The 57,671-nt window shown below is 41.2% G+C and carries 47 protein-coding genes and 2 pseudogenes; 22 read left to right on the top strand and 27 right to left on the bottom strand.

The genetic code is table 11. The features are described from left to right. Nucleotides 1-118: 118 nt before the first annotated feature. The 5 genes from H5158_RS03955 to H5158_RS03935 all read right to left on the bottom strand — a co-directional run bounded on the left by H5158_RS03955 (nt 119) and on the right by H5158_RS03935 (nt 4,532). Nucleotides 119-910 (bottom strand): Cthe_2314 family HEPN domain-containing protein, encoded by a 792-nt coding sequence (locus tag H5158_RS03955; RefSeq protein WP_182717614.1) that lies wholly within the window; start codon nt 908-910, stop codon nt 119-121. Nucleotides 911-1,034: 124 nt separating this feature from the next. Further along, nucleotides 1,035-1,703, bottom strand: a complete 669-nt coding sequence (locus tag H5158_RS03950; protein ID WP_145234461.1) for a GntR family transcriptional regulator — start codon at nt 1,701-1,703, stop codon at nt 1,035-1,037. A gap of 135 nt (nt 1,704-1,838) precedes the next feature. After that, a complete protein-coding gene (locus H5158_RS03945) occupies nt 1,839-3,335 on the bottom strand; it encodes an aldehyde dehydrogenase (NADP(+)) (protein WP_182717615.1) in 1,497 nt (498 codons plus the stop codon). Nucleotides 3,336-3,348: 13 nt separating this feature from the next. Then, complete coding sequence (locus H5158_RS03940; protein WP_182739491.1) at nt 3,349-4,350, bottom strand: 4-hydroxyproline epimerase; 1,002 nt, start codon at nt 4,348-4,350, stop codon at nt 3,349-3,351. Beyond that, a complete protein-coding gene (locus H5158_RS03935; protein ID WP_145234469.1) occupies nt 4,350-4,532 on the bottom strand; it encodes a hypothetical protein in 183 nt (60 codons plus the stop codon). Before H5158_RS03935 ends, H5158_RS03940 begins: the two co-directional genes overlap by 1 nt. Before the next feature lie 269 nt (nt 4,533-4,801). Between H5158_RS03935 and H5158_RS03930 the strand changes: the two genes are divergently transcribed. The 4 genes from H5158_RS03930 to H5158_RS03915 all read left to right on the top strand — a co-directional run bounded on the left by H5158_RS03930 (nt 4,802) and on the right by H5158_RS03915 (nt 9,733). After that, nucleotides 4,802-6,091 (top strand): FAD-binding oxidoreductase, encoded by a 1,290-nt coding sequence (locus H5158_RS03930; RefSeq protein ID WP_145234472.1) that lies wholly within the window; start codon nt 4,802-4,804, stop codon nt 6,089-6,091. 25 nt (nt 6,092-6,116) lie between these two features. Further along, complete coding sequence (locus H5158_RS03925; protein ID WP_182739490.1) at nt 6,117-7,337, top strand: Xaa-Pro peptidase family protein; 1,221 nt, start codon at nt 6,117-6,119, stop codon at nt 7,335-7,337. A 144-nt stretch (nt 7,338-7,481) separates the two neighbouring features. Continuing rightward, nucleotides 7,482-8,129, top strand: a complete 648-nt coding sequence (locus H5158_RS03920; RefSeq protein WP_138554903.1) for a DsbA family oxidoreductase — start codon at nt 7,482-7,484, stop codon at nt 8,127-8,129. 191 nt (nt 8,130-8,320) lie between these two features. Then, a complete protein-coding gene (locus tag H5158_RS03915) occupies nt 8,321-9,733 on the top strand; it encodes a YfcC family protein (RefSeq protein WP_145234478.1) in 1,413 nt (470 codons plus the stop codon). A gap of 89 nt (nt 9,734-9,822) precedes the next feature. On the opposite strand, the gene ppiC is transcribed toward H5158_RS03915, so the two are convergent. The 5 genes from ppiC to H5158_RS03890 form a co-directional block, all read right to left on the bottom strand. Further along, nucleotides 9,823-10,101, bottom strand: a complete 279-nt coding sequence (ppiC, locus tag H5158_RS03910) for a peptidylprolyl isomerase PpiC (RefSeq protein ID WP_145234480.1) — start codon at nt 10,099-10,101, stop codon at nt 9,823-9,825. A 62-nt stretch (nt 10,102-10,163) separates the two neighbouring features. Further along, nucleotides 10,164-11,075: a hypothetical protein gene (locus H5158_RS03905; protein WP_182717618.1), complete on the bottom strand. Its 912-nt coding sequence runs from the start codon at nt 11,073-11,075 to the stop codon at nt 10,164-10,166. A 20-nt stretch (nt 11,076-11,095) separates the two neighbouring features. Next, nucleotides 11,096-11,521: a thiol-disulfide oxidoreductase DCC family protein gene (locus H5158_RS03900; protein ID WP_145234484.1), complete on the bottom strand. Its 426-nt coding sequence runs from the start codon at nt 11,519-11,521 to the stop codon at nt 11,096-11,098. A 43-nt stretch (nt 11,522-11,564) separates the two neighbouring features. Then, nucleotides 11,565-13,937, bottom strand: a complete 2,373-nt coding sequence (gene ygjK / locus H5158_RS03895) for an alpha-glucosidase (protein WP_182739489.1) — start codon at nt 13,935-13,937, stop codon at nt 11,565-11,567. After that, on the bottom strand, nt 13,927-15,696 hold the full coding sequence (locus H5158_RS03890) for an MFS transporter (RefSeq protein WP_182739488.1): 1,770 nt from the start codon (nt 15,694-15,696) through the stop codon (nt 13,927-13,929). Before H5158_RS03890 ends, ygjK begins: the two co-directional genes overlap by 11 nt. A gap of 68 nt (nt 15,697-15,764) precedes the next feature. On the opposite strand from H5158_RS03890, the gene H5158_RS03885 reads away from it, so the two are divergent. The 5 genes from H5158_RS03885 (at nt 15,765) to H5158_RS03865 (ending at nt 22,857) form a co-directional block, all read left to right on the top strand. Further along, on the top strand, nt 15,765-18,266 hold the full coding sequence (locus H5158_RS03885) for a hypothetical protein (protein ID WP_182739487.1): 2,502 nt from the start codon (nt 15,765-15,767) through the stop codon (nt 18,264-18,266). 207 nt (nt 18,267-18,473) lie between these two features. Further along, nucleotides 18,474-19,286 (top strand): hypothetical protein, encoded by an 813-nt coding sequence (locus H5158_RS03880; RefSeq protein ID WP_182717622.1) that lies wholly within the window; start codon nt 18,474-18,476, stop codon nt 19,284-19,286. Beyond that, nucleotides 19,287-20,327 carry an extracellular solute-binding protein gene (locus H5158_RS03875; RefSeq protein WP_145234493.1) on the top strand — a complete coding sequence of 347 codons (1,041 nt, stop codon included), beginning with the start codon at nt 19,287-19,289 and terminating at the stop codon, nt 20,325-20,327. Next, nucleotides 20,327-21,826 (top strand): iron ABC transporter permease, encoded by a 1,500-nt coding sequence (locus tag H5158_RS03870; protein ID WP_149981801.1) that lies wholly within the window; start codon nt 20,327-20,329, stop codon nt 21,824-21,826. The genes H5158_RS03875 and H5158_RS03870 overlap by 1 nt, the downstream gene beginning before the upstream one ends. Before the next feature lie 14 nt (nt 21,827-21,840). Then, nucleotides 21,841-22,857 carry an ABC transporter ATP-binding protein gene (locus tag H5158_RS03865; protein WP_182739486.1) on the top strand — a complete coding sequence of 339 codons (1,017 nt, stop codon included), beginning with the start codon at nt 21,841-21,843 and terminating at the stop codon, nt 22,855-22,857. An 88-nt stretch (nt 22,858-22,945) separates the two neighbouring features. Here the strand turns inward: H5158_RS03865 and H5158_RS03860 are convergent, their stop codons facing one another. Next, nucleotides 22,946-25,720, bottom strand: coding sequence for a collagenase (locus H5158_RS03860; protein WP_182717625.1), 2,775 nt, complete (start codon nt 25,718-25,720; stop codon nt 22,946-22,948). A gap of 422 nt (nt 25,721-26,142) precedes the next feature. On the opposite strand from H5158_RS03860, the gene H5158_RS03855 reads away from it, so the two are divergent. Further along, entirely contained in the window at nt 26,143-27,174 is a 1,032-nt protein-coding gene (locus H5158_RS03855; RefSeq protein ID WP_149981804.1) for a LacI family DNA-binding transcriptional regulator, read from the top strand. A 24-nt stretch (nt 27,175-27,198) separates the two neighbouring features. On the opposite strand, the gene gtfA is transcribed toward H5158_RS03855, so the two are convergent. Beyond that, complete coding sequence (gtfA, locus tag H5158_RS03850) at nt 27,199-28,671, bottom strand: sucrose phosphorylase (RefSeq protein ID WP_182739485.1); 1,473 nt, start codon at nt 28,669-28,671, stop codon at nt 27,199-27,201. Between the two features lie 177 nt (nt 28,672-28,848). Between gtfA and H5158_RS03845 the strand changes: the two genes are divergently transcribed. From H5158_RS03845 to H5158_RS03835, 3 genes are all read left to right on the top strand, one after another. Further along, entirely contained in the window at nt 28,849-30,078 is a 1,230-nt protein-coding gene (locus H5158_RS03845) for a sugar MFS transporter (RefSeq protein ID WP_149981806.1), read from the top strand. A gap of 167 nt (nt 30,079-30,245) precedes the next feature. Further along, complete coding sequence (locus tag H5158_RS03840) at nt 30,246-32,639, top strand: TonB-dependent receptor domain-containing protein (RefSeq protein WP_182739484.1); 2,394 nt, start codon at nt 30,246-30,248, stop codon at nt 32,637-32,639. Between the two features lie 129 nt (nt 32,640-32,768). After that, nucleotides 32,769-33,716: a carbohydrate kinase gene (locus H5158_RS03835; protein ID WP_182717628.1), complete on the top strand. Its 948-nt coding sequence runs from the start codon at nt 32,769-32,771 to the stop codon at nt 33,714-33,716. 91 nt (nt 33,717-33,807) lie between these two features. On the opposite strand, the gene H5158_RS03830 is transcribed toward H5158_RS03835, so the two are convergent. From H5158_RS03830 to H5158_RS03820, 3 genes and pseudogenes are all read right to left on the bottom strand, one after another. After that, nucleotides 33,808-34,188 carry an STAS/SEC14 domain-containing protein gene (locus tag H5158_RS03830; protein WP_182739483.1) on the bottom strand — a complete coding sequence of 127 codons (381 nt, stop codon included), beginning with the start codon at nt 34,186-34,188 and terminating at the stop codon, nt 33,808-33,810. Between the two features lie 124 nt (nt 34,189-34,312). Next, nucleotides 34,313-35,005 (bottom strand): cupin domain-containing protein, encoded by a 693-nt coding sequence (locus H5158_RS03825; protein WP_182717630.1) that lies wholly within the window; start codon nt 35,003-35,005, stop codon nt 34,313-34,315. A 21-nt stretch (nt 35,006-35,026) separates the two neighbouring features. Next, nucleotides 35,027-35,646 (bottom strand): annotated as a pseudogene (locus H5158_RS03820) (glutathione S-transferase family protein). Between the two features lie 180 nt (nt 35,647-35,826). Between H5158_RS03820 and H5158_RS03815 the strand changes: the two are divergent. After that, entirely contained in the window at nt 35,827-36,345 is a 519-nt protein-coding gene (locus H5158_RS03815; protein ID WP_182717632.1) for a TetR/AcrR family transcriptional regulator, read from the top strand. 81 nt (nt 36,346-36,426) lie between these two features. Here the strand turns inward: H5158_RS03815 and H5158_RS03810 are convergent, their stop codons facing one another. Further along, on the bottom strand, nt 36,427-37,890 hold the full coding sequence (locus H5158_RS03810; RefSeq protein ID WP_149981813.1) for a carbon starvation protein A: 1,464 nt from the start codon (nt 37,888-37,890) through the stop codon (nt 36,427-36,429). A 250-nt stretch (nt 37,891-38,140) separates the two neighbouring features. After that, complete coding sequence (locus H5158_RS03805) at nt 38,141-40,642, bottom strand: S8 family serine peptidase (RefSeq protein ID WP_182739482.1); 2,502 nt, start codon at nt 40,640-40,642, stop codon at nt 38,141-38,143. Between the two features lie 591 nt (nt 40,643-41,233). On the opposite strand from H5158_RS03805, the gene H5158_RS03800 reads away from it, so the two are divergent. The 5 genes from H5158_RS03800 (at nt 41,234) to H5158_RS03780 (ending at nt 44,862) form a co-directional block, all read left to right on the top strand. Beyond that, complete coding sequence (locus tag H5158_RS03800; RefSeq protein WP_182739481.1) at nt 41,234-42,748, top strand: curlin; 1,515 nt, start codon at nt 41,234-41,236, stop codon at nt 42,746-42,748. A 33-nt stretch (nt 42,749-42,781) separates the two neighbouring features. Beyond that, nucleotides 42,782-43,183 carry a curli production assembly/transport protein CsgE gene (locus H5158_RS03795; protein ID WP_182739480.1) on the top strand — a complete coding sequence of 134 codons (402 nt, stop codon included), beginning with the start codon at nt 42,782-42,784 and terminating at the stop codon, nt 43,181-43,183. Next, nucleotides 43,173-43,613, top strand: a complete 441-nt coding sequence (locus H5158_RS03790; protein WP_149981821.1) for a curli assembly protein CsgF — start codon at nt 43,173-43,175, stop codon at nt 43,611-43,613. The genes H5158_RS03795 and H5158_RS03790 overlap by 11 nt, the downstream gene beginning before the upstream one ends. Beyond that, nucleotides 43,614-44,387, top strand: a complete 774-nt coding sequence (locus H5158_RS03785; RefSeq protein ID WP_182739479.1) for a CsgG/HfaB family protein — start codon at nt 43,614-43,616, stop codon at nt 44,385-44,387. Between the two features lie 97 nt (nt 44,388-44,484). Continuing rightward, on the top strand, nt 44,485-44,862 hold the full coding sequence (locus H5158_RS03780) for a DoxX-like family protein (protein WP_182717635.1): 378 nt from the start codon (nt 44,485-44,487) through the stop codon (nt 44,860-44,862). Between the two features lie 310 nt (nt 44,863-45,172). Here the strand turns inward: H5158_RS03780 and H5158_RS03775 are convergent, their stop codons facing one another. From H5158_RS03775 to H5158_RS03760, 4 genes are all read right to left on the bottom strand, one after another. After that, nucleotides 45,173-45,865 (bottom strand): response regulator transcription factor, encoded by a 693-nt coding sequence (locus H5158_RS03775; RefSeq protein WP_182717650.1) that lies wholly within the window; start codon nt 45,863-45,865, stop codon nt 45,173-45,175. A 193-nt stretch (nt 45,866-46,058) separates the two neighbouring features. Beyond that, nucleotides 46,059-47,555, bottom strand: coding sequence for a trehalase family glycosidase (locus H5158_RS03770; RefSeq protein ID WP_182717636.1), 1,497 nt, complete (start codon nt 47,553-47,555; stop codon nt 46,059-46,061). Beyond that, nucleotides 47,552-48,802, bottom strand: coding sequence for a sugar MFS transporter (locus H5158_RS03765; protein WP_182717637.1), 1,251 nt, complete (start codon nt 48,800-48,802; stop codon nt 47,552-47,554). The genes H5158_RS03770 and H5158_RS03765 overlap by 4 nt, the downstream gene beginning before the upstream one ends. A 101-nt stretch (nt 48,803-48,903) precedes the next feature. Then, nucleotides 48,904-49,911, bottom strand: a complete 1,008-nt coding sequence (locus H5158_RS03760) for a LacI family DNA-binding transcriptional regulator (protein ID WP_182717638.1) — start codon at nt 49,909-49,911, stop codon at nt 48,904-48,906. A gap of 256 nt (nt 49,912-50,167) precedes the next feature. Between H5158_RS03760 and H5158_RS03755 the strand changes: the two genes are divergently transcribed. Next, nucleotides 50,168-52,438, top strand: a complete 2,271-nt coding sequence (locus H5158_RS03755) for a TonB-dependent receptor (protein ID WP_182739478.1) — start codon at nt 50,168-50,170, stop codon at nt 52,436-52,438. A gap of 57 nt (nt 52,439-52,495) precedes the next feature. Here the strand turns inward: H5158_RS03755 and H5158_RS03750 are convergent, their stop codons facing one another. The 4 genes from H5158_RS03750 to H5158_RS03735 form a co-directional block, all read right to left on the bottom strand. Continuing rightward, the gene (locus H5158_RS03750; protein WP_220491224.1) at nt 52,496-53,701 is read right to left on the bottom strand and encodes a sugar efflux transporter; all 1,206 of its coding nucleotides are present in this window, start codon (nt 53,699-53,701) and stop codon (nt 52,496-52,498) included. Nucleotides 53,702-53,824: 123 nt separating this feature from the next. After that, nucleotides 53,825-54,430 carry a GDSL-type esterase/lipase family protein gene (locus H5158_RS03745; protein WP_182717639.1) on the bottom strand — a complete coding sequence of 202 codons (606 nt, stop codon included), beginning with the start codon at nt 54,428-54,430 and terminating at the stop codon, nt 53,825-53,827. Nucleotide 54,431: 1 nt separating this feature from the next. Next, the gene (locus H5158_RS03740; protein WP_182717640.1) at nt 54,432-54,956 is read right to left on the bottom strand and encodes a DsrE family protein; all 525 of its coding nucleotides are present in this window, start codon (nt 54,954-54,956) and stop codon (nt 54,432-54,434) included. A 32-nt stretch (nt 54,957-54,988) separates the two neighbouring features. Beyond that, nucleotides 54,989-55,453: a flavodoxin family protein gene (locus H5158_RS03735; RefSeq protein ID WP_182717641.1), complete on the bottom strand. Its 465-nt coding sequence runs from the start codon at nt 55,451-55,453 to the stop codon at nt 54,989-54,991. A 97-nt stretch (nt 55,454-55,550) separates the two neighbouring features. On the opposite strand from H5158_RS03735, the gene soxR reads away from it, so the two are divergent. Beyond that, entirely contained in the window at nt 55,551-56,012 is a 462-nt protein-coding gene (soxR, locus tag H5158_RS03730) for a redox-sensitive transcriptional activator SoxR (protein ID WP_182717642.1), read from the top strand. 186 nt (nt 56,013-56,198) lie between these two features. Then, nucleotides 56,199-56,347, top strand: a pseudogene (locus H5158_RS23730) (ISAs1 family transposase); the annotation flags it as partial. Between the two features lie 313 nt (nt 56,348-56,660). Here H5158_RS23730 and H5158_RS03725 read toward each other — a convergent pair. Together H5158_RS03725 and H5158_RS03720 are read right to left on the bottom strand one after the other, a co-directional pair. Beyond that, entirely contained in the window at nt 56,661-57,146 is a 486-nt protein-coding gene (locus H5158_RS03725) for a hypothetical protein (protein WP_182717643.1), read from the bottom strand. Nucleotides 57,147-57,164: 18 nt separating this feature from the next. Next, the coding region (locus H5158_RS03720) for a hypothetical protein (protein ID WP_182739477.1) at nt 57,165-57,671 on the bottom strand (507 nt) is incomplete at its 5' end.

The following is a 57,671-nucleotide window of genomic DNA, read 5'->3' as shown; positions in this document are numbered from 1 at the left end:
TCAACCCCCAATTAAGGTGTGGGCCACGCTACCACGATGCTCAAATTGAACACCGTAAACACTGAACTAGCCCTAAACTGAAACTGCCAAGCGTGGGGAATCACTCTTAAATTGCTTGTTAGCTATCTTTTTCACAATGCAGTGGGAAATGCTGCGACACTCCCATTGCAGAACCGCATGATAGCCTAAGGTGTGTATCACGATAGTGGTCATAGCAATTATCAACTAAATTGATTGTAGCTCTTAATGCCACCTGCACTTCTTGAACTACTAGATCACAAATTTTGTCACGGGAGTTTTCATAAATACCGACCAAATCATAATCAGTGTTGTCGATAACTTTGCCTTCCATCCACGACATATTTTTGAACATTTTATCATCGCCAGTATAGAGTTCACTGAATCCCTTGTGTGCTCGGTCATTACGATCAGTCCGCAATTCTTCACCGGTTTTATCAAGAGTTTTTAAGTCCTCTAGAATTTCAGGGTACTCTGTTTTGAGAGCTTTTTTGAGTTGCTTAATATTTAACTGAAAATCAGAAAGTCCTAGCTCCAAAACTTCATTCACAAAATGAAAGGCTATATCTCTCAAGCTGGAAAAACGGAATAAAGTCAAATCAACGATAGATTTAAGCCAGTCGTATCTATTTATGTCTTGAACGCTGGATTTAACTGGAACAGTTTCAACCCCAAGCATTTGAGGGATAACCCGCAAATCAATGAATTGTTGTTCAAGCATGTTAAATCGGACATAGGTTAATTGTGCATAAGCCATATGTGGGTCAGCTTCAGAAAACTCTTCCCAGTTTTTGTAAGGCAAGTCATGCAAGAAATAACAATTTATCGAGTCGTATAAAACACCCTTGAAGCTAGAGTCTTCCAGATCCCACCAATGATATTCATTATTCATAGATACTCGCAATTTCTGACAGATAGCTAACAGCCTTTTACCAAGAATACCGATAAACACTCTTGAGTGATTACCCTGAACTGCGTAAACACACATTAAAATTTATAATAACAACTTATTAAGGTTACCTTTTTTCGTCTTCGATTTTTAATAATAGCTTTTTAATGTCGTTTTTGGCGCCCAAGATATGCTTTTTCAAAAAGTCACAGGCTTTTTTAGTGTCTTTTGCGCGACAGTGATTTAACAATGTGCGGTGCTCTTCGGGTGCGGTGGTTAAACCACCAGCCAGTAAAATATGCATGCGCACGTAGCGCTCTGAATTTTTACTATACATATCTACCAGCTCACGGGTTTGTGGCCGTTGCGCGCGCGAATATAATTTACCATGAAATCGACTATTTAAATCGCCTGTGGCAAGGTGGGTGTCGCCCGCATCCATAGCGCTTTCAAGCTCAGTTAAAATAAGCTCAGCGTCGATTAAATCTTGATCTGTTAAACCGTCTATTGAATGGCTTAATAGCTCTGCTTCAAGTAAGGCTCTTAAATCAAAAATCTCATCAATTTGTGATGCTGAAAGCTCTGTTGCCGTAGCTCCTTTGTGCGCTTCAAAGTTAACAAGCCCTTCGGCTTCAAGCTGAAGAAGTGCCTCACGTACAGGAATACGACTTACGTTCATCTCTGTTGCCAGTGCAGCTTGACGTAAGGGCTCGCCTGCTTTAATTTCACCAGAGAGAATTTTTGCGCGAATTGCTTCTGCAACAAGCTGGGTGCGGGTTTTGTGCTCGATAGCCATGGTGATCCTCTTACATTGCATTTAGCATACATTATACTCAAGTTCACTCATATGCCAAGTGAGAATCTGTCTGTACCCTATATAAACAAGGGGGAAAGCGGGAATATACAATTTGCATATCCCGCCCAATAAATCCTATGCTTGATAACAAATTGGTCGCATAAAACGTAACATTGCATTTGCGCCCACAGAGGTACTGCGTACATCGGTTGAACTTGGGAACGGCCCACCGTGGTTCATTGAAGCGCACACTTCAACACCTGTTGGCAGCTGATTTTTTATCAAACGACCTACTTTATATTGCAGCGCTTCGATAAGGCTATCGGCGTTGTTTAAATCAGCTTCAGTGCCATGAATACTGGCGGTTAACTGCCCTTGTAATTGGTTTATCAATGTCATGAGCTGCTGTTCACTGTCGTAGCGCACCACTAACGCAGCAGGGCCAAACACTTCTTCTTGCAAAGCTGAGATTGCTAAATAGTCATCAGCATTACAAGCAAATACATGTGCATTTGCATGAAATTCATGCTCCAGCTTGCCTTTACCCAGCACGCTAAGCTTATCAAGCTGAGTTCGCTCTGCTATTTGGTGTTTAAAGGTTTTAACAATCCCAGGGGTGAGTAATGTGTCTGATGGGGCATCATTAATACACGCTGTTATATGTGCTTCGAGTTCGTCACACCCGGTTGGTACTAACCAAAGCCCTGGGCTAGTGCAAAACTGCCCGTTCCCCATCAGCATTGACTGGCAAAGTGATTGTGCCATCTCTTTGCTATGTTCAATGGCTTTATTGAGTAAAATAACTTGTGGGTTAATACTGCCAAGCTCACCATAAAATGGTATCGGCTCTTCACGCTTGGCAATTGTTGCTTGCAGCTTGCTGGCCACATTAAATGAGCCTGTAAACCCCACCGCTTTTATTGCCGGCGCAGCCACTAATTGATGCGATATGTCGTAGGCTTTACTTTGTACCATTGCAAACACGCCTAACGGCATTGCACATTCTTTAATGGCTGCAAGCGCCACACGTGCCATCAACTCACCCGTTCCTGGGTGCGCGGTGTGGTTTTTTACAATTACTGGGCAGCCTGCTGCAAGGGCTGCGGCGGTATCGCCGCCCAGTGTTGAAAAGGCGTAAGGGAAATTAGATGCACCAAATACAGCCACCGGCCCCAGCGGTAAATAGTTAAGTTCAGTGTGCGGCTTTGGTAACGGTGCTCTGGTGGCATCTGCTTCATCCACTATTTTTAAACCCAGTGGCGATTCAGGGTTGTCACGTAATGCATTAGCAAAGGCTTTAAGCTGATTTACGGTGCGCATACGCTCACCTTGCAAACGTGCCAGCGGTAAGTTGGTTTCTTGCTGTGTTTGCTCAAGTAACTCATCACCAAGCGCTAAAATATGATCAGCAATACATTCTAAAAAATCTGCTCGTTGTGCAAAACTGGTTTTACGATATTCATAAAACGCCGATTGTGCGGCTTCTATTGCACTGTCTAACTCAGTGGCGCTGAGGTTAAAAAAGCGCGTTGCGAGTGGTTCATTGCGGGCGGGGGAAAATGCGTTAAATTCACCATTTCCAGAGTGACCGAGCCATTGCCCTGCTACTAAACTTTGTCCTGTTAATGTCATGCTTTGCTCCTCATTAAATTACTTGAAACCCAAATGCGTATGGGTCATCGTCATCTACGGTGATAGCACTTGTGCCCGTCACCCTAGACCAACCTTGAATACTTGGTAAGATAGCTGTTATGCCTGCGATCTCTGTTACGTGTTCAATGCAACCAATAAACTGGCTGCCAATATAACTTTCGTGAATAAAATTTTGCCCTTGAGCCAACTGCCCTTTGGCAAATAGCTGTGCCATACGGGCGCTGGTGCCTGTTCCACATGGCGAGCGATCAATGGCTTTATCACCATAAAAAACTGCATTTGCGGCGTCTGAATTGGCATTTTTTGGGGTGCCTGTCCATAAAACATGGCTTGCGCCTTGAACGGTTGAGTCAAGCGGATGAACACATTTAATTTTGGCGTTTATTGCATCACGCACTAGCGGGCTATATTGCAAAATTTGCCCAGCCGTTAAATGTTCAATGCCTTTATAATTACCTTGCGGTTCAACAATAATGTAGAAGTTGCCGCCATAGGCGATATCTACTATCAGCTCGCCCAATTCAGGCACTTCAATAACTATCGACTTATGTGCTAAATACGCAGGTACATTATAAATTTTTACCCACTGTACTTTGCCATCACTCATTTCATAGTTGATCTGGACACGCCCAGCAGGTGTGTCTAGCAGCAGAGTTCCCGGCACTTTTGCCTGTAACAAACCATGCTCTAAAGCAAACGTAACGATACCCATTGTGCCGTGGCCGCACATAGGCAAACACCCAGATGTTTCAACAAATAAAATAGCGGCATCGCCGTCTTCCGTGGTCGGTGGATATAAAAATCCGCCCGACATCATGTCGTGACCGCGAGGTTCAAACATCAGTGCTTGGCGGATCCAATCGTGATTTTGCAAAAAATCTTGGCGCTTCTCACTCATGCTCTGCCCGCTCAATTGCGGGTGACCACTGGTTATAAGCCTAACTGGGTTGCCGCAAGTATGGCCGTCAATACAAAAAAAACTTCCTTTACGCATCACTTAGCCCACTTTAATTTTGTTAGGTTAGTAGGGCTTGCTATAGCCAGTGCAATCATGCCGTGAACAGCTTTGTTGATCAGTTCATCGCTCATGTTTGCTGTTGTTGCAAAGTTAATGGAGTCGTCTGCACTAAACTGAGCCATTACTGCTGCACAGACTCCTTGCCAAGTTACTGTCATTTTAATTACCTGATTGATGTTTAGGCTTGATATCATAGGTATATTGTATACAATAATCAATATCCCACCTTAAAGTTTGTTAAAAGGTTTATCTTCTGAGGCTCTTTTGGGATTGGGAATAACTACTTAAGAAACTGAAAAACAATGCTTATTTACTGATTTAATACAGCGGGATTTTTTTCATAAATCACTGTTTAAAGTGAGATGCAATGTATACGCGCCTACAAATCAAGTGTTTGGTATTACTTTTATAGAAGAGGTAAATTATTTTGGCGGATAAAAATAAACAGCAAGTCGCCGTTATAGGAGCTGGTATTATTGGCATTTGTAGCGCATTACAACTACAACGAGCAGGTTTTGCAGTCACCTTGTATGATGAAAATGGTTTAGCGCAAGGCTGCTCTAAAGGCAATGCTGGACACTTTGCGACTGAGCAAGTGTTTCCGCTTGCGCACCCTTCACTATTAAAGAAGCTACCCGGTATGTTATTCAATCCATTAGGGCCGCTACGGATTGATTGGCGTTATGGCTTTAAAGCCCTACCTTGGTTTTGGCAATTTGTTAAAAACATGCCAAGCAAGACTTATCGCACTAACACACAAGCACTTAAGGCGTTAAACCAACTAGCGATCCCCGCTTATGAGCGCTTACTCAGTGAGTATAATTTAGGCCACTTACTAACTAAAAAGGGCAGCTTACTGACTTTTGAGACCACCCCTCTTAGTAAAATTAACGCTATGCTGCGCAGCTACCTTGATCAGGGTATTGAGGTGGAGTTACTTGATGGCGAACACGTGCGTCTACTAGAGCCCAATTTAGCTAAAACCATTACCTACGCTTTATTATTTAAAGAGGTGGCTCACAGTGTTGATCCGCATTTATTTTGCCTCAACTTAGCAGAACAATTTAGCGCGTTGGGCGGCCAATTTTGCCAACAAAAAATCACCTCGATACAGCCTGCAAAGCAAGGTTATACACTCAGTTGCCAAAATCAAATTGTCACAGCGAATAAAGTAGTCATCGCCGCAGGCGCATGGAGTAACACACTATTGAAACCTTTAGGCTACAAAGTGCCGCTTGATACTGAACGTGGTTACCATTGCATGCTAGCCAGTAATTACGGGCTTTCACGCCCTGTGGCCTCTGCCGAGCGTCACTTTATTATGACTCCCATGAGCCAAGGCCTACGCATTGCTGGCACGGTAGAATTTGCCGGCACCAAACGAAAAATGAATAACAAACGCGCATTAGCATTATTACCCAACGCTAAAGCATTACTGAATAGATCAGCCTTTTCATTACATGCTAACAGTACCTGGATGGGCTGTAGGCCATCGCTACCGGATTCATTGCCCGTTATTGGTAGCGCCCCGAACCACGATAACCTGTACTTTGCTTTTGGCCACCAGCACTTAGGATTAACCCAAGGCGCCGTAACCGCAGAGCTAATAACCGCACTGTGTTTAAACCACCCGCCGCAAATAGATATACACCCTTATTGTGTGAGTCGCTTTTCAACGCAACCCGCTTGCAGTAAAGCACAGCCACACGCACAATAGCCGCATATAAATAAAGGAGAGCACCATGACAACATTCGGAATTGGTACGCAAACTAAAGAGCAAGCACTCGCCGGTCTAAGCGATATGACGGGCGATTTAATGCCTATTCAGGCTGATGAGCATTTAGCGCGTATTGCCAAAGCACAAGCCTACATGCAAGCCAATTGTATTGATGCAATTTACTTAAATGCAGGCACTAACTTAACCTACTTTACCGGTATGCGTTGGTATGCCAGTGAGCGTATGGTAGGCGCAATATTACCGGCTAAAGGCGACGTACAATACATTGCCCCGTATTTTGAAATTTGCTCACTAAACGGTTTTAAAGTCATCGATGGCCCTATTCGTGGTTGGCAAGAGCACCAAAACCCTTATGCTTTATTTGTTGAAATACTCGCAGAAATGGGCATTGCGGCTAATGGCACTGTTGGCATTGACGAAAGCGCACAGTTCTTTATTTTTGATGGTATAAACAAAGCACAAACTGGCTTAAACCTAGTCAATGCACAACCTGTGACCGCTCATTGTCGAATGCATAAATCAGCCAACGAGCTGGCACTGATGCAACGCGCTATGGATATGACTTTAGCGGTTCACCAAGCAACTGCAAGTATGTTACACGAAGGAATCAGCACGAGCGAAGTTGAAGCGTTTATCAAGCAAGCACACCAAAAAGTAGGTGCTCCAGGTAACTATTTTTGCATCGTATTATTTGGCGTTGCAACCTCGTTCCCACATGGCGTGAAAGACCCGCAAATTCTTAAAAAAGGCGATATGGTACTGATTGATACTGGCTGTAAAGTACATGATTATTTATCAGATATTACCCGCACCTATGTGTTTGGTGAGGCCACAGAGCGCCAACGCCAGTTTTGGGATTACGAAAAAGCCGCGCAAATCGCCGCCTTCAACGCTGCAAAAATTGGTGCGCCTTGTGAAGCAGTCGATGCCGCCGCGCGTAGTTACTTAGCCGCGCAAGAGCTAGGTCCTGAATATCAAACGCCAGGTTGCCCCCACCGCACAGGCCACGGTATTGGCTTAGATATTCACGAATGGCCTTATTTAGTCGGCGGCAACAAAACCCCACTTGCAACAGGTATGTGCTTTAGTAATGAGCCTATGCTAGTTATACCTGATGAATTTGGCGTTCGCTTAGAAGATCATTTCTATATGACTGATAAAGGGCCAAAATGGTTTACTGAGCCTGCCCATAGCATCGAAGACCCTTTTGGTTTAGCTGACTAAGCTAGTCCATCATAACGACTGCACGGTAAACGCTTACCGTGCAGTTTAAGCACTTATTTCTGTAAATTGAAAATCCCCCCTCTTGAATTAACCCCTTCGCGCCTGCATATAGACCCGTACACACTGTAAAAAATAGGCTCACTCATGAAAAAGCTAAAAATCGACATCGTTTCAGACGTAATGTGTCCTTGGTGCATTATTGGTTATAAAAACCTTGAAACAGCATTAGCGCAATTAAGTGACGAATTTTCAGCTGAGATCAGCTGGAAGCCATTTGAGTTAAACCCAGATATGCCAATTGAAGGGCAAGATTTAAATGAGCATTTACAACAAAAATATGGCCTGAGCGAGGAGCAAGGCGACGAAAACCGCAAACGTATTTTAGAGATGGGTGAAAAAGCAGGCTTTACCTTTAATTTTGACGGTAAACGCATCATGATCAATAGCTTTGACTTACATCGCTTACTCACTTGGGCTGCCACTGAAGGCAAACAAACCGAGCTAAAACTCGCTTTATTTAAAGCCCACTTTACCGATTTAATTTTCCTTAATGAGCAAGACAACCTACTTGATGTAGTACAAAGTGTTGGTCTTGATAGAGCCCGCGCAAAAGAAATTTTAGACTCAGGCGAGTATTTCCAAGAAGTACGCAGCGAGCAAAATGCGCTACAGCAAATGGGCATTTCCTCAGTGCCAACCTTTATCATTAACGATCAATACGCCCTCACTGGCGGCCAGCCAAGCGACGCATTTGTGCAAGCATTTAAACAAATCGCCGAGCAAGAAGCGTAATAAAATGACAAGCGACGCAATTTACCTGTTGCGTCGCTTTTTAACTAACTTTCTTCTTTAACTTAGTGCCCCCCGTTACATTCCTTTACAGACTGACGTTGCTATTTTTATTGTGATTTTATAACTCGTGTTATCCTTAACAAAAAACAGCGAGGCATATCTGCTGCGCCAATTATAAAAATGGAGAACGTATGAGTAATTCTTTCAAAGTACCGCATACTTTGATTTTACTGCTAGGTATGATGGTCACTGCGTTAGTTGCTACCTGGTTAGTACCACAAGGTTTTTTTGACACAACACTCACCGAGTCTGGTCGGGAAATGGTCCTTGCGGGCACCTATCATACGGTCGCTGAACGTCACTATCTTACCCCTTGGGATTTATTAACGGCGATTCCGCGCGCCTTTGCTGCGGCGCAAGATGTGATCTTTTTTGTCTTGATTGTTGGCGGTGTACTGGCCATTGCCCGTGCTACCGGCACGGTTGATGCGTTGATTGGCCGTTTACTTGAGCGCCATGGTAAAAAGCCGCAACGACTTATATTTATGGTGGTTTTTTGTTTTGCCTTAGCATCAAGCAGTATTGGTACAGCGGGTGAATATATTCCATTTGTATTAATATTAGTCGCTCTTTGTAAAGCTATGCGCCTTGATGCAATGACAGCAGTAGGGATGATTGTAGCCGGTTACGGGATTGGTTATGGCGTGTCTGCGTTTAACCCATTCACAGTGTTAATTGCCCAGCAGATTGCTGAAATTCCTGTTTATTCTGGTTTATGGTTGCGCTTAGCGATATTTGTGCCCTTTGTACTAATTGGTTTTCATCATGTGTGGCAGTACACTAAAAAGGTGGCCGCCGATCCAAGTAAATCCATGATGCTTGATGTGCCTTGCCCTCTCAATGATCAAGCAACACCGCATTACCCTGAACTTGCACTGCGTCATAAATTAATTTTAGGTAGCTTTATTGTCACGCTAGGTGTTGCTGTATGGGGTATTGCAACCAAAGGCTGGTACTTATACGAATTAGGCGGCGTGTTTATCGCGTGGGGTGTGTTGATCGCTATTCTGGGCCGTTTATCTGCCGATGATGCTGCAAACCGCTTTATTGAAGGTGTTTCAGATCTCGTCACCACCGCTATTTTAATTGGTGTTGCCCGTGGTATTGCTTTAATCCTTGAAGATGGGCAAATATTGCATAGCTTAGTGCATGGCATGTCACTGCCATTATCTTATGTGAGTGCTGAAATATCAGCCATTGGCATGTTAGTAATTCAAACAGTGCTTAATACCTTTATTCCGTCAGGTTCTGGGCAAGCGTATGTCACTATGCCACTTATGGCACCACTGGGCGATTTAGTCGGCGTGCCACGCCAAGTTGCAGTGCTTGCGTATCAATTTGGTGATGGCTTTTCAAATATGATTATCCCTACCAATGCGGTATTAATGGGAATTTTAGGCATGGCGGGTGTCCCTTATGGGCATTGGTTCCGTTTTTGTTTACCACTATTACTTAAATTGATGTTAGCAGCATCGATTGTGCTCGTACTTGCAGTGATGTTTGGTTATGGTTTGGATGTACAACCAAGTGCCGTTGGCAGCTAAAGTTACTGGATACTTAAACGAAAAAACCACCTTTGTAGGTGGTTTTTTCGTTAAATCGAAGTCACTCGTTTTTCTAGCTAACTTTACTCTTACGTTCTATAAAGCACTTTTATCACATGCCAACCAAATTTAGTTTTTACTAAATGTGGTTCTAATATTTCTGCGCCAAAAGCCACTTTATCAAATTGCGGAACCATTTGGCCACGTTTAAATTCGCCTAAATCACCCCCTTTTTTACCCGATGGGCAAGAGGAATGTTTTTTAGCGAGCACATGGAACTTAGCGCCTTTTTTTAACTGCTGAATTATGTCTTCGGCAAGTTCTTTATGCTTAACTAAAATGTGTAATGCGTGTGCGGTGCTAGCCATGATCTATCTCTACAAAATTAAACTGAGGGGATTTTATCATAATAGATAAAAACTAGTCATTATCACTGGCCATAATAGCCAATTAAACGAATCGCGAATCCTACTTCGTCGCGATAATTGAGTTCTTCTCGGTATTCTATAAACGGCTCTAATTCATAAAACAGCCAACTGTATTTTACTTGCTGCCGGTAACGGTACGATACTGTATAGATAGTAAAGTCATCAAAACTATTCTGTACATTGGCACCAAACACTGCGGCTCGCTGCGCATCGGGTATATAACTTAAATAAACACCTGAGCGCATTTCGCTATCTATTTCGTCATCAATTTCACGGTAATTAGCAGAGACATTCAGCGAATAAAACTCATTGATCTTAGTATCACTGGAGAGCTTAATAAAGTAACCAAAGCCATCAGAGAAGTAATACTCTAAGCCGGCAGATGCAAAGTACTGCGTTTGATTAAATGTTTTATTCCAACGAAGTGCACTGCGTCCATAAAGTTGGCTACGTGATATGCCAACACGATTATCAACCTCTAAGTTAGCGGTACGCTCAACTAAAAATTGCAGCGCAGCATTTATGTCTTCAGTACCATTGTTTTGATTAGCTGGGGAGTCGGTTTCAAAAGGCAACCGGCTAAATTCGTCAGCGTCATTATCTATTATTAGATTTAAGCGGTTTTCCCAGCTAGGTAAGCTTAATGATACTTTAAAGCGTACTTCTGTTTCAGCTAGATCAGCACTGCGGGGAAGCCAGCCTAACCGCAAAAAACCTCTCGCATGGGCTTTGTTTGGGTTAACCTCTTCACCGAGTAAATCGTCTAACCACTGGGCGGTATTTTGCATCCGCAGATTAATTCTGTCGCGAACATCTACCACGATTGCAGAGTCATCATGGGTGTCATTTTGAGCATATAGTCCAGCACTAAACACTAAAAACAGTATATTAAGTTTAACCAAATAACCTGCCAACAGTCCGCCTTGTAAAGAAATTATAAGTAGTGGTGATCATACTCATGACTTGGGATCACGCAATAATTATATTTTCCAAATAAGCGATACCGGTTAAGTGCAATGGCATCATACCCCCAGTTGCGTATCCGTTTCGGTATTATTCGTAATATGTTAGCTAAGGGCCATGGCCAACCCAACTGTGAAACAACATTAATCACACCATCACTTTTGGTAACACACTGATTATTTTCAACATAGATCATGGTTTTAAAATTAGCTGTTGGGTAACCAAAGTGCGTGAGGATTGCTTGGCCTTTTAAAGACTGCACACTGCATAATTTAAAACACAGCTTTTTATCGTGCTTAATAATAAAATTACACCATGCATTACAAAGCTTACACTGCCCGTCAAAGAGTATTATTTTATTGTTTTGCATAAGCTGTTGAGCATTTATTTCACACATACTTAGCCTTTAATTGAACGTTTATATCAATATTTATTTAGCCCTACTCACACCAACGTCCTTGTTTTTGCATTATCAACAATAAATGCGCGGCACTCCACGAGAAATTAGGCGCGCCTTGTTGTTCGCCCGTCAAAGGATTGTAATTTTCGCGAATAGGAGCACTGGCCAATAAGCCATCAGCATGAGTAAGTAGTTGCTCACTGAGTTGCTGCGCCTTTTCACAATAACCGTAATGACTCATACCCACCAAACCAAAATACAGCTGATCAAGCCATACTCGACCTCGCCAATAGATATCTGCACCAAAAGCAGGGTTGCTCAAAGCCGCGCTGCCAAGTGGTACGTAGGTATTGAACTCTTTTTCATCAAGCATTACATCAACCACTTGCTGCGCTTGTTCAACCGTGGCTACTTGATTAAATAGCGGCGACCAGCCTTCAGGGCCTTTACCGCGCTTAACTAACGGCTTGCCTGCACAGCCACTTGCTAACGGTTGTGGTGCTATTTCAATGTCATAATAATAGCCAGTTGTTCTATCGAACATACATCGATTTATATACGCTCTTAGTTTGGTTGCTTGTTTTAAAAAATAACTCGCTTGGCGAGGATAATTCAGCTCTTTAGCAATTTTACTTAAATAGCGATTATCCGCTGCCATGTATGATGCCTGATCGACTGATTCTTGCAGTAATGAGTAGCCAATCAAACGCCCCGCTTTATCAAAATTTTCGGCAAAACCTACGTGCCAATCAGTGGCTTTACCGCCATTTTTTATATACTTCGCGAGTTGTTCACTGCTAATGAAACCAAACACCGCTGCATCATCTCGGCCCGACTCCCACGATGCCGCTGTTTGCGCAGGGATCTTTATCTGTTTTTGTGGATGGGCGATAAGCTGATCCTTATAATTTTCAAGACCACTTTGCGCAGCCCAACCCGTTGCTGTTTGCACCTCAAAGCGTAATTTACCGTCATCCGTTGTATGGGCCTTATCAACTGTTGCGCCATACTCTGGCACACCATTGCCATTGTGATCTCGATTAGTTAGCCACCAGTTTCTATAGCTGACCAACTTTGGGAATATTTCCGCAAGCCACTGCTTATCATTTGTGTACTCATAAACTTGCCACACAGCCCAAGCGGCTAAACTGGGTTTAGTATTACGTTCGTTCCAGTTAGTCCCATCACCACCCCGTTCAGGGCTTAAATTATAAGCCACTAAATCAGGAATAAACCCTACATCCCACGGTCTTACAGCATCATTTGCTGTTATTTGGTGCTCAAATACCGCATTGAGATTTTGCTTTGCGAGTACTGGGTGAAAAGTCGCCAGGGCAAAAGCGTGCTTATAACTATCCCACGGCCAAGTCTGATTACCGGAAAACCAGCGTCCCGTCACGGCAGGACTTACGGTATCAAAGCCAACAGCACCGGCTTTAGAACGCCAATTACCAATCAAGGTTTCAATACTTTTGACGGCTAACTTTTTATGCCTTTCATCGGCACTGGCTAACGGGCGCAGCGCACTATTAATATACCCTTGCCAACGCGTGGCACTGCGGGCTAAATACAGCTCGGGCTGGTTTAAAACATCTTTTATAATAGCCTGCTCGTTTGCCGCTTCTTGGCTATTTAATAAGTACGAATAAGTTGTGTAAAACGTGGTATCGCTATCAATTGTTGTGTCACTTGCATAGCTTAATGCTTCATGAGTGGTGTTGACTGATAGCGTTTTATGCAATTGTAACTGCGAGCTGCCAGAAGTTAGTAACTGGCCATGTGCACGCACTTTGCCAAACTTTAGCGTGATAGTATTATCACTCACTTGCCATTGAGGTAACAGTTGCGGGTATACTTCAAAAGGTGAACGCGCATCTTTTGCGATACCGTCTTGAGCTGTTAACTTACTCACTAACCGCCCTTCCCAGCGCAAAATGAGTGGTTTTTTGGTTGTGATCTGTGTTTTAACTAACGAAGTACGATTACTTACAAAACGTAACTCCATGCGAATACTTACGCCATCACCCGTTAATTCTTGCACTAAAGCACCCGGCAAGCTGTAACTATTCATGGCGAGTTTAACTTTATGACTTTGGTCTTTATAGACGCTGAGCTTTTCTAAATAAGGGGCGATAAAATTAAGGTATTCTTCGCTAATAATTGCAGGCCCGGTAAAGCTTCCGATATTGTCATCGCTTGGCAGTAAATGACCATGCCATGCACCTAAGTCAAATAATGGACTAAAGCGTTGATGCTCGCCTCTAGCAAAGTCTTGCATATAATATGGACTTCCCGTGCGATCAATTAAATTTTTATAATGACTATTTTCACCGCTCACTGGGTCATTTGCTGTGGCTTGTAAGCTCAACATCAGCATGGCAGCTATTAAAATAAGTCGCTGTTTAAGTTTCACTGTGGGTATCCTTATTATTTCGCGCTAGAAGGTAAAAACCAAAGCCAGTGAAAAGCGCGATCATTGCAAATAATAGCCACATGAGTGCCGGACGTTGCAGCTCTTTCACTAAGTAACCATAGCTCCAACCTGATAAAAAACCAGCAAATAAAAAACCCAGTGCCATAGATACAAAATAATAACCCATAAACATTGCAGCGCTATCTTTAGGGGCAATACTGGCAACATATTCTTGGCTTTTTGGCGAGGTGAGCATTTCACCCAAGGCAATCAATAAAATAACCGTGATCATGACCGCTCCGCCCAGTTGCGTCATTAATAAACCCGCGCTCATTAGCAATAACACTAAAAAAGCACCCGCAGTAACAATCAAACCACTGATCAAAACCGATATCACCTTAAATCTTTGGCATTTTACACTAACGATTATTTGTAATAATACTATGGCCGCAAAGTCTAAATTAATCAGGTACTCGGGATTAACTTGTCGGTAAACCAGCCATTGCTGGGCAAGTTGTTTACTTTGTTGCAGGGTAAAGTCGCTAGTCGCTATTTGCTCAATAAAAAGCGCTATTTCGCTCACTGGCACGTTTACTTTTAAATGCACTAATTCAAGGCGTATTGCTTCAAGCTCAGTGCTCGCTAAAGGTGATGAAAATGCATAATTGACTGATAGAAGCTGAATTTTTTCACTCAATGCTCCACTATCAACAAACGCAAAAAAATCCACTGTTGATTGACCAAAGCAACTGAGTAAAACAACTAAGTCTTGAGTGTTTGTATAATCGCGTATAAACAACGGTAAAGTGTAAAATAGCTGATTATACACAGTCCAAAACCCTGTCAATATGGCTAAGTACAAGGCAAAATTACGGTTACTTACCCGCACCGGCTGTAAGTGCCAGTTATGGCTTTGCTTAGTACTGACACTTTTATCCCACAACCAGTTTGTCCCTAACCATAGAGCAATTAATACAAAAGCTTGCGTATAACTGAGCCAACTCACGCCTGCGGTCATTAGAATAATCACACAAGTAAATAACAACAGTGCAAAGCGGCTGTTGCCTAATACTTGTTGAGCTTGTTGTAATACCTGCTTAAGGCTGGTATTTGCTTGCGAAGATGGGGTTGTTTCGCGATAAAATAGCAGCGGAATAAAGTTAAGCAAAATCCACACGGCCGACATTACAAATACCGCATCCCAGCTGATCGCACGCATATAACCGGCGACTAATGGGCCAATAAAGCCGCCCAAATTAACCATAGTGTAAAAAATACCAAACCCTAGGCCACGGTTAGTATCATTCGTGCTGCGACTTATAGTACCAACCACCACAGGTTTAAAACACGCCGCACCAAATGCCACCAACATTAAAATCATAAAGAACGAATTAAAGTCAGTTACTTGGCCTAAAAAGTAGTAACCTGGCGCCATAATTATAAAGGAAATTATAAACAGCCTTTTATAACCATACCGATCAGCCAGCGCGCCTGTTAACACCGGTAATAAATATAAAAAGAAAGGAATAATACCTTGCACAGCACCACGCTGTGCATCATTAAAGCCCACCCCACCTTGTTCAACTGGGGTAGTCATATAGACAGATGAAACCGCAAAAAAGCCATACCAAGCTAAGCGCTCAAAAATTTCCATGGTGTTTGCAATATAAAATGCCACACCAAAGCCTTTATTAGCTGGGGTTTGCTTACTCTGCTTTGCTGCTGAGTTGGTTGTTATTGGTATTTGATTATTATTCATAGTTTACTTTCACAATTAAACACAGTATTTTATATTGCATACAATATACACATAAAACAACTATAATTATGAAAAAACTCTCACTCACTTTGTTATTACTGTTACTTGCCGCGTGTCAAAAAGAGCCGCAAGCCGATACTGCGCAGACCGTACAACCACAAACAACAACGTCAAGTGCTATGGAAACTGATCCACAACAGATGCAAGTAGACCTATCAGTACAAGGTTACACCAGTACGTTACACAAAATGGACATTGCATTCTTAGGGAAAACCATCCCCTATACATATAGCGATGGCAAAATTGGTAATAGCCGAGGATATGATTGGTGGGTAAGTAAACACTTTGCACTGAAGAGTGATTTACCAAAAGAAAAAGTAACGCTGTATTTAGCGCTTTTAGAAATGGCTTATCCACACTATGTTGCACTATTCGGTATGGAGCCACCTAATATTGAACGCCAGCGTATCGCTGTAGTGTATGGTAGCAGCCGCGATAGAGTGCGCGAGGCCATGCTTGATGACGGTTTTTTAAGAGGCGTACATAAAACCGCAGGCGGCGAAACTATGTTTTATAACCGCGCAGGATATAACTTCCCAAGCCATCGTGAGCATCACCAACGCTATATTGTCATTCACGAAACCATGCATGCTTTTCACATGGCTTTAAACGGTCATTCAACCTGGGCGCCTAATTGGATCACCGAAGGCTTAGCCGACTCGGTCGCTCACCATGTTTACGATGCCAAGCAAAAACAACTGACTGTGATGGTGTTTGATCGTGCCCCTATGAATTATATTGAGACCGGTTTAAAGCAATATTACAGTGCTGATAAACCCACTCTTGAGCAAATAAACGATGATCCTGCACTTAAACGCGGCCTTAATTTTTTTATCATTCATTACCTTTTAAGCTCTCCAGAACGCGCACAATATTTTGCATATTTTGTGCAGCAACTTAGGCTTGCCAACCCACACAGTGACGCCACGCTCAGCACAGCCAATTCACTCCTTAAACACACTTTTAAAGATTGGCAGGCAATAGAGCAAGGCTTTGCTGACTTTGTGCAAAATATAAAACCCAGTTTTCATATTGTATCAGGCCCGTGGGAGCAAAATGGTAATGCTTATTGGCTACGAAATACAGATTCAAATACCTTATCTCGATTGGATATAAACCCCGCTCTCACTACTGATGTATCGCACCCAGTGATGGACTTTCCCGCACCACAAGTAAATGCGTTAATCGATCTGACAAATAAGCACCAAGTGGCTGCTTTAATTGAATTTGAACCGGCACAATTACAGCGCGGTGAAATAGGCATTGCCATGCAAGGCAAGCGCAGCGAGCAAAACCAACAATACCGCACTACGTTTATTGGTAATGAGCAAGCGAATGACGACCAATTACTAAAACTATTAATAGTAGATGCTGAGCGGTTAATAATAACCGCACGTAATTTCAAGGATTTTCAGCCTGTGCAAATCGCACTTAGTCCTGAGTTAAAAGCCGCTTTAGCTCAACACGCAACACTTGGTTTAAACCTTACATTAGGGAGCAGCCAACTAACGGTGGGCTTAAAAGCGGATAACGGGACGAATATCATTGGGCAAACATTTACCCTTGCTTTATCGACTAAAATAACAGCCGCACTCGATACACAAAAAATCAGCTTATTAAGTAAAAATAACAATCACCAGATCACACCTTACTTATTTGCAACGCCAGCTGGCGATGCTAAATATTTAAATTTAGCAGCACAAAACCAAACACAGCTTACTGATCCGTGGCTATTTACAGGTTATAAATTATTAAATCGAGTGTTTAGAACCTGCCAACAACATCAGCGCAAACTGGTTAATTGCGATGTCGAGCTGAGTAAGTTAATGGCAAAATTACCTCAGCCGAGCAACCATACAGCCATAAATGCTGAACTTGCAGTTATATTTAACCGCTATAAAACCCTATTAGGTAATAGTGGTTTTAGCGCACTCAGTGGTATTAATTCTGGTGTTTACTATCACCACAACAAAGCCTTTTTACGCGTCGAAAACCCTACCGATTTTGAGCTGCAATTGGCCGCCCAAGTTAGCTTTGCAACTGCAGGTAAGGTGCTTAACAAGCACCATCTCCGTCAGCTCTTAAAACCCGGTATCCACAACATTCACTTACCAGCGTCAACACAAGCTCAAACAATTGTTGTCGAACAAGATCTTAATTGGCAAGGATTAAATAAAACCCGTGAAATTAGTGCTGCTAATGTCCCTTTCAACGGAGTTGGGATGACACTCACTCAGACTAAAAATAACGCGGGTGATTGGCTATTTACCGCGACCCTATCAGGCCCTTATTCAGGTGCGACAACGGGGCAAATAACACTGACAGCTACGCCCTTTATACAGCTTGAAAGTGTAATGACACAAAAACACCCTGTGGAGATTGCGCCTTATGCAGTACAAAACTATCAATTTAAATTCACAGCGAGTAGCGAACCGATGTTGATCACCGTCACTGCGTTATTAGATGTCGATGGGGAGGAGATCCGACTTATCAAACGGATAAACTTATAATTTAGTTAGCAGCTAAGAAATAACCTCTTAGCTGCTTTGCTTTAGCCACAACTCAACGACCCGTTGGCACGTCCCTAATATCGCCAAATGCTTTATAAATAAAGACAAAATAGAATTTAGTCCGTAAAATTAGTATCCTTGATTTTAGTCATGGTTACATATATGATAATGCCTATCATTTACAATCATCTTTTCGGATCCACTTTCATGAAAGCATTATTTAAATCAGCAACAACCTTAGGTGTGAGCCTTCTTTTAGTATCAGCATTTGTTGCGCAACCTGCATTTGCTAATGGCCCTATTGGCGAACATGTAAATCACTTACAAGCAAATATCAAAGATTACTCAGAAGAAGTTGAATGGATGATCGGCAAAGTCGATACCATGGTAAGCGACTATGAAAGCAAAGGCGTAAAAGCAGTAAAAAGCGATGACCTAATCGAGTATTGGGAATCAGTGAAGTTTCACAGCGCGATTGAAACAAATTTTGTGCCGGTATATGCGTCAATCTGGCAAGGTATTTATGGCGTAAAAATGGCCATTGATAATAACAAGCCGGCGACTGAAGCTCGTAAAGAACAACAAGCGATGAATGCTGCCTTGTGGCAAGGTCTTGGCGCAGTTAAACTAGCGGCGCAATTTCAACAAAAAGGTTTGCTTGCAAACGTTAAAGCAACTGCAACCACAAGCATGACTCAAAGTGCTACAATCGATGAAATTAAACATAAACTTGATCGTGTCATTGCCAAATATGCAGAGCGTTTAAGTGATGAAGCAACCAGCATTGTGCACGATACTTACCTTCACCTATTTGAAGGTGTTGAAGGCACACTTATCGAACAAGATGCCAAACTTGTTGAAATATTAGAAAAAGATTTTAACGTGACACTGCCAAAAGCAATTTCAGATAACAAAAGTGTTGATGAAGTACGCGATGTGGTAAGTAGCATGCACACTAAATTAGACCGCGCCAAGGTATTACTCGAAAAAGCCGAAAAAGCACGTAAGGATGTATTTTAAGTGAAGCGTAGGACCTTTATACAAGGCCTAGCTGCGTTTGGGGCAATCGGTGCATTACCATTGCCTCTTTCTCGCGCACTAGCTGCCAACATAGCAAACCCAGTTTCTGTTGATGACTTACCTAAACTTGAAGGTGAGCTGACCTTATACCTAGGTCGTGGTGAAGGTGGTTTGTATGAAAATGTGCTACAAGCAATTCAAGACAGAAACCCCAACTTTAAACTAGGCATTCGTCGTGGTCCTACAGCAGCTTTAGCCAATACCATTGTTGCTGAAGCAAAAGCAGGGGTGCGTAGAGCCGATTTGTTTTGGGCTGTTGATTCTGGCGCTATTGGCTTGGTTTCAGATGCCGGCCTTGCACAACCTATTCCGAGTGATTTATCAGCGCAGTTGCAACCACAGTTTCGCTATAAAGATTGGGCCCCTGTCACCGGTCGTGTGCGCACCATACCCTATAACACTTCGCGTTTGACCAAAGAGCAAATTCCAACCAGTATTATGGACATTGCTGATAGTGACTTAAGCATTGGTTGGGCACCTGCGTATGCATCGTTTCAATCATTTGTAACGGCAATGCGTATTCTCGAAGGTGACGATAAAACAGCGAAATGGCTGAAAAAGATTAAGAAGCGTGCTAAAACCTATGCCGGTGAGTTGGGTGTAGTAATGGCCGTTGAACGTGGTGAAGTGGATATTGGTTTTGCTAATCACTATTACACCTTACGTTTAAAATCAGGCAAACCAGATGCCAAACTTGATTTAGCATTTACCCAACAAGATGCTGGCTGTTTAGTCAATGCATCAGGTATTTTGGCATTGAACGACGACCCTCTTGCCACTCACTTTATGCGCTATTTATTAAGCATCGAAGTGCAAGGTTACTTGGCTCGTGAAGCCTATGAAATTCCGCTGGTAAATGGTGTCCCTCTACCTGAAGGGTTACCATCTTTAGCCAATATTTCACCACCCAAAGTGGACTTAACACAGTTAGCTGATCTTCGGCCAACCATAGCTTTGATGCGAAATAGCGGCGTACTGTAATGCGACTACCAGCTTCTTACCCAATGGCGCTGCTTGCAGCGCTTATTGTTTTATCTCCTATCTTTATTTTAATAACGCTGGCCACTGATGCCAGCTCTTTGTTTGATAATCATAATTTAAGTATTCTCGGCAATACTTTGTCCTTGATGGTATTAACGGTCATTGGTTCTATTTTAATCGGAGTACCGTTAGCATTTATCAGCGCTTATGTGCGCTTACCGTTTAAAAAAGTATGGTTGGTGTTTTTTGCCGCGCCTCTAGCCATTCCCAGTTACATTGGTGCATTTACGCTTTATGCGGCTTTTGGCTCCGGCGGAGAGATACATAATCTACTTGGTATTGAACTGCCATCGATGGATGGACTCAGCGGCGCAGCTATTGTCATGACTCTTTACACATTTCCATTTGTAATGATGACTACCCGCTCATCTTTACTTAGTCTTGATGCAAGCATGGTTAATGCGGCCCGCACCTTAGGTATGTCGATGACCGAAAGTGTATTTAAAGTCATTTTACCCCGTGTAGTAAATGGCATTGCCGCAGGTTCGTTATTGGTTGCACTGTATACTTTGTCTGACTTTGGCACACCTGCAATGATGCGCCTTGATACCTTTACCCGGGTTATTTATGTCGAGTACAATGCGTTTGAGTTAAGTCGTGCAGCAATGTTATCGTTACAGTTGTTGGTGATTGTGGGCTTTTTACTGTTGATTGAGTCACAAATTAAAACGGCTAGCGAACGCCATGGCCGGCCATTAATTTTGTTTCCTAGTAAGTTGCAACTAGCGGCTATGTTTGCCACTTTTGCGCCTATTTTATTATTAGCCATTGGCTTACCTCTGGCGATATTTTCGCTGTGGTTAGCACGTGATGGCTTTAGCTCATTTGATTTTAGCATCGCGTGGAATTCAGCGTATGCCTCAGCCATTGCTGCAGTGGTTGCGGTGATTGTAGCTATCCCTGTTGCCCATGCTGCACTTAGCGGTAAAGCGGGTCGTATCATGGAGCGTGTTACTTACTTTGGTTTTGGTATTCCAGGTATTGTAATGGGCACCGCGCTAGTTTACGGTGGTTTGCAATTGCCGTTTTTATATCAAACATTAGGGCTGTTGATCATTGCCTATATGCTGCGTTTTTTACCCTTAGCGGTAGGCTCTGTGCGCACTAGCACTGAGCACCTTGATCCAAGTTTAGTTAAATCTGCGCGGGTCTTAGGCGCCAGTCCGCGCGAAGCATTTACCCGCATAACTTTACCACTAACAATGCGTGGGATCATAGCCGGTGCCGCTTTAGTATTTTTAGAATCCATGCGTGAATTAGAAGCAACCTTATTACTTGGCCCAACTGGCTTTGAAACACTATCGACTTATTTATGGCGTGTTTATGAGGCGGGCTATTTTGGTCGTGCTGCTATTCCTGGGTTATTGTTAGTACTGATTTCTGCGTGCGGTTTAGCTATTATGATGTCTGGCGAAAAACGTAACCAACTCGAACATTGAGGATTTAAATACAAATGCTATCTGTAAGCCAGTTGTCTATAGATTATGGCAGTAACCGTGTAGTAAGCGACCTAAATTTGTTGCTTGGTGAAAGTGAAATTCTCATGCTAGTAGGCCCTACGGGCTGTGGTAAAAGCACAATTTTACAAGCGCTCGCCGGACTAATTCCTATTAGCGAAGGTGAAATTAACTTAGGTAAATGGCAGGCTACCCCTAAATTGACTGTGCCACCTGAGAAACGCAGCGTAGGTATGGTATTTCAAGACTTTGCGTTATTCCCTCATTTAACCGTTGAGCAAAACATTGGCTTTCGTTTAAAAGATACCGCCGTTGCTGATCATTGGATAGCCCTACTGGGTCTTGATGACTTTCGTCATAAAAAGCCAGCCACCCTTTCAGGCGGTCAAAAACAACGAGTTGCACTAGCACGTACCCTTGCCCACCAACCTGACTTTGTGTTACTTGATGAGCCGCTTTCAAACCTTGATGCGGCACTAAAAGATATGCTGCGCTGGGATATCCGAAATGCCCTGAAAAAAGCTGGCGTGCCTGCAATTTGGGTGACTCATGATCAAGAAGAAGCTTTATCAATAGGCGATCGTGTGGGTGTGCTCAAGGCCGGAAAAATCCAGCAACTTGATACTCCTGAGCGTTGTTTTAGTGTGCCCAACAATCGCTTTGTTGCACGTTTTTTAGGTGAAGCAAGTTTCATTAACGGTTTTTTTGATAATAATCAAGCAACTACAGCCATCGGCAATGTGCCCGCTCACGGCGTAGATTGCCAACAAGGTGAGGTGGATGTCCTACTTCGCCCCGACGATGTAATGCTAGTACAAGGTGAGATCGGCAACAACGGTGTGGTCGTATGGGTACGCTTTGAAGGAGGGAGTCGTTTATGTGCAGTAGAGCTTGCCTGTAAAACAGTGGTTACTAGCCGCGTAAGCCACGAAGTCGTTGTATACCCTGGCGATAGCGTGCACGTATCGTTAAGTACTTCGCATCCACTCGCGGTGTATAAACGAGCAATCTAAACTCACTTTAACGCTTAAGTTACAACACTAAAAAAGCCCATATAGATGGGCTTTGCTGTAGGTGCTTTACTTTTTTAATATGATAATTTTAACGACACCCTTGGCTATTAAAATCAACCACTAGACTTGCACCAGTACTATTGCCCGACACCTTTAAATAACCCCAATATTGGCTTTGATCACTAATATAAATACATTCGCTATTGCCGCTATTACTGGACTGAGCCTGTTCATTACTGCCATTTGGCCAGCTGCTGTTTGAATAACTTAGGCTGATGTCGCCACTGCCATTAGCGGTAGTTATCGCCACACCACTTTGACTTTGTACGTCAGCAATACTAAACCACATAGGATCGCTGTTACCCAAACAAATCACTTCACCGTCATTTAAACGGCCATTGCTACGACTACCTTGGGTAGCACATGCATCAGGTACACTACTACTTACTCCTGTGTATGAAGCGGTTAATTTCACATTATCAAACATGTTATAGCCACGAATCATTACTTGATAAACACCTGCTTGCGCAGGATTTATTACACATTGTTCACTATTACCACCGACATAAGGACGACAATCATAACTATCCATTGTTGGTGTAGCAGCATAACTCACATATAAATCAGCATCGCCCGTGCCACCACTTAAGCTAAACACTAAGTCGCTGGCACCTTGCGGTACATCAAAGCTGAAATACAACAGCTCATCTTGCTCGCCAGCAATAGTCATTGGTTGAGCGTTTATCAACTCGCCGTTACCAACGCTGCTATCCTCTTCAATACTAGCCAATGTTGATGCGGTTTGGCTGGCACCTTGGTTATCAACAACCGTTAACGATACGCTATATTGTCCTGATGTTGTATAAGTATGCACCGGGTTTGCTTGATTAGAACTACTGCCATCACCAAAGCTCCACTGATAACTAACAATTGAGCCGTCACTGTCAATACTGCCATTGCTCGTAAAATTGATCTCATTGTTTTGCATACCGGCATAAGGTCCATTGATGTATGCGATTGGTGGCGTATTAGTGGTTGTACCTGCAACTAAGTCATCACACCATTGTACAAACTCGTTTTCATAATTATTTGCCCACTGCACAGTTTTCGCTTTATAAGCACTCCAATTACCAATGCGTGTATCTGCAAGCATGGCATTAATTTCACTGTAATGGCGTTCGAACATAAAGCGCACAGCTAAGTAACCCCAGCGATAAATACGGTCTTGATCAAAACCGTCATAGTTAGTGGCAAATACTTGCGCTAAGGTATAACGCGAACCATCACTGATGGTATTTTTAGCGGCGTCATTATTATCAAGATTAGCAACATATTCTGCAACGCCTTCTGACCACCACACAATATCTTCAGTTGGTGAATTAAAGTTTCCATATAAGTCAAAACGACCATCTAAGTAATGCACATATTCATGCTCTAGATTCCACACGTAATGCTCAGCATTGGCGTAGCTCGCCTCATAGGCAATAAAATTTGCTTGATTACCCACAACTGCGGGGTCACCTTCTAAATACATGCCGCCATTATTGGTGTTAATGCCAAAAATCGCACCTGCGTATTTACTATAATCATCGCTGCTATCAAATATATTTACTTGTAAAAAACTATTGTTATCATCGGCAACTGGGGCGTTATTGGTGGCAAGTTTAGTGTGAAATAAACCTTCTTCTGCGCCCATTGCAGCACATGCAGCTGTATGTTGTGCTGCAGTCATATTTTGTGAGCGAATTTTAATAGTGCTACTACAGCTATAATTTTGCGAAAGCGCTTGCTGAGTAAGTTCATCAACAAAGCCACAAATACCATAGTCATTACAATCAGCGTAATAACTGACAGAATCTGCCGCCGCAAGCCATACTGCATCACCATAGCCAAAGCTGTTATAAGTACTAAAAACCGCTTTTAAGCCAGTATCAACAGTAGCTTGAATAGCAGTGTCGGAATATTGCTTAAGGCGCGCAAGCTCACTGGCTGCATTAACAATTAAATATTGTGCGTCAGAGTCAATCATCCACTGCTTTTGGGTAAATGCATTCAGCTTAGTAACTAAATCAGTATCGCTAGCTACAGCTGTAACAAATGCATCATTCCACTGGCCGCGATAAAGCAAAGTAAAAATACCATTCACCGCACTGCGTATATTCCATTTTGCAGCATAGCTTTCGTTAAAACGCGTTAGCCACTGTTTCACCACATACAAGTAACGATGTTGCTGTTCAGCGCTGTCCATCGTAATGATCACTTCAGAAAGCGTTTTACCGTGGCCGTCATTATCGTCATAAAAATGGCTGTTGTTTACAAAAGCATCTATCGCATCAATTACGGCAGGCGTAACCCAAGAGCTAAAGCTCACGTTGTCGTTGTAAAATTCCGCATAAAAACCAGCTCGTAAATATAGGAACAATGCCTCGAGTTCAATGTCACCACCGCCAGCATAAGTCTGTGAGAGTGACTTTGCATGATTAGCAACCGCATACATATTATCAGAACTAAATACTAGGCTCTGAGTTGATGCTGATGCACTAAATAGTTCATTAACACAGCCACTACCTTGATTTTTAAGCTCAGTAATAATGCTCGTTGAACTAGCATTAGCCAGTGCATTTAAATCGCAGCTGACTGTGGCCGCTTGGCTACGCATCATTAACATACTAAATTTTTGGGGTTGTGATTGCAGCTGTGCTATTGGTGCTTTTTCATTATGGCCGTGTTCAACGCCATGATGATGCACACGTTCAACAATCGCAGCTTGTGGCTTGAATACGCGCTGATGGGTCGTATTAGCAAGCGCCATAGAGCTTGCCCCTAGTAACGGTAACGCCAAAATCAATCTATTCATTTTCATAATTTACCTTTGATAAATTTTATTATTTCAATCCAGAACGGGTTATCGAGGACGCAATTTGCAACATATAATCGCCATTACATACAATATACTTTGCCTAAAACTAAAAAAACTTAATTCATTAGTTGTAGCAAAATAGAAAACACCAGCACTTTACCATCAAAAAGGGTACATATGTAAAGATATAAATGATAAGGCGACTTTGTGAAAAATCACCCAAACAGTAACGTGTGAGTTAGTAAGCTAGCAGATATAAAAAAGCCAGTACTTTATTATTAATAACAACCACTTTCTAGTTCATTCTTGTTCCTAATACCTAATTACGTAACTTGCTATACACGCTACAATATAATTAACACTTTGATTTAGCGTGAAATATGGTAATTTATTAGTGAATCGCGTTCACTATCATGAGAAGTCGTATGACCCAAAAAAAACATTGGACATTAAAAAGCATCGCCAAAGAATTAGGCGTTTCTAACGCCACCGTTTCAAATGCATTTAATCGTCCAGATCAACTATCAAAAAGTCGTCGCGAGTCTATTTTATTGGCGTGTAAAGAGCTTGGCTATTTTGGCCCCAATAAAGCAGCGCAGTCATTACGCCGTGGTAAATTTAATATTGTTGCGCTGGTATTACCTGACAGTATTGAGTATATGGTGTCGGATCCTGTGGCCAGTAGTTTTATGCGTGGTGTGGCTTCTATCCTTGAAAAAAACAATATTAACTTATTATTATTTTCGGGAAATAGTCAAAACCTTAACAGCGTATTAGATTTTGTTGATGGCTTTATTTGTTATGGCCGTCCGCGCAATCAATCACTTGTAGATCAATTAAAAATTGTACCCAAACATGTGGTTACCGTTGATTTTGATATTGATCGTAATGCCTCAGTAAACATAGATAACGAACAAGCTAGTTATGAAGTGGCCAAACACGTATTAAAAAGCAGTGCTGATCAGGTCGCTATATTGGGACTGCGGTTATTAGATGAAAATGTATTGTGTCGTGTATATGAGCACCATGAATGCGAAGCCGGTCAATCAATTGCACATCAAAGATTACGAGGTTATCAAAAAGCATTAAGCGAAGTTAACATTACCTTAGGTGACGATAGAACTTGGAATATTCCAGAAAGTAGCGAACGTTATGCAAGCATCGCAGCAAAAGAAGCGCTCAACTGCATACCTAGACCCAATGTATTACTTTGTATGAGTGATCTTATTGCCCTCGCGGCAATTCGCGAAGCAGTTAAAATAGGTATAAAAATACCCCAAGAATTGCGAATTGTTGGATTTGATGGCATTGATGAAGCGCAGCGCTCTATGCCAACATTAACAACTATTCATCAAAATAGTGAAGAAAAAGGAGCATTAGCAGCTAATTTATTTATTAGCAAAAAAGAGCAAAAAGCACTTATCAACTACCAATTACAGTTAGGTCATAGTGGCTGATAAGTGACTGATTGTAAGGTTAACTTAGTTTAACAAATCATTTAGTGAGGTGAGTATTTGCTCATTCCCAGTGCGTTCAATTATTAACGCTTCGCGACGTGCAAAATTAACTTTTAGGACAATTTCACTGTCGTTTAATAGCCACTTTAAAGCACAACTATTGTCATCACCTTCAACACTAAACTCACCTGCAAAGGCACTGTGAGTATTACGTATCTCAATTAATTTTAGTAATCCCTGTACAACAGGCTTTGCAAGAGACTGCGCAATGATATCAGCATCTAAATATGGACGATTAATATCACGACCTACATTTGATTTTGCTAGTAACGCCATATCATTTTCAGCTGCGAATAAGCCACCGTAGTAAACTTGTGGTACGCCGGGTGCAAAAAATTGAATCGCGCGCGCAACTAAATAGTCAAAATCATTTGCGCCTAACGCATTGTAATAAGTGCAATTTACTTGGTACAAGTCGACATTACTGGCAGCAGCCCCAGTTGCTTGGCGGCTTTGGTTATTGCTATTTGCATGAATAGTTTCAACTAGATTATCAATTTGCGCTGCATTTAATAATCCTGGCTTATCACCCATTGGACCCGCATCAATAATACCAATGCCATCATGGGTATCGAGTACTGTTAAGCAATTACGTGGTGAAATATTTAACCACTTTACAAGTGCATCACTGTTATTGGTAAATAAGCTGTGCAAAATCAATGGTGGTAATGCGAAGTCATAAACCATATTGACCCGCTTTGCGACGTCAACTTGAGTTTGATAATGGCTGTGGATTTCAGCAATTGTTTCCATACCCAATGCATTAGCTTGCGCCGATAACTTATCTAAATAATCAAACGTTTCATCTAGCATAAAGCAGTTTGTGCCGGCTTGCTTAATCGCGTAACCCGCCGCATCTAAACGAATAATATTAACGTTATTAGCAGAGAACTTCGTTAATACATTATTTAAATACGCAATGCCCGCAGCAACTTTAACATTAATGTCGATTTGATTATCGGTAAACGTGGTCCAAAAATCATACGTTTGACCATCGCCACATGGCATTGGAGTAAAACAACTGCCAGGGCGCGGGCGATAAATCGCTTTTTGCTCGGCGTCGCTCATGCCATTTGGAAAGACATCTTCTTTAGTTAAAAATAAATCCCAAAACGAAGATGCTTTGCCTTTTGCCAGTACGTCCTGAAACTGAAAAGATTGCGCCGATACGTGGTTTACAATCAAATCGGCCATCAGATCATAGTCTGCGCCTAACACTTGAATGTCTTGCCAAGTACCGATCCGTTCATCCACGGCACTATGATCAATAGGGTCAAAGCCTGCATCACTACCATCAATTGGATTATAGAAGGGCAATAGGTGCACACCTCCAAATACGCCGTGTAATGGGCCATTTAAAAGTGTGGTCAATGCGTTGATATCTTGACCAGTGATCCGATCAGCGTATGTGATCAATTGAACTTTATTCTTCATCATTGTGTGATTACCATGTTGAAACTTAATCGATTAAGATATATCTTTAACTAGCGAGTGAGAATTTACAAGTAATTTTTAATAATTTTACATACAAAAATCGTGGCTTACGTAATACTACAATAAGTAACTAACTGACTTACTGAGTGTTAACTGAGCATTTAACGAGGAAAAAAGTACATGACAAAATCACACACACACGTAAGCAGCGACCCGTTGCAACAAATACGCTGGCTTACATATATGATGTTTTTTATGTTTGCCATGACTTCTGATGCGGTGGGCATGATCATACCTGAACTTATAAAAGAGTTTGGTTTAAGCATGACCCAAGCAAGCGCGTTCCATTATGCACCTATGGCGCTAATTGCTTTTAGTGGATTGTTTTTAGGTTTTTTAGCAGACAGTTTAGGGCGTAAAACAACCATCATGCTAGGCCTTTTAATATTTTCGGCGAGCTGTTTCTTGTTTGCGTTTAGCACCAGCTTTACCTTCTTTTTATTGCTACTTTGCTGCATAGGCTTAGCCATTGGTTTATTTAAAACGGGTGCGCTTGCGTTACTTGGTGATATTTCACATAGTAACGAAGATCACACTAAAACGATGAATAAGGTAGAAGGCTTTTTTGGCATAGGCGCCATTGTAGGGCCAGCTCTAGTAGGCGTCTTACTGGTGCAAAATGTAAGCTGGACTTACCTGTACATTATTGCAGGTGTAATGTGTTTAATTCTCGCTTTACTAGCGTGGCGTGCAGACTACCCAGCCGTTGTAAAAACCACAGCAAAGCCCACTTCGCTTGCCACCACCATGAAAATGATCAAAAATCCGTATGCGCTAGGTTTTTCTCTGGCAATTGCCCTTTATGTGGCCACGGAGGTTGCTATTTATGTATGGATGCCTACGCTGTTAAAAGATTACACTGGCTCTTGGCCACTACTTGCAACCTATGCATTGACAATATTTTTTGTACTGCGTGCCGCAGGGCGATTTATTGCCGTATGGTTACTAAACCGCTATAGCTGGCAAGGTGTTATGGCCTATTTAAGCTTAGGCATTGCGCTGTGTTATGTCGGTACATTATTCGGTGGCGTTGATTGGGCTGTGGGTTTATTGCCGCTTTCGGGGTTATTTATGTCGATGGTTTATCCGACTTTAAACTCTAAAGGTATATCCTGCTTTGCAGTGCAACAGCACGGTGCTGTGGCGGGCGTGATATTATTTTTTACCGCACTTTCGGCGGCTTTAGCACCCTTGTTCATGGGTATGATCAGCGATTACTTTGGCCATGTGCGTTACGGTTTTTATTTAGCTACGGGCTTTGCTGTCATTTTATTTTTAGCTATGCTGTTTAATTATTTTAAAGATCCATCAGCAACGGCTTTACAGCAAGATAACCCTGTAACTGAGTAAACCTATATTCTAAGACAATAAAAAATACTTTATAAATCAATGAATGAATAAAAAAAGAGCAAATTAAGCACAAAATAATTTGCTTCTTGTAAAATATTTGTTATTTTTACTTAATCGATTAAGTAAAAATACAAATCCAATTGGGTTCAACACAACGAGGCGTAACCATGACAACACACAACACACCTTTATATTTAATCAGTGCATTAGCACTTGCCGTAAGCCAAGGCGTACATGCGCAACAACAAGATCAAAATTCTCAAGTACAAGCTAACAAAGGTCTTGAAACAATCGTTGTAACTGGTGTACCACGTCGTACAACGATTATGGCATCAAGCGTATCAGTCAGTAGCTTGTCGCTTGAACAGGTTGAAGTGTCTACACCTCGCTCAACCGCTGAGGCGTTTAGAATCATTCCGGGTATTCGCGCAGAATCGACCGGTGGTGAAGGTAACGCAAACATTGCTGTGCGTGGTTTACCTGTGGCATCTGGCGGTGCGAAATTTTTACAATTACAAGAAGACGGTTTACCTGTACTGCAATACGGTGATATCGCTTTTGGTAACGCTGATATTTTTATGCGCTTAGATAATACCGTACAAACAATCGAATCAATTCGTGGCGGCTCAGCATCGACGGCTGCAAGTAATGCACCTGGTGGCATTATTAACTTTATTTCTAAAAATGGTGAAAACGAATCAGGCAGCGTATCAACTACTCTGGGCCTCGATTACGATAGCGTTCGTACAGACTTTGAATACGGTACTTACCTAAGCGATAGTGTACGTTTTCATGTCGGTGGCTTTGTTCGCCAAGGTGAAGGTCCACGCGAAACAGGTTACACATCAAATAAAGGCGGGCAAATTAAAGCCAACCTAACCAAAGATTTTGAAAACGGCTATGTTCGAATTTATTACAAGCATTTAGATGATAAAAGCGTAGGTTACTTACCGATGCCAATGTATGCAAATGGCGATTCTATCCCTGGGTTTGACGCACAATCGGATACACCACACTCGGCATTATTTACAAAAACAGTGCGTCTAAACGGCGAAAACCAAATTAGCAGTGGCGATATTCGCGACGGTATGAACCCTAACGTTGACTCAATTGGCTTTGAAGCAGTATTTGACTTAGATAATGATTGGCGTATCGAAAACCGTTTTCGTAAATCATCTGTAAGCGGTAACTTTAATTCACTTATTCCTGCTGAAGTAGGCAGTGCAACGTCGATTGCAGAAAGTATTGGCGGCGCAGGTGCAACACTCAGCAATGCAAATACTGGGGCTGCATTTAAAGACAATTTAGCAATGCGTATTCATACGTTTGACGTCACAATGAACGACTTTGACTCTATTGTGAACGACTTTAAATTGACTAAATCGCTCGATGACGACACCAGCATTACGTTTGGTTACTACGCATCAACGCAAAACATTGCCATGTCGTGGTTATGGAACTCTTATCTAATGGAGCTTAAGGGCGATAACGCAGCCTTATTAAATGTCACAGCTGCCGATGGTACTGAGTTTTCTGAAAATGGTTTATACGCATACGGAACACCTTTTTGGGGTAACTGTTGTCAGCGTGATTACGACACAGAATACGACACTCGCGCCCCGTACGTTGCATTTTCTACAAAACTTGGCGATGTAAGTATTGATGCAAGTGCCCGTTACGATAGTGGCGAAGCTCGCGGTAATTACGCAGGTGCAGTAACCTCTACAGTTGATATGAATCGTGATGGTGAAATATCCGTTCCTGAACAAAATGTTGCAGGCATTGATATTACTAATGCCAGCCCAGTTAACTACGACTGGAACTACACATCTTATTCAATTGGTGCTAACTATCAAATTGACCCAAGTCTGGCAACATTTGCTCGTATCAGTAAAGGCGGACGAGCGAATGCTGACCGACTTTTATTTGGTAAAGTACGTGCAGATGGCTCTGTTGCGAAAGAAGATGCTGTAGATGAAGTTAATCAATATGAGTTTGGGGTTAAAAAACGTTTTGATTCCTTCTCTGTATTTGCAACTGCTTTTTATGCAGAAACTGAAGAGCAAAATTTTGAAGCTACATCACAAACCTTTTTCGACCGTGAATACGAAGCCAAAGGGATTGAGATTGAATCAACTTACTTCATCGATGCGTGGGATTTTCGCGGTAACTTAACCTGGACCGATGCTGAAATCGTTAAAGATGCACTAACACCGGAAGTAGAAGGTAATACGCCTCGACGCCAAGCAGATTTAATTTACTCACTAATGGCGCGTTATAGCTACGAGAAAGGTGCAGCTGGTGTAAGCTTTATTGGTACTACCGATGCATACGCTCAAGACAACAACGACCTTAAATTTGATGGTTACACCCAAGTAAATGGCTTTGTAAGCTACGATTTATCTGAAAACCTTAGCATCGCGCTTAATGTAAATAACCTATTTGATACAGTCGGTATTACTGAAGCCGAAGAAAGTTCTATCCCAGATAATAATATTATTCGTGCCCGCACTATTAACGGCCGTACAACGTCACTAACACTTAAATACCTATTTAATTAACCGAGCTTTAGTATTTTTAAGCGCTGAATAATGTATTTTCAGCGCTTGATCTCCTAACATCTATTTACCTTGAAAGACTCTCCCACTACTTTTGACCTAGCCCTTGCTAGGTTTTTTAGGATTTACAATATGACCAAATTACTTAGCCTTGGCGAGCTGCTTATTGATATGCTGCCGCAAGATTCTCAAAACAGTGCTTATTTGCCCATTGCTGGCGGCGCTCCTGCCAATGTAGCGGTAGGTTATGCCAAACTGGGCGGCAAAGCGGCTTTTTGTGGCGGTATGGGCGATGACTATTTTGCTAAACAATTAAGTAAATCGCTTGCGCAATATAAGGTAAGTACAGAGTACTTATTTACAATTAAAGACTCTCAAACGGCCGTGGTTATTGTCAGTTTGGATGAAACCGGTGAACGCAGCTTTAATTTTTATCGCCACAATACCGCCGATTTACTGTTAACGAGTGAGCATTTAAACCATATCAAATGGGATGAATTGAGTACCCTACACTTTTGTTCCAACACGTTAACTAATTTAGCCATTGCGCGCACCACGATCAATGCTTTAAAGCTGGCTAAAAAGAACCATAAGCTAGTCAGCTTTGATGTGAATTTACGCTATAGCTTGTGGCAAAATAGCAATGACATTGAGCAAAATGTACACGCGTGTTACGCCTATTGCGATATAGTTAAGCTATCGCGGGATGAGCTAAATTTTTTAGCTGAGCAAACACAGCAAACACCTGATGATTACTTGCAATCGATTCTAGATACGGATGTTAGCTTAGTGTTTTTAACCGATGGTCCCGCGCCTGCAACCGTTTACCATAACGCATTTGCATTTACTGAAGCTGCACCAATTATTACGGCGGTTGATACCACCAGTGCGGGCGATGCGTTTATTGCCGGGGTTTTGTATTATTTAAATCATAATGATGAAAATATATTGCTCACGGATAAACTCAACAATCAGCAAATAGTAAAACGCGCTTTAAATTTCGGCCTTCGCTGTGGTTCAAAAGCCTGTTTAGCCAAGGGAGCATTTCCCGCATTACCAATGTTAGTTGATGTAGTTTAAAAGATTAAAGCCCATGTTAATGCCAGTTAATTAGTATTGACTGGCATGAAACAATAACAGCGCTTGGTATTTACAGTATTTTATAAATACCCTACTCTTCTAGCCACTCAATTGCAGCTGTCGCATTTTCAAAATAGGCCATTTCACCTGATACAACGCGGTTTCCTATTTTAGCAATATTGGACTGCCATTTTTTATTGCCATAAATAGCAACTTTTTTCAGCTCTTTATTGTGTTTTATACCTAACTTTAAATCATCCCATGCGGCTCTAAAGCCACCGCCCTGAAACTCGATACTATCAATGAGTACATTTATTATTGGCTGTTTTACTTGCGATAAGGCTGAATCAATCATCGGGGGGATGGTTTTATAATCTTCGTGAGTAAGCTTGCCAACCGCTTTTAAGGTTAAGAAAAACTCACGGCCTGCGCCTTCAATATCAATAGATAAACCATGGTTTAAATGTGTCATAACTTAGTCTCATTTATACGTTAAGGTTTGAGAATACGTTAAGTTAGATTAATAAATTATGAAGCAAATCAAAATACAGCTGGAAAAGTAAAAAGTGAGCATTTGCTCACTTTTTATATAAGCTTTAAGGGTTTTCCAAGCGATGAATTTGCTTATCTGCATCCGTTAAATGACCTGTTTTAAGCCAAACTTTTGCGCCTTCACTGCCTGCTTTAGCATTAACCATGCTGTTTATGGGAACTCTTAACCAACTGTTTTTTACAAGTGTATCGCCCTGCTCTTCAAGTGAACCTTCAAGTACTAAAAGCTCAGCCCCACCGGGTGCATTTATCGCTATCTCGGCGTTCGCTTTAAAATGCATTAAACTCACCTCTTCAAAGGCGTCTTTATAAAGAGGAGCTACATTTACATCACTAAACTCAGCGTGAGGAACACCTTGCATGGTATTAGTTTGTAAACGTACATGCTCTCTGTCCTCTGGCTGAAACTGCCATAATTTTACAAATATAACGCAGCCGCTTTCGGAGCCTGGAGTATGCTTTGATTCGGGCGGATTACGAATATAAGAACCCTTGGGGAAATCACCATGTTCATCTTGAAAAACACCTTCAAGCACAATAAATTCTTCACCGCCGGTATGTGTATGGGCAGAAAAATGGCTATTTGGCGCATAACGTACAATGCTGGTTGCGCGTGCAACCTCATCGCCTACTCTATCAAGTGGACGCCTATCAACACCCGCCATCGGTGACGCTATCCACTCGAGTGATTCACTGTGCACGACAACACGTTTGCTAAAGTCTGCTGCAATTTTCATATTTGCCTCCAAATTATAAATCTATTTAGCAATACTTGGACGCTGCGCGACCTTTTGTTGCCATGCAATTAAATGTGATAGCTCACTTGGAATAACAATTTGTGCAAAGCCTGCAAACACCAGACCGGCGTACAAAGTAATATCTGCAACAGTAAATTGCTCACCGGCAACATAAGCAGAATTGGCTAACACTGTATTAAAATAAACAAAACCTTGGTGCGCTTTTTCACCTTGCTTTGCTCCCCAAGCAACATTTTGATAGGTTTCAAGTGCTGGGCCTAAACCATCCGTTGCATGATGAAAGTAACTGGCTACCGCATCAAGGACCATTGACTCCGCACGCTTTTGCATCATATTAATCACCGCGCGTTCTTTTGCCTCAATACCCGTTAATGAAGGGCCAGCAAAAGTGGTATCAATATATTCAGTAATCGCGGTGCATTCCGCTATATATGTCCCGTCATCTAGCTCTAAAACAGGCACGCCTGCTAAGGGGTTTTTAGCTAAAAAGGCTTCAGTACGATGCTCACCATTTAATAAATCAACAGCAACAAATTCAACTTTGTCAGTCGCATTTTTTCAGCAAGAGCAATACGTACACGTAATGGATTAGGAAAGTTTTCTACGTCATAAATTTTCATAATTATCTCTTTATATTTTTAACCACAGTTTGAACTAATATTGGTAAGATCAAGCCCACCTACCTACTGATAGGTAACTTATATTAAGATCTCGATCTTTGCAAACTAAAAATAAAAGAGCTTGAAAATAACTACCTACTGGTTGATAATTTTTTGCAGCGATATGAAGGAAGTTTTAAAATGACAAAAAAAGCAGCCCTGTTAAAAGCAGCAGAAAATAAGGTTAGACTTGGTGGCTATAGCAATTTTAGCTTTAGAGAGTTGGCGAATGAAATTGGTATTAAAAGTGCGAGTGTGCATTATCATTTTCCAACCAAAGCTGATTTAGGTGCTGAACTCGCGCATCAATATACGGATGCCTTTATCGCTGTGCTTGGCGAACCGGAGGCACACAAAGCAAACGGTAAAAACCCTATTGATATTTACACGCAATTATTTACAAACGCGTTAGTTATAGATAAAAAGATGTGTTTATGTGGCTTACTTGGCGCACAAAGTGACAGTCTTCCTGATAAAGTGCGCGATGAAGTAAAACGCTTTTTCATTAAAAACTTAGCCTGGTTAACTCAAGCACATAAAATAAATGGAGAGCTTAATCCTGAACGTGCCGCGATTAAAACAGTGAGTTTATTAGAGGGCGCGATGATGATCAGTAACACCCTTGACGATATTAGTTACTTTGAACAAGCCATTTTCTAACAGGCATTACGTCACTTTAGAACTATAAAAAAAAGCGAGCTTTACAGCTCGCTTGTTACGTCATTAATACACTGCAGTGTATTAATTTACACGCACTTTATGTTTTGAATGTACTATAGCTAGTGCAATAAATCCTACCACAGCAACCACAACACCAATTGGTTTGCCCATATCACTTGATAAGTTAAGGCCAATTGCAGCGGTCATGATGTACGATAACGTAACGGCTGTAGCTATTACTGCAGGAATACTCGCAATCCAATGGAATGTTCCACGGTCAAATAAGTACTTAGTCGCAAGCCATAACACACTCGTAGAAAGCAGCATGTTTGAAAATGCGAAGTAGCGCCAAATAACAGAGAAATCGAGTTTTGTCATAAAGTATGCGATTGCTAAAATTGGCACCGCAAGCAATAAACGATTACGCAAACTTTGCGGAATATTAAACGCATCAACCACGGTTAAGCGCAGTGAACGAAACGCCGTATCACCTGAGGTAATTGGGAATACTGCTACTGCAATAATCGCCATAATTCCACCAAACACACCTAAATAACTGTTTGCTATATGATTAACCACTAAACCTGGGCCGCCTAAATCAAGCATTGCTTTTAAACCTGCATAGCCTTCTGGGAACGCAGCAATACCAGCCAGTGCCCATACACAACCAACAATACCTTCACACATCATTGCGCCGTAATAAACTGGACGAACGTATTTTTCGTTAGTTAGGCAACGTGCAATAATTGGTGCTTGCGTAGAGTGAAAACCACTAATCGCACCACAGGTTATGGTAATAAACAATAATGGCCAAGTAGGTAATCCATCTGGATTTGGAGTTAAAAAGTCGTGGGCATGATCAGCTTCAAAATACGCTAAAAAATCACCTGCTACTGGTAAATGCGGCGCATTAATTAACAGTGATACAGCAATTGCAACTGTCATCACAATCATTAATAAACCAAAAACAGGGTAAAATTTAGTAATGATTTTATCAATTGGCAGTAAAGTAGCTAAAAAATAATAGGCCAAAATTGCCAAAACCCAAAAGGTATTATTGGCAAATATAGTATCTTTAAATACGTCTAAGTTACTTAATAATCCAGCGGGGCTCATTATGAATACCACGCCGACAAAAAACAGTAACATCGCCGTAAATATTAACATAAAGCCTTTAAATACAACGTTATAATATTTACCTGCAATTTCTGGTAAGCTTTTGCCATCCTCTTTGATACTCATAACACCTGAGTAAAAGTCGTGTACAGCTCCACCTAATACATTACCGAGTACGATCCAGACCAAAGCAATTGGTCCATATAGAGCACCTAGAATAGGGCCAAATATTGGGCCTACCCCTGCAATATTTAAAAACTGAATTAAAAACGCACGAACAGGATGAATTGCAACATAGTCAACACCTTCGCTAAAGCGTTTTTGTGGTGTATCAATGGTGGCGTCCATACCAGCTTGTTTTTCTACAAAGGGACTGTAGAACTTGTAACCTAATATTAAAATAGTCAGGCAGATAAAAAAGATGATCATAAGCACGTTTCTCTTTTTGTATTTGTATTATAGAGCGCGTTGTCAGTCGCCCCGAATTTCAAACTATGGGTAATCGTTGAACGTTAGCAGAGCCTGTTAAAATCCACAATACGACTATCTGATAATATTATTAGATGTTTGAAGTGCCGAGTTTAACTATCAGGAACAATATAGTAGGCAATAAAAAAGCCTTGCAGGGGAACAGCAAGGCTTGGGACTTCACGGGGAATTATTTAAATGTTAAGTGCACTTATTCAAATGTCACTGTTACGATATTTGAACATACATCTGCTGTAACACAAACTTGGTAATCATAGGCTGGCAAAGTTGCATTACGTAAGAAGTCACGGTGACGGCCGTTATCAGTCGTTGTTCCTACAAGCTCACCATTACGATATACATTAAGTGACTGAGCACCCACTTGTTCCCAGCTAAGATCAACACGCATAGTATTAAGGCGTGTTTTATTGGCACGTACCAAACTCAACTCTATCTCAACATCACTCACAACCACGGTTTGCGTTGTTGTATCAGTATTGCCTTCGCTATCAGTAACCGTAAGACTAACGTCATAATTACCTGCTTGTGCATAGGTATGAGCGGGGCTTGCATCGGTTGACGTTGCACCATCACCAAAGTCCCAGCTCCACTGCGTGATATCATCATTTGCATCACGGCTGCTGTCTGTAAAGCTCACAGAAAGACCTTGTGCATCAAACTCAAAACCGGCCTCTGGTGGCTGCGGGCTGACTTCACCAATGGCACTAAATGTAAGTGACCAATTATTCAGCGTACCTGTATCTGCTGCATAGGTATCTTCAATATGTAATACCCAATCACCCGTTGCCACTTCACCATTAAAATCAGCTAAAGAGTAGCTTTGAACTATATCATCTGCGCTACCGCCTGATTGACTATGTAATGTAGAGCTTGTTCCGCTAGGCGAAGTTAACGTAACGATTAAATCACCAATGTAAGTATGTGAAATATCAATACTCGCTTGAGTTGCAAAAACAGTCAGTGGATCATTTACGGTGATCACAGAATCAACACCGTCAACATTGTTATCGGGGATTGCTACTGCGGTATCATTCGTATAGGTAAAATCATTTAAGCCAACAGGATCAACTAATAAGCTTACTGACTTCTGCTTAGCCAACTCGCCAGAAGATGCATTTACGCTAAAGTCATAGCGCCCCCATTGTGTTGACTCTTGAGTTGGCACACTAAGTATCACCACATCACCAGGCGTTGCAGTGTTTGCTGATAAACTAGCACCAGCTAAATCGCCAATTAATTCAAGATCTACAACCCCTTGCCACTGGGCAATTGAGCCAATTTCAAATGTATATGTTGCCGTTTCACCGGCAGTGATCTGCTGAGCTGTTGGTGTAACAGATAGTTTAAAGCTTGGTGTAGGGTCTGCCTGCTCAAGAGCTTGATTAGCGTTTAAGCGTTTGCCCGATACGGTCTTCCCTGCCAGTTGTGCATTATCATCGCCACTATCCATAAGCAGCTGTTTAAGCTCACTTGTTGATAAGTCAGGATTGAGTGATAGTACCAAAGCAGCGACACCCGCAACATGCGGTGTGGCCATTGATGTACCAGAGTAAGTGGCATAACCATTACCCGGTACGGTTGATAAAATAGCGCTCCCTGGTGCGGCTAAATCAACACTGGTTAAACCCCACTGTGAAAAGTCTGACATATTATCGTTACGATCAGTGCTGGCCACTGACAACACGCTTTCATGCTCATAATTGGATGGATAATGTGGATTTTGATCATTATCAACGGCGTCATTACCTGCAGCGGCAACAAATAAAATGTCAGCTTGTTCGCTGGCGGTTATCGCATCAGCAAGCGCTTGGCTAAAGCCACCACCGCCCCAACTATTATTTAGTACGCGAACATTTACACCCGCATTTTTCAGACTCACCATATAGTCAATACACTTAATAGCGTCGGATGTAGAGCCACTGCCTGATGCATCTAAGAACTTACAACCAACAATCGCCGCTTCATGATTAACACCCACAACACCATTATTGTTATTACCTGCAGCGCCGATTGTCCCTGAGACATGCGTACCGTGACCTTGGTCATCCATTGGGTCGCCAACATTTGTAATGGCATTAATACCATGCACGTCATCAATGTAGCCATTACCATCATTATCGATGCCATCGCCTGCGATTTCATTCGGGTTTATCCACATATTTGCCGTTAAATCACTATGACTGTGATCTACACCAGTATCGATAACGCCCACAACGACATCTTTACCACCTGTTGTAATTGACCATGCTTCGAGTGCATCTATATCCGCATCGGCCGTCCCACCAGATTGGCCTTCATTGTGTAATCCCCACAACTTTGAAAAATCAGGGTCATTGGGAGCCGTAGCAATATTCACGCGATAATCTGGCTCAACATATTCTACCGCTGCATGTGTTTGCAGTAATTTAATTGCTTGCTTGGTGCTCATGCCAGTTACTTCAAACTTAGCTAGACGACCAGATAAAATCGACGAATAGTTGTCATCAACACCATCTTTATTTAAATCACTTACTTTAGCTTTTACTAAACTGCGGGCTTGACTACGCATTGCCACAGAAGTGCCTTTTTTATACATAACGAGCAATGAGTCTTGAGAAGCTCGTGCTGAAGGATCTGCAGCAATGGTTGTTACTTGTGCTGCAGCTAAACATGGCAAAATAGCCAAGCTTAAAATAGATAATTTAGTTTTCATATTTTGTATCCATAGTTAGAAATATTAACTTAGCTTTGTTACTAAGTTTCGCTAACTTCACTACTTTTGAAATATCACTGGCAAGCACCATAAATGACAGAGAAAACCTAAACCAGACAAGAAAAATTCAATAAATTACTAAAAAACCAGTCTTTAACACTGTTTTTAACGGTCAATTTATTAACAACACAATCGTTTTTATGAGTAATTAGCGCTCAGTAGATGCCTTACTCGCCTCATCTTTTATTACCAGATTATTCAACATTCCAAGCTGATTACGGTGGAAAACAAGTAAGCAATTGAAAAGAAAGTAGATTAAAAATCATAAAAAGAGATGATTTCGAATATTACGTTTACACAATAAAGTTAACCGTCAATTGGTAGCAGTGCGTAAGTAAAAAAGCATTAATTGCATAAAACACAACACTGCATATCAATATAATTCTTCACTCACTTTTGTATGAGTGAGCTTTTTGCTCTTGATATCACAAAACTTAAATCGGCAAGGCATGCCGAACAAACTATGCAGAACATTAAGGTATCCACAACCCATTAATGACTGCTCTAATAATTATAAGTTAAGGAAAAATCATGAAGTTAAATAAATCTTTATTGACATGTGCAATCGCAGTTGCATTAAGTTCAAGCTTTGTTGCACACGCAAATATCGACGATAAAAACCAATCAACCTCTGTATTAGCAAGTCAAGTGTCAACTACTGCGGTAGGCAATGTCCTCACTATTGAACAAACATCATTGCAAGGTATGGGTAACGATGTAATGGTCACGCAACAAGGTGATGGCCTTGAAGCAAACGTAACAAGTTTAGGCGATAACAACAGCATTAATGTTGATCAAAAACAAATTCAAAACTTGTCTTTAACGTACGTAATAGGCGATAACAACACCCTAAGTCACAGCCAAGATGGTGAAGTTAATGGCGCTCTATCAGACATAACAGGCGATGATAACTCAGTCAATGTTGCGCAGTTTGGCACGGGCTTTTTTGGTATTAATAACGAAGCGATTAACGTAGTTCAAGGTGATGCTAACGACATTGCAGTTACTCAGCAAGATGGCGGCCATTGGTTTTATAATTTGGATTTGCAAGGTAATAGCAACAAAATTAGCGCATCTCAAGCAGGCCTTTTAAATGAAGCAACGCTGGCAACTATTAGTGGTGACGAAAACACCATTGAAGTTACTCAAAACGGCTTGTTTAACGCTTTTACACTTACTGAACTCGTTGGTAATACGAATGAAGTAGTAATAGCACAAGAAGGTAATTTCAACGGCGTTACGGTTGCTTCTGTTCGCGGCGATGAAAACAGCTTAGACATCGAACAAGCGGGTGATTCAAATACTGCGACTTTTGCAAGTGTTGAAGGAAACGAAAACACCCTATCAATCGACCAAGAAGGTAATACCAATACCTTCACATCTGAGTTATTTGCCGGTAATGACAATCAAGTTTCGGTTGATCAACAACAAGATAATAATCAAGTTGGGGCTGATGTATTAGGTGATAACAATGAACTCACTGTTATGCAAAATGGCTCAATGAACGAGACCTACTTGGGCACAATTGGCGCTGACAATGAATTCTCAAGCGTTCAAATTGGTAACGAAAACAGCGCTCACATCGCTAATTTTAATGGTCAAGGCAACGACGTTGATTTAGCTCAAGCCGGTGACATGAATACCGCTTTAATTCAATCTTCGTACCCTGACACATCGCTTACTTCAAACGATAATGACATTAATATCAGTCAATTAGGCAGCACAAATGAAGCAACATTAACCTTTGCAAGTGTGCTAAATAGTAATAACAATAGCGTTGATTTTAGCCAAAGTGGCGATCTGAATGCGATTGATTTAGTTATGGAAGGCAGCAACCATTCTATTGATATTTCGCAGCAAGGCGATATGAATATGGTAGCAGGTATCGATACGGGTGCATTTATCGTTGGTGGTGACAACATCAACTTCACAGTCACACAAGTAGGCAATGGCAACTTAGTTGAAGGTGCTATTACCGCTTCTAACACTTCAGTCGTGATCACCCAAGTGGGCGATTACAACACAGCAACTGTGAGCCAAGAATAAGGATATTGGGGGGCACGTCCCCCCATATTAAACATGACATTAGTTAGAACGCTTATTACCGCGCTAAGCCTGCTTTTTTTAACTACCTTTAGCCACTTATCTCAAGGCGCTGACGAATTAGAAATAGATGGCCTAGTGCTCGATCGCAGCATTAGTCGCTTTGGTCACCAGTTTTATTTTGAATTTTCAAACCTTTGGCGCGACCTACCCTCAACCGCTGGTTTTAATATAGAAATAAAAGAGACCGTACTTCCTCGGGCTGGCACAAAACTGACCTTAGTAATGAATAATCAAATTGTATATGTAACCTATTTAGGGCGTCGCTTGGAGCCTATTGATGAGCGTGTAAAACACGCTTTATACAGTGTTATGGATGCGATGGCGCGCTCTAATTTACATAAAGCTTCGCCCGATATGGCAAAAAATGGATGGTAAAATGGCCCCCTACTCAAGAAAATATATAACAACAATTATAATGATATTACTCCCCTTATCTGTATCTGCAACAGAGCTTGTGTATACCCCCATTAATCCAAGTTTCGGAGGTAGTCCACTCAATGCCAGTATGCTATTAAATAAAGCGCAAGCGCAAAATAAACATAAAGCACCAATAATTGAACAAAGCTACGCTGAGAAATTTCAAGATTCTCTAGAACGTACCTACTTAAACCGCATGGTAAGAGAGATCACTGATATTGCCTTTGGTGAAGATATAGATGAAAGTATTTTTAACCAAGATTCAATTTTTTTAAGTGGTGATTACGAAATTCAAGTGATCACCAGTACCGTAGATTCAATTACAGTACGAATAACCAACACCACTGACAACAGTGTCGTGGTCATTGAAGTACCGAGGTTTAGCTAAATGAAAGCGCTATTTATTGCAGTACTTACCCTGGCATTATCCGCATGCAGTAGCATGGGCAATTTGATCCCACCTTCGCAACAGTTGGCCGCAAGTTTAACCCCCACTGAAACCTTTAAAGCACTTCAACAGTTACCAACACCTGCTGGCAGTATCGCCGTATCGGTATATTCTTTTCGTGATCAAACGGGGCAATATAAACCGCAAGGCAATGTTAGTTCATTTTCAACCGCCGTCACTCAAGGGGCTAATTCCATCTTAATACAAGCGCTGCACGAATCTGATTGGTTTATTCCGGTTGAACGTGAAGGTTTGCAAAATATTCTGACTGAAAGAAAAATTATTCGTGCCGCCCAAGCCGAACAGCCAGATGCTGTTGAATTACCACCACTGACCACCGCTAAAATCATTTTAGAAGGCGGTATAATTAGCTACGACACCAATGTAAAAACCGGTGGTTTTGGCATGGAATATTTTGGCATCGGCGCGTCAGAACTCTACCGCGAAGATGCAATCTCGATTTACTTACGTGCCGTAGACGTGCGTACTGGGCAAGTATTATTGTCCGTAGCCACCAGCAAAAAAGTGCTCAGCCAAGAAATGCGCGCAGGGTTTTTCCGTTATGTTAGTTATAAACGTTTAGCCGAAGCCGAAGCGGGTTTTAGTGATAACGAACCGATGAGCATTTGCGTAACCCAAGCAATTGAAAAAGCCCTCAGTGATCTAGTCATCAAAGGCATAGATAAAGGCATATGGGCAACAAAGCGTAGTTAATTAAACACTTAACATGATTGCTTTGGTAAATAGTTAATTCATTTACTAAGGCCACATGCTAATCTCTAAAATTAATCTTGCTTGAAAAGGAAGCTGTATGTCATCAGTCCAAATTGCCCGATATATCATTAGTTTTAGCTGGTTATACCACGGCATATTTCCAAAACTTGTGCATATTGCCCCGCTTGAAAAACTAATAACTGCAAGCCTTGGCTTTTCAGAATCGATGTCTTATTTAGTCACTAAATCGGCGGGGGTGGGCGAGGTCGCCTTCGCTATACTGCTATTTATATATTATCAATCTAAAATAATCATTGTTTTAAATATCATTGCATTAGTTGGGTTACTATTCTTTGTTGCTGCGCTACAACCACAACTTTTAGTTGAAGCATTTAACCCCGTGACTACAAACTTGCCAATTATTGGCCTAAGCTTAGTACTATTAAATAGCCTAAAAGCTCAGCCCAATAACTAAGTTGGGAAAATAATCTCAATGGTAATTACCGATTGAGTGCTATATAAAACAAAGGTTATACGTGCTCTGAGATCTGTTTGGCTAAAGCTGCAAACTCACTGTCGTCGGCTCTTTCACAATCGTGAGATGATAAATTTCAAAAACATACCTGTTCGCCCCACTCCCTCTAGCGCAGAGTCAAAAGTGCCAAGGCTCATCATCTTCCCAAACAGGATGATAAGGTGCTTTACCTGAAACAATATCACAAAATATGCAGTTACTAATGGTCCAGCCTACTGATTATAATTGGGCGTATATAATGGTTGATCTGTTAGTCATGCAACGGCAACCGTACCGCCATATAGCGCTGTGCCCAATTAGATAACTCAATACGATTTCGTGAATTGGTTTTTTTAAATGCGCTATAAAGGTGTGTTTTTACGGTGTGATCACTGATATTTAACCGCTCTGCGATACTATGATTATTCGCCCCTTGTGCGAGTAAATGGATCACTGACTTTTCACGTTTGGTTAGATTTGCTAGTGCTTCATGTTCACTATCAGCATCGTAGTTAGAATGTGGCTCAAAACGACTTACCATGGCGAGCACTTCATTAAATGTAGAAGAAATAATCTTGCGACTGAACCAGAGTTCATCATTAATGATCCGCATTAATCCGGTAAATACGTCTTCAGGAAGATCATTGTTATAAAAAACTCCCTTAAAGTTATTAAGTAATAAGTTTTTTTCACAAATAGCGTCAGAATGCGCATTAAACACAATTACAGGTTTCACTTTGGCTAAGGCTAATAAGTCTGCTGGTATTAAATTTTGCCAATTGCAGCCGCTGCTATCAATTAAGAAAAGATCAAACTCATTACGGTTGTCATTATGGGGGAGACTGTCGTCCATTTTTACTTTACTAAAAAATGCATCTAGCGTTTTAATTAAGTATGGATAACACTGTGAACGAACTGGCATTTTAAATACGGTTTTGATAAATACGGAGGTTGGTTGAATCATTGCATCTCGTCCTTGAAACATTTCGTTCACAATACCTAAAACAACTCCAATGTTCAACCTATTTCACTCAAATCTATTGATTTATAAAGAGAATAAAAATTCTAGACGTCTAGATACTTGACTGCCAAGCAGTTTAAAAGTCAACCCTTTTAATTATAAAATCTATTTAAATCAACCCTTTGTTACTAACTTGTTACTTTATTAAATGATAAAATCGAGAAGTAACTCCATTGGTCCAACCAAAGCCTTGCTGCACTTTGTACTCGCCACCTCCAGCTCTATTTTCAGGCTCATAAACATTGTATTTTTCGAGTAGACAGTGGTCGGTTTTAAAACTGTTTTCTATCATCTGTAACCAATTGCTCATTATGATGTTTGCATCTGCAACAAAGCCATACTGGTGAAATCCGTGTACAGCAAACCACTGCAGTGGTGCCCAACCATTAGGGCTATCCCATTGCTGGGAAGTCTCATTGAGGGTTGTTACTAATCCGCCTGGTTTTAAAAAGTCACTCATAAGCTTATTTTTAACCAACACCGCCTGCTCTTCGCTGGCACAATTGACAAATAATGGGACGGTGGCGGCAAGCGACAGCACTGTAGATTGTTGCTGGCTTTGATAATTAAAATCAACAAAAAACCCCATATCAGTACTGAATAAATACTGATTAATTGCCGCACGTCTTTGAGCTGCTTGTTGCTCAAAATACTGTTGCTTATTTGTATTGTTTAATACCGCAAAATAATGACCCAGCTGTTTTTCAAGGTAATAAAGTAAACTATTGAGGTCCACAGGAATGATATCTGTGGTTTGAATACTGGTAAGCTTATTATTACCCAGCCAGCGACTACTAAAATCCCAACCAGACTCGCACGCAGCTCTAATATTTCTATAGTAATTAGCTCTTTGCTGTTCAGGAAGTAATGAGGCATCATGCAAATCTTCACGCAGTGATTCTGGCCGTGGTGTTGCTTGATCATCCCAATAACGGTTAAGTAATGCACCATTTGCCATTTTTACTACACGCTTATGGCTTGATATTTGCTCACTCAGTAGCTCTGCCCCCTGCATCCAAAATGTATATTCTTGCTCAAGGGCAACAACGCAATCAGTTAACCATGCAAAGTCACTATTTTTACAGTATTTTGCTTGCCAAATTAAATCAACCATCAGCGCTAGAATAGGAGGCTGCGAGCGAGAACTATAGTAACTGCGGTTGCCATTGGGAATACAACCATTACGATTTTGCAGATCAATAAAATTAGCAAGCATGGCTTCGATACTGTCTATATCGCCAATATCTTGCAAACCTAACGCAGTAAAATAACTATCCCAATAATATATTTCTTGAAAGCGCCCACCCGGTACTATGTAGCTGTGTTTAAGTGGTAATAAAGAGCTGGCTTTAGCTGTGTCTGCATTGCGATGCAAATACGGCCATAAATTAGCAATATAGCTTTGCACACTATCGCTGCTGCTTTGCTGAGTTGGGAGCTGTGTTGATTCAAACGTAAAATGCTGTGCTACAAATTCTGTTAACTGTGGTGTAGTAAGTGGTTTAACGCGTAAGTAAAGGTCGCATGCTAACTGCCAACTATCATTAGCAATCGCATCAGCAAAAGTTTTACTGTCACTAAATATAGCCGCCAGTTGCACATCTAAAAATAATTGGCTATTTACAAAGTTCATATCGTTCCTTTTTCTGGCACTGCGCCTAAGTTTACTGTCATTTTTTTAAATAAAGTTACACTGATCAACAACAAGCTAATTGGGATCAAGGTAAGATAAAAGGCATGTTGGCCACTAAATTTATCAAAGATGAAGCCGGTAATTACTGAACCAGTGGTGCCGCCTAATGCTGAAAAAACCACGATAAGTCCGGTCATAGCTGCCTGCTGGTGAGCGGCTAACGCACTGAGCATCACAGAGTTAAGTAATGGGTAAAGAGGAGCCATAAAAAAGCCAATGAGCGGCAGCATGTATGCTGCAAAAGGCACATCAAATACACTCGTTACTTGGCTGCCATCAATTTCATGAGTCAGCGGTAAAACTAGTAGCACCAGCACGGCCATAGCAACCAAGCAACTTAACAACAAACTATACCAGCCAATAACGCGTAATATCTGCCCCGCCACTAGTCTACCTAGCGCCAGTGCTGCGGCAAACACACTGGCCAATTGAATACTAATATCAACTGGCAGCTTAAGTACTTGATTATTAAAAGTAGGTAACCAAGTCCCTACCCCTTGCTCAATCAACACATATAAAAATGCACTGATAATAAATATAACCACTAGAGGTTTATAAGTGAGTGTTAGCATGTCAATAAAAGCAGCTAATTGACTGGTACGTAATGTTGCTTTTTGAGGTGCTTTTATTGGCGCTATAAGCACTGTAATAAAAGCCATACCCGCTAACAAAGCCAGCAAATAATACACGTTCAACCATGCTGTATTTTGCGCATTACTACTATCAATAAACCATGAGAACACCCAATAGCCAGATAACACCCCAAGCATAAAAATACCTTCAATGGTGTTAAGCAATGCTGAGTGCTGATTGGCGTTATCAGTGACTTGGCCAATAACCGAGTAAACGGATACTTTCATAATCGCGAAACTGCAACCGATCACAGCAAACAATACTTTGAACGCATAAAACTGTGCAATTGAGGGCATTAACAAGCACATTAAGGCAACCAACCCCAACGCTACAAGCATGGCCAGTTTATAGCCAAGTCGTGGAATAAATGATGCAACAATAAAAGAAACTATTGCTATGGTAAGGTCTTTATAGCCTTCTAAAACAGAAGCTTGCGTTTTTGTTATGTCAAAACTATTGATGGCTTGTAAAATTACGGTGCCAACACTATTGAGTAAAATAGCGAACACGAAATAGCTACACGCCAACGCTATGGTTATTCTTATTGGGTTCATACACGTTAACCTGATGTTGATTTCTTTTAGCATAGTGTAGCGCAAAATAAAATGCAAACGTTTGCATTTTATTTCTAAATTGAGTTAACTCACCCTACAGTTTATCCTTTGCTAGATTGACGATTAATTAATTCTATTTCAACAACTTGCGATTCAGCTGACTGGCCTTGTAACTGCGCTAATAATTTTTCAACCAGTAATACTGAGGCTCGCTGAGTGTTTTGTTTAATGCTCGAAAGTGATGGGTGACTCACATCTGCCATGGCAATATCATCAAAACCAACTAACGTAACATCGTTAGGAATACTGATATAGCGCTCTTTTAACGCTTTCATAGCGCCTAGTGCCACCATATCGCTGCACGCCATAATGCCGTCGAAACATAAACCTTTCGCGACTAGTAATTGGTTGATCCCGTGGTATGCTGCGCTACTAGTAATATCGATAGACACTACGTGTGCTATAGCGTTAGCCGTATTTAGAGCCGCTAAATAGCCACGGTAACGTTCGCCAATTTCAGCATGTCCTGGGTCTCCCAAAAATACAATATTTTTAGCGCCACCTGCTAATAAGTGTTCAGTAGCAAGACGACCCCCAACAAAGTTATCACTGCCTACAATGGGATAATTACTGGGAGTTTTTGGGTCACCCCAAACAACTAAGGGCACGCCTGCATTAGCGGCGGCTTCAATGTTTGCCGGATCTTTGCCTTGCCCAACCACAATAATGCCATCAGCCCGACGGCTATTGATAAAGTAATTAGCCCAGTCATCACCGGCCATAAATGAGTTTGAGAGTAGAAGTTCTAGCCCTTGTTTATTCAACGCGAGGTTTATCTCTCCGACTACCTTAAGCAAAAAAGGGTCGTTAATTGATTGCTCAGTGCCACTGTCGAAATTTATGATCACTGCTACAACATTGGTTTTTTGTGAGCGAAGGCGGCTCGCAGCCGTATTTAAACTGAAGTTATGTTGCTTTGCTAACTGCTTTAATTTATCTCTAGTTTCTTTTTTTATCAATGGGTTATCATTTAACGCACGAGAAACAGTCGAGGTTGATACTCCAGCAAGCTTGGCTAGATCCGCTAACTTTAGTTGTTTGTTATTCATTGCTAAGTACGAAGCCTTCCTTAAATCGTGAAGTTGCAATATACCATCATTATTAAAATTAGGCTGCGCCAAGGCCTAAATTTAGTCATAAACATAACCGTGTATAAAAATAATACAGAAAGTTAAAAAAATAATTGCAAACGTTTGCATAAAGTTCTAAGGTTTAAAAGAACACAGCATTAACATTTCATTAAATTAGTTAGTGCTTTGTTATTTATAGTTTTTTAAATAACGAACAAAAAATGGGAATACCAACATGACAACAACACACACACCAAGCAAACTTGCTTGCGCTATTATTTTAGCGCTATCCAGTCAAACCGTGCTTGCAGATCAACCAGCAACAAGCGCGCAAACAACCACAGATAAAAAAGTTGAACGCATTGTGGTTTCTGGTACACCTGCAGGTATGGGCGTTCGTAAAATTGATGCCAGCTATGCTGTGACAAATATTGATGCTGAGCAAATAATTAAACTATCACCAAAAAGTACTGCGGACTTATTTAAAGCAGTTCCCGGTGTGTGGGTTGAAAGCTCGGGTGGTGAATCTGGCGCTAATGTATTTGTTCGTGGTTTTCCTGGTGGTGGTGATGCGCCATTTTTAACCCTAAGCCTTGAAGGTTCTCCTATTTACCCAGCACCAACATTATCGTTTTTAGAAAACTCATCATTATTTAGAATCGACGAAACCATTGAAACCATGGAAGCATTACGTGGTGGTCCAAACCCAGTGGTTTCTAACGGCCAACCGGGCTTAACAACCAACTTTCGTTTAAAGCGTGGCAGCGAAGATACTCAAGGCTTATTTAAATACACCACCTCTGATTACGATTTGCAACGTGTTGATGCTGTTTTAAGTGGCGAAATCAGCGACGACCTATATTTTATGGTAGGCGGCTATGTAAAAAGCTCACCAGGTATTCGTGATGCAGGCTTTACCTCTGAGAAAGGCAGCCAGTTTACGGTTAATATCACCAAAGAACTCGAAAACGGTGAAATGAATTTCTACACTCGCCAAACAGACGATCATGGCGCATGGTACTTACCAACACCACTCAATGTTAATGGCATTGATGCTGAATATACCCAACTTGGCACACTAAACCGCCAAGCGACCATTTATACCGGGCCAAATAATGACGCGCACCAAGTTGATATTGGCGATGGCCGCGGTTGGAATGGCCATGTATCTGGCGGTAGTATTAAACTTGAATTTGACAATCGCTGGAGTTTTTCAGACCGCTTTAATATCACCAAAGGCGATGCTAATACACTTGGTTTAGTGCCCGCAGGCTCCGCAACAACACTAGGTGAAGTGGCTGATAATGGTCAGTCTGCAACAGGCGCCGCGACAGGCACAGCTTATGACAGTGATACACCCGTACAACAAGTGGGTCGTTGGGTGGTACTCAAAGAAATTAGTTCATTTACTAATGATTTAGCATTTTCAAAGCAATTTGAAGACCTATCTGTTGCTGTCGGCTATTACACTGCAAGCACCTCTGCCAACGACTGGTGGAGCTTAGGCAATACGGCCTATCATGTTCTTGAAGCGGGTGGTGAAATGCTCAATGATATTACTTGTAATGAAAGCGCCGAAGGCTGTGACTTTAACTACGACATTAATTCATCAGGTGATGCACGCACTAATGCTTTTTATACCACGGCACAGTACAAGCTAAGCCAAGATCTCACTCTTGACGGTGGACTACGTTATGAAAGCCATGATGTACAGTACAGTGTTGATGAAGGCCTTGACGGTATTATCAATAAAACCGTTGATTACGATGAGAGTAAAACCTCATGGACAACCGGTTTAAACTATTCAATTAATGATGACATGGGCGTATTTGCTCGTGTTAACCGTGGTTATAAAATGCCATACTTCGATGATTTTAGAGATAACTACGTCGCATACCACCAAGACGGCGAGAAACTCATTAAAGAAGTCACTCAAGCTGAACTTGGCTATAAACTGATCACTCAAAGCACTGACTTTTTTGCCACTTTATTTACCAACGAAGTCAAAGGCGATACCTTTGTAAGTCGCCCAGACGTGCCCGCTGAAATCTTAACCAACGAAGCGTATGGTGTTGAACTTGATTACAACTTTAATCATGAATCTGGCTTTTCTGTTAATTTAAATACTACATTACAACAAACAGAAATCACGAAAAGTCCAAAAAATAAAGGCAAAGAAGCACAGCGCCAACCTAAATGGCAAGTACGTGTAACACCAAGCTATGACTTTGAAGTAGACGGCATGTACGCCACACTCTATGGTACTTTGTCAGCAGTGGATGACCGCTTTGGTAATAATGAAAACACCGTGACACTTGATGGCTACGAAAAAGTTGACTTAGGTTTTATCCTTGAGCCAATGGAAGGGATCAAACTGCAATTAGCAATTGATAACTTAACCAACGAGCAAGGTATTACCGAAGGCGACCCACGTAATGCTGACGCCCCCAATGGCCGTTACATTATGCCTCGTACAACACGCTTAAGCGTAAGCTACGAATTCTAACCCTCATCTCTCTGGATCAATACCCAAAGCCGTGGTGGTTAATACACTGCGGCTTTTTTAAATCACGTTTTGAACAAAAAGCTGCTCTTGCGACTCGCTCTCTTGGCGCTTTAAATAACTAAATATTATTAAAAAAGTCATAGCAATGCTTGCCGCAATAAGCGAGCCTAGCGTGGCAAAACGAAAACTAAACCACTGTGCAATTAAACCGGTACTGGCAGTGCCAAGCATGACCCCTACTTTAATGGCATTGCCATAAAAAGCAGAGGTAAAACCAATTCGTGATGGTAGCTGCTCTTGTAAAATAGTCAGGCCGATACCCGCAAAGATCCCATAAAAAATAGCATTTACACCTTGCAGTACAAAGAATTGCCATACTTGATCGGCAAAAAATACGCCAATATAGAACAAAATAGCGCAACTAAAAGCAAAACCTAACAAGCCTGTTTTAGTGATGCGTTTACTGAGCTTTGCGCTATACAACATCACAGGGATCTCGATTAATGCCACCATGCCCATAAATATTCCAGGTATATTATTAGCAAAGCCCAGTTCATTTATTGTATAAAGCGGTAAGGCACTGGCGTACATAATATTGCCAATTGAACCAAAGGTTATAGCAGCCCCTAAGGCCCAAAATGATTGATTGATCGGCTGATTTGGCTCAGCTTTCTTAGCTCTGTCGTTAGCATTAACACTGGGCAAAAACTTCATTGCAAAAATTAATGCCAACAACGCAAACGTAGCTGCGGTATAAAATGAGCGACTAAAGGCAACTCCTGATGCAAGTAAATAGCCAAGCGGCGGGCCTGCGACCCATGCAAATGAAATTGCCGCTCTAAGGCGAGTATTAAACTGGGTGATATCAATATGATCTTGCTCATCAGCCCACTGGCGAGCAATAGTCATAACTTGCGGTATCGCGGCATTGCCCATTGAAAGCAAGAGTACTCCGGCAGCAAATACCTGCCAAAAAGACGTTGCGTTAGCGAATATGATTAACGCCATCCCCATGCCAGAGACCGCAATCATAAACATCTTTTTAGCGCTCACGCCCTTATCGGCCAATCCACCTAACCATTGGCTAAAAAGAATGCCCATCAAAGTGACACCTGTAGTGTACACACCCAAATATATAGGTGGACTTTGTAAGCCTTCAACAATAAACAAACTCATTAGTGGATTAACAAATGCGCCTATTAAGCCCGTTAATAAGCTTAACAAGATAAATACCACACCATATTGTTTGAATATCGACTTCAAAAAACACCATACAGACACTAAAAATAAGCCGCGCATTATACGCGGCTTTAAGTAATATTAAAATACAAAGCGGGTTGTTTAATAATCACGATATACTCTCTATAGTTGATGAGCAAAACCTTCTCATTGTGTCAATAAGCTAACTAAGTGCTCAGCAAGTAAGCTATGTGTAGCTGGTGCTAAGTGAATCCCTTCATCAGAACATGGATTTACTTGCGAATAAGCATCTAAAAAATTACATCGATGCAATTTTGTAACGTCAGCAAAGTGTTGTGCTAACTGTTGTGATTTAATTTCAGCACCAGCATAAATACGTTGATATTGATTAACTTCATAAACTTTAGGCGGGCTAATAATAATACGTTTTGGTAAAGTGGTATTACTATAAAAGTTATCTATCTCAAGCAGTAACTGATTTAAGCCCAGCGAAATTTGCTCTGGTGTTAAGTCAAAGCGCGCTTTTAAATCATTAGTACCGAGTTGAATAATAACAACATCAACAGTATGTGCTTCCAAATACGGTTTTAAATACTTAATGCCCGATTTGTCGCCCATAAACGGGGGATTATTGACTAAAGTACGATTAGGCTCCCCGGCTTCAATCACTTCAAAGCCTGTGCCCAACAGCTGCTTTAATAAAGTAGGCCAGCGTTCAGTTTCGCTCAGCCGTTTCCCATCAACAGGAGAAATACCAAAGGTATTAGAGTCGCCAAAACACAAAATATTCATTTTAAAATGGATTCAGCGTGTAGCCTTGTTGCTGTAACTGCGCATGAGCGGTCATTGCAGAAAGCGCCATTTTCACCCCTGGGATAAGCTGCTCTGCTGCTACCTTCATATGCATTGCCGACTGCCCGCACACATACACAACCGTGTTATTAGCAAGTAGCTGGGTGATCAAAGACTGGTTTTTATTATCAACATCAAAGCGGCTTTTATAAACGCTGTTTTCCAGCACATCAACACTCGCGCTACCGTGTACAACGAGAGCTAGCTGGATGTTTTCCGGCTTTACCCCATGGGCAACATGCATATTGATAAAGCGCGCTAACGAATTAATATGATTATTTTGCGCGCCTTTTTCAGCGCCATCTCCTACATCAAAGGCAATTTTAAACTGCGCTTGGCTTAAGTCTGATACTTGAGCTGGTACATTGTAAAAATAACCAAAGTCATTGATAACAGGAGTTGGCTCAGCAGCGATCGTTGTTAAGCTAGTTGCAAGAAGGCCAAAGCCTAAAAGTGAAGTTTTCATAAATCATCCTTTTTTGTTTAGCCTACCCGTATTTAACCAGCCTGTACATGTGAATGAGCTTTAAAAGTCATTCCTAAATAATTAAAGGTTTGTTTAAACATGTCTATAAAGGCGTCTGGCGCAGAGGGAGATGAGGCATTAGACAATAGTGAAAACTGTTTTTGACGTAAAGTTCTAAGCTTCGGTTTTAACGCCTCGTCATCCATGTAATCTGTGATCCTATCCATAAATGCTTTCATTTGTGGCGTGGTGTTATACCAGTACACAGGCGATGCGAACACCCAATGTTCGTAGCGAAGTAACACTTCAAACAAATTATAAAAATCATCATTGTGATACTGCTTATCGTAGCGATAAGGTGAAATAACATAATCATCTAAGCAAAAAACAATGCCGCTTTGTTGCTTACTATAGGCATTAACTTGCGCCGTAGTATTACCGTTTTTACGGCCACTTGAATAAATAATAGCGGTGTTATGCATTGATTTTTCTTGCATTTTATTTCTCCTTTTTTATGGTTGCAAAGAGCATAAAACCTCAAGTAAGATTGAGGTCAACCTTAAAAATTGATTTTTAATAAAAAAGAAGAAAACTATGACCGATCAACAAAAAAAACTTGTTGAAGCTAATTTAACTGTGGGCTTTGTAGCTAAACGCAGCGGCGTAAAAGTCTCCGCACTACACTTTTACGAAACCAAAGGCTTGATCCGCAGCTGGCGGAACAACGGCAACCAACGCCGTTATAAGCCTGATGTACTGCGCCGTGTGGCGGTCATCAAAGCAGCGCAAGCAATGGGCATTACTCTTGAAGAAATCAAACAAACCCTCGCCACTTTACCTGATAAACGTACCCCCACTAAAGAAGATTGGTCAACATTATCAAAAAACTGGCAAGCACAACTTGATGAACGTATTGCTTTTATGCAGCGCCTACGCGACAGAGTCGACGGCTGCATCGGCTGCGGTTGCCTGTCAATGACAAAGTGCCCGATTTACAATAAAGACGATTACTTAGGCGATACCCAAAGTGGTGCAGTGCTATTAGTAAATGATTAATCTAAAACCTCATACAATTTGCAGCTAAATACACAGAGCAACAAATTATAAGCGCTAAAACATAAGAATTTTTCGATTTTAAATTAACAGTAATCAATCAGATAGATGTGATGTGCTTTATATAGTTAGCGCATTTGCATGAGAAAGTAGCGTCATTTTGGCAAAACCCCCTGTTGATAAAAATAGAATGAAATAACATCGTTACCGAAACGCCTTGTATTACTAGAGATAAAAAGTGCTTAGTAACGATTGATACAATGGATGTCAAAAACCAATTGCAGAAAAAATAGTTAGTAAAGAAGCCAATTACTTACTTGCAGTGAAAGCGAACCATAAAGAGCTACTGTCGCAAATAGAAGACGCTCAATTGCTTGAGATAACACAACAAGCGTATGAAGGAGTTTTGTTTAATGAAGCCGATTATCCAAGAAATAGAGAAGAAATTAGGTGCTCTGCAGTTAACTATAACGTAAATGATTTATCAAAAACGATACACTGGGAAGGCATAAAACAGTGGGTTTATTGTCTCTTTTAGAACAGAATAAGGCAATGTAAGCAATGAGGTTTTATAGTGTTTAAACAGGTAAAAATAAGGTTAGTAATGATCTATGTGTAACATTAACATAAATCATTACTGTAATTTATAAATTAATAAAGTGCTTTAATTTTCTTAGCAAAATCAGAAGCATTACGAGACATTTTATGTCCAGTCTCAACAGTTAAAGCGTTATCTGCTAATGAGAACTCACTTGCAGAGTCTGAAAAGTCATCTTTAGCTGTAACATTTATTTTAGTTAACTTAGCAATCTCTTCTTTATAATCCACATCATCTTTACAAATTGCAGAAAGAGCCTCAAGTGTTGCAACAGTTCTTTGGCCTGAATGAGCAATAACCCACTGGCTTTGATAATTATCTTTAGCTAATTTATCTTTATTCGCGGCGATCATTTTTTTATAATCTTCCCAATCGACTTTTACATCTAGTGAAGCATTACCACAAGCCGCTTTAACTTTATCAACCTCTGCTGAAATACTAGCATCAGCTGCTCTAATAGCCTTTTTGTCTTTAATAGATGCATATGAAGCTGTACTAAATAACGTAATAATAATACCCGCTAAAATTTTATGTTTCATTTTCTTTCCTTGTAGTGATTAAAATATATCGTAAATTAGTTTATAACTGGTTTCTGGCAAATTAGTAACATCATCACCAATTTCAATAATCAGCACACTGTTTGACATTTTTGCTTGATGCTTATCTGCTACAACAGATGGAATAAGCTGAATTTTTTCTATCCCTTGTACAGCCTCCAAATAATCGTGGTCGATGGTACAAATATTTTCTAATGCATTCATATAAGCCGATAATTTAGCAGGACTAGTTTTTAGTTTTTGAGATTCAAACTGTCGCCAATCTATATCGATTTCAATATTCGTTTCACATGTTGTAGAAAATGAACTAACTGATTTTTCAATAAGTTTTTTGGCAGCAATTTTACTAACAACATTTAATTGCCTTACTTGATATTGCTCTTTGACTTTATTAACTTTTACAATATCTGCCAAGCCGGAATAAATAACTTTTGTAACTGTATCATTATCGAGATATACACTTGAATAAGAAACTAATGTTCCTGAACGAACAGTTTTATGACCTTC

The sequence above is a fragment of the Pseudoalteromonas sp. SR45-6 genome (genome assembly GCF_014163545.1).
In the GTDB taxonomy this organism is placed as follows: domain Bacteria; phylum Pseudomonadota; class Gammaproteobacteria; order Enterobacterales; family Alteromonadaceae; genus Pseudoalteromonas; species Pseudoalteromonas rhizosphaerae.
The sequence above is the reverse complement of the archived record's forward strand: the minus strand, read 5'-3'. Positions and strand labels throughout refer to the sequence as shown.

What these genes read in the sequence shown, in the direction of transcription:
- H5158_RS03955 (WP_182717614.1), bottom strand. Translation starts at nt 910, where the DNA reads ATGAATAATGAATATCATTGGTGGGATCTGGAAGACTCTAGCTTCAAG.
- H5158_RS03950 (WP_145234461.1), bottom strand. Translation starts at nt 1,703, where the DNA reads ATGGCTATCGAGCACAAAACCCGCACCCAGCTTGTTGCAGAAGCAATT.
- H5158_RS03945 (WP_182717615.1), bottom strand. Translation starts at nt 3,335, where the DNA reads ATGACATTAACAGGACAAAGTTTAGTAGCAGGGCAATGGCTCGGTCAC.
- H5158_RS03940 (WP_182739491.1), bottom strand. Translation starts at nt 4,350, where the DNA reads ATGCGTAAAGGAAGTTTTTTTTGTATTGACGGCCATACTTGCGGCAAC.
- H5158_RS03935 (WP_145234469.1), bottom strand. Translation starts at nt 4,532, where the DNA reads ATGACAGTAACTTGGCAAGGAGTCTGTGCAGCAGTAATGGCTCAGTTT.
- H5158_RS03925 (WP_182739490.1), top strand. Translation starts at nt 6,117, where the DNA reads ATGACAACATTCGGAATTGGTACGCAAACTAAAGAGCAAGCACTCGCC.
- H5158_RS03920 (WP_138554903.1), top strand. Translation starts at nt 7,482, where the DNA reads ATGAAAAAGCTAAAAATCGACATCGTTTCAGACGTAATGTGTCCTTGG.
- H5158_RS03915 (WP_145234478.1), top strand. Translation starts at nt 8,321, where the DNA reads ATGAGTAATTCTTTCAAAGTACCGCATACTTTGATTTTACTGCTAGGT.
- ppiC (WP_145234480.1), bottom strand. Translation starts at nt 10,101, where the DNA reads ATGGCTAGCACCGCACACGCATTACACATTTTAGTTAAGCATAAAGAA.
- H5158_RS03900 (WP_145234484.1), bottom strand. Translation starts at nt 11,521, where the DNA reads ATGTGTGAAATAAATGCTCAACAGCTTATGCAAAACAATAAAATAATA.
- H5158_RS03890 (WP_182739488.1), bottom strand. Translation starts at nt 15,696, where the DNA reads ATGAATAATAATCAAATACCAATAACAACCAACTCAGCAGCAAAGCAG.
- H5158_RS03885 (WP_182739487.1), top strand. Translation starts at nt 15,765, where the DNA reads ATGAAAAAACTCTCACTCACTTTGTTATTACTGTTACTTGCCGCGTGT.
- H5158_RS03880 (WP_182717622.1), top strand. Translation starts at nt 18,474, where the DNA reads ATGAAAGCATTATTTAAATCAGCAACAACCTTAGGTGTGAGCCTTCTT.
- H5158_RS03870 (WP_149981801.1), top strand. Translation starts at nt 20,327, where the DNA reads ATGCGACTACCAGCTTCTTACCCAATGGCGCTGCTTGCAGCGCTTATT.
- H5158_RS03865 (WP_182739486.1), top strand. Translation starts at nt 21,841, where the DNA reads ATGCTATCTGTAAGCCAGTTGTCTATAGATTATGGCAGTAACCGTGTA.
- H5158_RS03860 (WP_182717625.1), bottom strand. Translation starts at nt 25,720, where the DNA reads ATGAAAATGAATAGATTGATTTTGGCGTTACCGTTACTAGGGGCAAGC.
- H5158_RS03855 (WP_149981804.1), top strand. Translation starts at nt 26,143, where the DNA reads ATGACCCAAAAAAAACATTGGACATTAAAAAGCATCGCCAAAGAATTA.
- gtfA (WP_182739485.1), bottom strand. Translation starts at nt 28,671, where the DNA reads ATGATGAAGAATAAAGTTCAATTGATCACATACGCTGATCGGATCACT.
- H5158_RS03845 (WP_149981806.1), top strand. Translation starts at nt 28,849, where the DNA reads ATGACAAAATCACACACACACGTAAGCAGCGACCCGTTGCAACAAATA.
- H5158_RS03840 (WP_182739484.1), top strand. Translation starts at nt 30,246, where the DNA reads ATGACAACACACAACACACCTTTATATTTAATCAGTGCATTAGCACTT.
- H5158_RS03835 (WP_182717628.1), top strand. Translation starts at nt 32,769, where the DNA reads ATGACCAAATTACTTAGCCTTGGCGAGCTGCTTATTGATATGCTGCCG.
- H5158_RS03830 (WP_182739483.1), bottom strand. Translation starts at nt 34,188, where the DNA reads ATGACACATTTAAACCATGGTTTATCTATTGATATTGAAGGCGCAGGC.
- H5158_RS03825 (WP_182717630.1), bottom strand. Translation starts at nt 35,005, where the DNA reads ATGAAAATTGCAGCAGACTTTAGCAAACGTGTTGTCGTGCACAGTGAA.
- H5158_RS03815 (WP_182717632.1), top strand. Translation starts at nt 35,827, where the DNA reads ATGACAAAAAAAGCAGCCCTGTTAAAAGCAGCAGAAAATAAGGTTAGA.
- H5158_RS03810 (WP_149981813.1), bottom strand. Translation starts at nt 37,890, where the DNA reads ATGATCATCTTTTTTATCTGCCTGACTATTTTAATATTAGGTTACAAG.
- H5158_RS03805 (WP_182739482.1), bottom strand. Translation starts at nt 40,642, where the DNA reads ATGAAAACTAAATTATCTATTTTAAGCTTGGCTATTTTGCCATGTTTA.
- H5158_RS03800 (WP_182739481.1), top strand. Translation starts at nt 41,234, where the DNA reads ATGAAGTTAAATAAATCTTTATTGACATGTGCAATCGCAGTTGCATTA.
- H5158_RS03795 (WP_182739480.1), top strand. Translation starts at nt 42,782, where the DNA reads ATGACATTAGTTAGAACGCTTATTACCGCGCTAAGCCTGCTTTTTTTA.
- H5158_RS03790 (WP_149981821.1), top strand. Translation starts at nt 43,173, where the DNA reads ATGGATGGTAAAATGGCCCCCTACTCAAGAAAATATATAACAACAATT.
- H5158_RS03785 (WP_182739479.1), top strand. Translation starts at nt 43,614, where the DNA reads ATGAAAGCGCTATTTATTGCAGTACTTACCCTGGCATTATCCGCATGC.
- H5158_RS03780 (WP_182717635.1), top strand. Translation starts at nt 44,485, where the DNA reads ATGTCATCAGTCCAAATTGCCCGATATATCATTAGTTTTAGCTGGTTA.
- H5158_RS03775 (WP_182717650.1), bottom strand. Translation starts at nt 45,865, where the DNA reads ATGATTCAACCAACCTCCGTATTTATCAAAACCGTATTTAAAATGCCA.
- H5158_RS03770 (WP_182717636.1), bottom strand. Translation starts at nt 47,555, where the DNA reads ATGAACTTTGTAAATAGCCAATTATTTTTAGATGTGCAACTGGCGGCT.
- H5158_RS03765 (WP_182717637.1), bottom strand. Translation starts at nt 48,802, where the DNA reads ATGAACCCAATAAGAATAACCATAGCGTTGGCGTGTAGCTATTTCGTG.
- H5158_RS03760 (WP_182717638.1), bottom strand. Translation starts at nt 49,911, where the DNA reads ATGAATAACAAACAACTAAAGTTAGCGGATCTAGCCAAGCTTGCTGGA.
- H5158_RS03755 (WP_182739478.1), top strand. Translation starts at nt 50,168, where the DNA reads ATGACAACAACACACACACCAAGCAAACTTGCTTGCGCTATTATTTTA.
- H5158_RS03745 (WP_182717639.1), bottom strand. Translation starts at nt 54,430, where the DNA reads ATGAATATTTTGTGTTTTGGCGACTCTAATACCTTTGGTATTTCTCCT.
- H5158_RS03740 (WP_182717640.1), bottom strand. Translation starts at nt 54,956, where the DNA reads ATGAAAACTTCACTTTTAGGCTTTGGCCTTCTTGCAACTAGCTTAACA.
- H5158_RS03735 (WP_182717641.1), bottom strand. Translation starts at nt 55,453, where the DNA reads ATGCAAGAAAAATCAATGCATAACACCGCTATTATTTATTCAAGTGGC.
- soxR (WP_182717642.1), top strand. Translation starts at nt 55,551, where the DNA reads ATGACCGATCAACAAAAAAAACTTGTTGAAGCTAATTTAACTGTGGGC.
- H5158_RS03725 (WP_182717643.1), bottom strand. Translation starts at nt 57,146, where the DNA reads ATGAAACATAAAATTTTAGCGGGTATTATTATTACGTTATTTAGTACA.